The sequence below is a fragment of the Pseudoalteromonas sp. P80D2 genome, from assembly GCF_036680945.1.
Classification (GTDB): domain Bacteria; phylum Pseudomonadota; class Gammaproteobacteria; order Enterobacterales; family Alteromonadaceae; genus Pseudoalteromonas; species Pseudoalteromonas shioyasakiensis.
The window spans coordinates 115,344-157,079 of the sequence record NZ_JAZDAR010000026.1 but is presented as its reverse complement, the minus strand read 5'-3'; the positions used below and the strand labels follow the sequence as shown (position 1 = coordinate 157,079).

At 41.6% G+C, this 41,736-nt stretch carries 41 protein-coding genes (1 of these 41 cut by a window edge); 19 read left to right on the top strand and 22 right to left on the bottom strand.

Annotated features, from left to right (window positions below; translation table 11 throughout):
• Positions 1–141 precede the first annotated feature (141 nt).
• The 7 genes from epd to VRK28_RS05500 all read left to right on the top strand — a co-directional run bounded on the left by epd (position 142) and on the right by VRK28_RS05500 (position 8,272).
• A complete protein-coding gene (epd, locus tag VRK28_RS05530) occupies positions 142–1,158 on the top strand; it encodes an erythrose-4-phosphate dehydrogenase (RefSeq protein ID WP_054551164.1) in 1,017 nt (338 codons plus the stop codon).
• Positions 1,159–1,200: 42 nt separating this feature from the next.
• The gene (locus tag VRK28_RS05525; RefSeq protein WP_054551165.1) at positions 1,201–2,376 is read left to right on the top strand and encodes a phosphoglycerate kinase; all 1,176 of its coding nucleotides are present in this window, start codon (positions 1,201–1,203) and stop codon (positions 2,374–2,376) included.
• A gap of 196 nt (positions 2,377–2,572) precedes the next feature.
• Positions 2,573–3,637 (top strand): class II fructose-bisphosphate aldolase, encoded by a 1,065-nt coding sequence (fba, locus tag VRK28_RS05520; protein WP_054560883.1) that lies wholly within the window; start codon positions 2,573–2,575, stop codon positions 3,635–3,637.
• Between the two features lie 400 nt (positions 3,638–4,037).
• On the top strand, positions 4,038–4,988 hold the full coding sequence (locus tag VRK28_RS05515; RefSeq protein WP_062564849.1) for a porin: 951 nt from the start codon (positions 4,038–4,040) through the stop codon (positions 4,986–4,988).
• 146 nt (positions 4,989–5,134) lie between these two features.
• Complete coding sequence (phoB, locus tag VRK28_RS05510; protein WP_054551169.1) at positions 5,135–5,824, top strand: phosphate regulon transcriptional regulator PhoB; 690 nt, start codon at positions 5,135–5,137, stop codon at positions 5,822–5,824.
• Positions 5,825–5,880: 56 nt separating this feature from the next.
• A complete protein-coding gene (phoR, locus tag VRK28_RS05505; RefSeq protein WP_062564850.1) occupies positions 5,881–7,212 on the top strand; it encodes a phosphate regulon sensor histidine kinase PhoR in 1,332 nt (443 codons plus the stop codon).
• A gap of 91 nt (positions 7,213–7,303) precedes the next feature.
• Positions 7,304–8,272: a PstS family phosphate ABC transporter substrate-binding protein gene (locus VRK28_RS05500; protein WP_062564851.1), complete on the top strand. Its 969-nt coding sequence runs from the start codon at positions 7,304–7,306 to the stop codon at positions 8,270–8,272.
• Positions 8,273–8,324: 52 nt separating this feature from the next.
• On the opposite strand, the gene mdoH is transcribed toward VRK28_RS05500, so the two are convergent.
• From mdoH to sfsA, 10 genes are all read right to left on the bottom strand, one after another.
• A complete protein-coding gene (mdoH, locus tag VRK28_RS05495; RefSeq protein WP_062564852.1) occupies positions 8,325–10,307 on the bottom strand; it encodes a glucans biosynthesis glucosyltransferase MdoH in 1,983 nt (660 codons plus the stop codon).
• The gene (locus VRK28_RS05490; RefSeq protein ID WP_130166529.1) at positions 10,279–11,997 is read right to left on the bottom strand and encodes a glucan biosynthesis protein; all 1,719 of its coding nucleotides are present in this window, start codon (positions 11,995–11,997) and stop codon (positions 10,279–10,281) included. Before VRK28_RS05490 ends, mdoH begins: the two co-directional genes overlap by 29 nt.
• A gap of 346 nt (positions 11,998–12,343) precedes the next feature.
• Positions 12,344–12,544 carry a hypothetical protein gene (locus VRK28_RS05485; RefSeq protein WP_372799652.1) on the bottom strand — a complete coding sequence of 67 codons (201 nt, stop codon included), beginning with the start codon at positions 12,542–12,544 and terminating at the stop codon, positions 12,344–12,346.
• 96 nt (positions 12,545–12,640) lie between these two features.
• Positions 12,641–13,492, bottom strand: coding sequence for a pantoate--beta-alanine ligase (gene panC / locus VRK28_RS05480; RefSeq protein ID WP_062564855.1), 852 nt, complete (start codon positions 13,490–13,492; stop codon positions 12,641–12,643).
• Positions 13,493–14,287 (bottom strand): 3-methyl-2-oxobutanoate hydroxymethyltransferase, encoded by a 795-nt coding sequence (gene panB / locus VRK28_RS05475; protein ID WP_062564856.1) that lies wholly within the window; start codon positions 14,285–14,287, stop codon positions 13,493–13,495.
• Positions 14,288–14,316: 29 nt separating this feature from the next.
• Positions 14,317–14,805, bottom strand: coding sequence for a 2-amino-4-hydroxy-6-hydroxymethyldihydropteridine diphosphokinase (gene folK / locus VRK28_RS05470; RefSeq protein WP_062564857.1), 489 nt, complete (start codon positions 14,803–14,805; stop codon positions 14,317–14,319).
• Positions 14,806–14,807: 2 nt separating this feature from the next.
• Positions 14,808–16,094, bottom strand: a complete 1,287-nt coding sequence (gene pcnB / locus VRK28_RS05465) for a polynucleotide adenylyltransferase PcnB (RefSeq protein ID WP_244269378.1) — start codon at positions 16,092–16,094, stop codon at positions 14,808–14,810.
• A gap of 292 nt (positions 16,095–16,386) precedes the next feature.
• The gene (gene gluQRS, locus VRK28_RS05460; RefSeq protein ID WP_062564858.1) at positions 16,387–17,331 is read right to left on the bottom strand and encodes a tRNA glutamyl-Q(34) synthetase GluQRS; all 945 of its coding nucleotides are present in this window, start codon (positions 17,329–17,331) and stop codon (positions 16,387–16,389) included.
• A gap of 20 nt (positions 17,332–17,351) precedes the next feature.
• Positions 17,352–17,795, bottom strand: a complete 444-nt coding sequence (dksA, locus tag VRK28_RS05455) for an RNA polymerase-binding protein DksA (RefSeq protein WP_054551179.1) — start codon at positions 17,793–17,795, stop codon at positions 17,352–17,354.
• A gap of 252 nt (positions 17,796–18,047) precedes the next feature.
• Positions 18,048–18,767: a DNA/RNA nuclease SfsA gene (gene sfsA, locus VRK28_RS05450; RefSeq protein ID WP_062565101.1), complete on the bottom strand. Its 720-nt coding sequence runs from the start codon at positions 18,765–18,767 to the stop codon at positions 18,048–18,050.
• Positions 18,768–18,916: 149 nt separating this feature from the next.
• Here sfsA and pepB point away from each other — a divergent pair, with 149 nt between their 5' ends.
• Both pepB and VRK28_RS05440 read left to right on the top strand, forming a co-directional pair.
• A complete protein-coding gene (gene pepB, locus VRK28_RS05445; RefSeq protein ID WP_054560873.1) occupies positions 18,917–20,212 on the top strand; it encodes an aminopeptidase PepB in 1,296 nt (431 codons plus the stop codon).
• A 207-nt stretch (positions 20,213–20,419) separates the two neighbouring features.
• On the top strand, positions 20,420–20,986 hold the full coding sequence (locus VRK28_RS05440; protein ID WP_054560872.1) for a phosphoribosyltransferase: 567 nt from the start codon (positions 20,420–20,422) through the stop codon (positions 20,984–20,986).
• Positions 20,987–21,201: 215 nt separating this feature from the next.
• Here VRK28_RS05440 and VRK28_RS05435 read toward each other — a convergent pair whose 3' ends face one another.
• Both VRK28_RS05435 and VRK28_RS05430 read right to left on the bottom strand, forming a co-directional pair.
• Positions 21,202–23,130 (bottom strand): hypothetical protein, encoded by a 1,929-nt coding sequence (locus tag VRK28_RS05435; RefSeq protein WP_062564859.1) that lies wholly within the window; start codon positions 23,128–23,130, stop codon positions 21,202–21,204.
• Positions 23,131–23,491: 361 nt separating this feature from the next.
• Positions 23,492–24,148 carry a Crp/Fnr family transcriptional regulator gene (locus VRK28_RS05430; protein ID WP_054560870.1) on the bottom strand — a complete coding sequence of 219 codons (657 nt, stop codon included), beginning with the start codon at positions 24,146–24,148 and terminating at the stop codon, positions 23,492–23,494.
• Positions 24,149–24,416: 268 nt separating this feature from the next.
• Between VRK28_RS05430 and VRK28_RS05425 the strand changes: the two genes are divergently transcribed.
• Entirely contained in the window at positions 24,417–24,647 is a 231-nt protein-coding gene (locus tag VRK28_RS05425; RefSeq protein ID WP_062564860.1) for a YgjV family protein, read from the top strand.
• A gap of 2 nt (positions 24,648–24,649) precedes the next feature.
• Here VRK28_RS05425 and VRK28_RS05420 read toward each other — a convergent pair whose 3' ends face one another.
• The 5 genes from VRK28_RS05420 to VRK28_RS05400 form a co-directional block, all read right to left on the bottom strand.
• A complete protein-coding gene (locus VRK28_RS05420) occupies positions 24,650–26,290 on the bottom strand; it encodes an amidohydrolase (protein WP_062564861.1) in 1,641 nt (546 codons plus the stop codon).
• Between the two features lie 93 nt (positions 26,291–26,383).
• The gene (locus VRK28_RS05415; protein ID WP_054560867.1) at positions 26,384–26,617 is read right to left on the bottom strand and encodes an EF-hand domain-containing protein; all 234 of its coding nucleotides are present in this window, start codon (positions 26,615–26,617) and stop codon (positions 26,384–26,386) included.
• A 4-nt stretch (positions 26,618–26,621) separates the two neighbouring features.
• Positions 26,622–26,855 carry an EF-hand domain-containing protein gene (locus tag VRK28_RS05410; protein WP_054560866.1) on the bottom strand — a complete coding sequence of 78 codons (234 nt, stop codon included), beginning with the start codon at positions 26,853–26,855 and terminating at the stop codon, positions 26,622–26,624.
• A 103-nt stretch (positions 26,856–26,958) separates the two neighbouring features.
• Positions 26,959–27,186 carry a hypothetical protein gene (locus VRK28_RS05405; protein ID WP_332393606.1) on the bottom strand — a complete coding sequence of 76 codons (228 nt, stop codon included), beginning with the start codon at positions 27,184–27,186 and terminating at the stop codon, positions 26,959–26,961.
• 9 nt (positions 27,187–27,195) lie between these two features.
• Positions 27,196–27,423: a cag pathogenicity island protein Cag25 gene (locus VRK28_RS05400; RefSeq protein WP_062564862.1), complete on the bottom strand. Its 228-nt coding sequence runs from the start codon at positions 27,421–27,423 to the stop codon at positions 27,196–27,198.
• 312 nt (positions 27,424–27,735) lie between these two features.
• Here VRK28_RS05400 and VRK28_RS05395 point away from each other — a divergent pair, with 312 nt between their 5' ends.
• The 4 genes from VRK28_RS05395 to VRK28_RS05380 are packed head-to-tail and all read left to right on the top strand — an operon-like array spanning position 27,736 to position 31,577.
• On the top strand, positions 27,736–29,193 hold the full coding sequence (locus VRK28_RS05395) for a HAMP domain-containing sensor histidine kinase (RefSeq protein WP_062564863.1): 1,458 nt from the start codon (positions 27,736–27,738) through the stop codon (positions 29,191–29,193).
• Position 29,194: 1 nt separating this feature from the next.
• Positions 29,195–29,722, top strand: a complete 528-nt coding sequence (locus tag VRK28_RS05390) for a hypothetical protein (RefSeq protein ID WP_062564864.1) — start codon at positions 29,195–29,197, stop codon at positions 29,720–29,722.
• Positions 29,723–29,724: 2 nt separating this feature from the next.
• Positions 29,725–31,068 carry a sigma 54-interacting transcriptional regulator gene (locus tag VRK28_RS05385; protein WP_062564865.1) on the top strand — a complete coding sequence of 448 codons (1,344 nt, stop codon included), beginning with the start codon at positions 29,725–29,727 and terminating at the stop codon, positions 31,066–31,068.
• Positions 31,069–31,076: 8 nt separating this feature from the next.
• A complete protein-coding gene (locus tag VRK28_RS05380) occupies positions 31,077–31,577 on the top strand; it encodes a DUF1543 domain-containing protein (protein WP_058585737.1) in 501 nt (166 codons plus the stop codon).
• A gap of 211 nt (positions 31,578–31,788) precedes the next feature.
• On the opposite strand, the gene VRK28_RS05375 is transcribed toward VRK28_RS05380, so the two are convergent.
• From VRK28_RS05375 to pdsR, 4 genes are all read right to left on the bottom strand, one after another.
• Entirely contained in the window at positions 31,789–31,998 is a 210-nt protein-coding gene (locus VRK28_RS05375) for a hypothetical protein (RefSeq protein WP_054551195.1), read from the bottom strand.
• 50 nt (positions 31,999–32,048) lie between these two features.
• Positions 32,049–32,219 (bottom strand): hypothetical protein, encoded by a 171-nt coding sequence (locus VRK28_RS05370; RefSeq protein WP_156426462.1) that lies wholly within the window; start codon positions 32,217–32,219, stop codon positions 32,049–32,051.
• 113 nt (positions 32,220–32,332) lie between these two features.
• On the bottom strand, positions 32,333–34,459 hold the full coding sequence (gene pdsS / locus VRK28_RS05365; protein ID WP_062564866.1) for a proteobacterial dedicated sortase system histidine kinase: 2,127 nt from the start codon (positions 34,457–34,459) through the stop codon (positions 32,333–32,335).
• Complete coding sequence (gene pdsR, locus VRK28_RS05360) at positions 34,459–35,148, bottom strand: proteobacterial dedicated sortase system response regulator (protein ID WP_062564867.1); 690 nt, start codon at positions 35,146–35,148, stop codon at positions 34,459–34,461. Before pdsR ends, pdsS begins: the two co-directional genes overlap by 1 nt.
• A gap of 219 nt (positions 35,149–35,367) precedes the next feature.
• Between pdsR and pdsO the strand changes: the two genes are divergently transcribed.
• The 3 genes from pdsO to VRK28_RS05345 are packed head-to-tail and all read left to right on the top strand — an operon-like array spanning position 35,368 to position 38,707.
• Complete coding sequence (pdsO, locus tag VRK28_RS05355) at positions 35,368–36,105, top strand: sortase-associated OmpA-like protein PdsO (RefSeq protein WP_062564868.1); 738 nt, start codon at positions 35,368–35,370, stop codon at positions 36,103–36,105.
• A gap of 26 nt (positions 36,106–36,131) precedes the next feature.
• On the top strand, positions 36,132–38,132 hold the full coding sequence (locus tag VRK28_RS05350; protein WP_062564869.1) for a marine proteobacterial sortase target protein: 2,001 nt from the start codon (positions 36,132–36,134) through the stop codon (positions 38,130–38,132).
• Positions 38,120–38,707, top strand: coding sequence for a class GN sortase (locus VRK28_RS05345; protein ID WP_062564870.1), 588 nt, complete (start codon positions 38,120–38,122; stop codon positions 38,705–38,707). The genes VRK28_RS05350 and VRK28_RS05345 overlap by 13 nt, the downstream gene beginning before the upstream one ends.
• Here the strand turns inward: VRK28_RS05345 and VRK28_RS05340 are convergent.
• Positions 38,614–39,561 (bottom strand): DMT family transporter, encoded by a 948-nt coding sequence (locus VRK28_RS05340; protein WP_062564871.1) that lies wholly within the window; start codon positions 39,559–39,561, stop codon positions 38,614–38,616. The two genes, VRK28_RS05345 and VRK28_RS05340, sit on opposite strands and share 94 nt — an antisense overlap.
• 122 nt (positions 39,562–39,683) lie before the next feature.
• Between VRK28_RS05340 and proB the strand changes: the two genes are divergently transcribed.
• Together proB and VRK28_RS05330 are read left to right on the top strand one after the other, a co-directional pair.
• Entirely contained in the window at positions 39,684–40,787 is a 1,104-nt protein-coding gene (gene proB, locus VRK28_RS05335; protein WP_054560854.1) for a glutamate 5-kinase, read from the top strand.
• Positions 40,788–40,850: 63 nt separating this feature from the next.
• Positions 40,851–41,736: the 5' portion of a GGDEF domain-containing protein gene (locus tag VRK28_RS05330; RefSeq protein ID WP_062564872.1), read on the top strand. Its footprint extends 86 nt past the window's final position; the window shows 886 of its 972 coding nt (coding positions 1–886); the start codon lies at positions 40,851–40,853; its stop codon lies off the right edge, out of view.

The window sequence follows — 41,736 nt, the reverse complement described above, 5'->3', positions numbered from 1 at the left end:
CCAAAATTGAGCCATCTAGGGTTGTTAAAGTAGTTTTATTTACCTTGCCCTCTTATAAAAACTTCAAAGGTCGATTACAATACCGCCATCTAAAAGGCAGTTGCCTTTATCTGCAAGCAAATAGAGTGGATTTTCTTCTTCATGGCAATCAAACTTGCAATTAATGGTTTTGGTCGAATCGGGCGCAATATCGTCCGTGCACTGTATGAATCAGGGCTTGAAGATCAAATCAAAATTGTCGCTATTAACGAATTAGCCGACCCTAAGGGCATTGCCCATCTCCTTAAATACGATACATCTCACGGCCGCTTTTCATTCCCTGTTAATCTTGGCGAAGATACTTTAACGGTTGCTAACGACTCTATAGCCTTATTTGCAGAAGAAAACCCTGCAGAACTACCTTGGCAAACTCTTGATGTTGATGTGGTTCTTGAATGTACTGGGGTGTATCACTCTCGTGAACATGCAGAACTACACTTGGCTGCTGGTGCAAAAAAAGTATTGTTTTCACAGCCTGCAGATGCTGATGTTGATGCCACAATTGTGTATGGTATTAACGATGATGAGCTAAAAGCTGAACATACGATTGTTTCAAACGGTTCATGTACCACAAACTGTATTGTGCCAGTAATTAAAGTGCTGGATGACGCATTTTCGATTGAATCTGGGGCTATTACAACGATTCATGCCTCGATGCATGATCAGCAAGTGATTGATGCGTATCATCATGATTTACGTCGTACTCGCGCTGCAAGCCAGTCTATTATTCCGGTAGATACAAAGCTTGCTCGTGGTATTGAGCGTATTTTGCCTAAGTTTCATAGTCGCTTCGAAGCCATTGCTGTTAGGGTACCAACTATCAATGTGACGGCGATGGATTTAAGTGTAACAGTGAATACCGATGTGAATTTAGCGACTGTCAATCAGGCACTTAAGTTAGCTGCAAAAGACCGCCTTGACGGTATTTTAAGCTACACAGAAGAGCCATTGGTATCGGTAGATTTTAATCATGACCCACATTCTTGTATCATAGATGGCACTCAGACACGTGTTAGTCATAAACGACTGATAAAGTTGTTAGTGTGGTGCGATAATGAGTGGGGCTTTGCGAATCGTATGCTCGACACTGCGCGTGCGATGATGGCTGTAAGCCAATAATTTATAAATATAATATTAGTATCGTTAACTAAGGAGAAGTCCATGTCGGTCATTAAAATGGCAGATTTAGATTTAAACGGCAAACGCGTGTTAATTCGTGAAGATTTAAATGTGCCTGTAAAAGAAGGTAAAGTGACCTCTGATGCACGTATTCGTGCAGCATTACCAACTATCAAATTAGCGTTAGAAAAAGGCGCTAAAGTAATGGTGATGTCACACCTTGGCCGCCCTACGGAAGGGGAATATGATGAAGCGTTTTCGCTTGCCCCTGTGGTTAATTATTTAAATGATGCCCTTGAGCAAACAGTTCGTCTTGAAAAAGACTACCTAGAAGGCGTAGACGTTGCTGATAACGAAGTGGTTGTTTTCGAAAACGTGCGTTTTAACGCTGGCGAAAAGAAAAACGACGAAGCACTGTCTAAAAAACTAGCTGCATTATGTGATGTTTACGTAATGGACGCATTTGGTACGGCTCACCGTGCACAAGCATCGACTCACGGTGTGGGTTTATTTGCTGATGTTGCGTGTGCAGGTCCACTACTTGCGGCAGAGCTAGACGCACTAGGTAAAGCGCTTGATAACCCAGCTCGTCCTTTGGTTGCTATTGTTGGTGGCTCTAAAGTATCGACTAAGTTAACTGTACTTGATTCACTTTCGAAAGTGGTTGATCAACTTGTAACGGGTGGTGGTATCGCTAATACCTTCATCGCAGCGGCAGGTCACCCAGTAGGTAAATCTTTATTTGAAGCTGACTTAATTGATGAAGCAAACAAATTAAGTGCTGCGGCAAAAGCTAATAACGGTGAAATCCCGGTACCAACTGATGTTGTTGTAGGTAATGAGTTCTCAGAATCTGCAGTGGCGACATTAAAAGATGTGAATGAAGTAACAGACGAAGACATGATCTTCGATATTGGTCCTGATACAGCAAACCAATTAGCAAAAATCATTGCTAATGCGGGCACTGTTGTATGGAATGGTCCAGTTGGTGTATTTGAATTTGACCAATTTGGCAACGGCACACGTGCTATTGCTGATGCGATTGCTAACTCAAGTGCATTCTCGATTGCTGGTGGCGGTGATACGCTTGCAGCGATTGATAAATACGGCATTGCCGATAAAGTTTCTTACATTTCAACCGGTGGTGGTGCTTTCCTTGAATTTTTAGAAGGGAAAAAATTACCAGCAGTTGCTATGCTTGAAGAACGTGCTAAGTAATTAGTGCGTATGCCAGCGTAGTTATTAGGTAATTACGCTGGTTTAGCTGTTAATAAAATACCTCTCACCCTCGTTTTATTTACAGCTGTTACGGTAGGCGCGAGCTTTTCGTGATGCAGTGATGCATCAAAAAATAACTTATCCGTTCAAACTAGATAGTAGGAAACTACTGTCGATACAATTTGGAGAATACCAAATGGCTTTAATCAGTATGCGACAACTTCTTGATCATGCAGCTGAAAATGGTTACGGCGTACCTGCGTTTAACGTTAATAACCAAGAGCAAATGCGTGCAATTATGGAAGCGGCTGACAAAACAAACAGCCCGGTAATTGTACAAGGCTCAGCAGGCGCACGTGCCTATGCTGGTGCCCCTTTTATTCGTCATATGATTTTAGCAGCCGTTGAAGAATGGCCTCATATCCCAGTTGTAATGCACCAAGACCACGGAACTTCACCAGGTGTATGTCAGCGCTCAATCCAGTTAGGCTTTTCGTCAGTTATGATGGATGGCTCATTAATGTCTGATGGTAAAACCCCTTCAAGCTACGAATACAATGTTGATGTAACACGTCAAACAGTTGAAATGGCACATGCTTGTGGTGTGTCTGTTGAAGGCGAGTTAGGTGTTTTAGGTTCACTGGAAACAGGTGAAGCAGGTGAAGAAGACGGCGTTGGTGCTGAAGGTAAATTGTCTACTGATCAAATGCTAACAGATCCTGAAGAAGCCGCTGATTTCGTTAGTAAAACTAAGGTTGATGCACTTGCTATTGCTTGTGGTACATCACATGGTGCGTACAAGTTCACTCGTCCACCAACAGACGATATCTTAGCGATTGATCGCATTAAAGAAATCCACGCGCGTATTCCTAACACACACTTAGTAATGCATGGTTCGTCTTCTGTGCCACAAGAGTGGTTAGAAGTGATTAACCAATACGGTGGCGAAATTCCTGAAACGTATGGCGTGCCAGTAGAGCAGATCATCGAAGGTATTAAATATGGTGTTCGTAAAGTTAATATCGATACCGATCTTCGTTTAGCATCAACAGGTGCAATTCGTCGTCACTTAGCTTTAAACCCAGCTAACTTTGATCCACGTAAATACTTAGCTGAAGCAACGAAAGCAATGACAGAGATCTGTGTTGCTCGCTACGAAGCATTTGGTACGGCAGGTCAAGCTGGTAAGATCAAGCCAATCTCTTTAGATGATATGCATCTTAAATACTTATCAGGTGAACTTGATCCACAAATCAAGTGATTGATAGTAAAGTGAAAAAGCCGGCTTTATGCCGGTTTTTTATATGATTCGATCAAGGCGGATCAGCGATATACTTACTCGTGTTTTTCAGGATCACTGTTTTACTAACCTTAGCTTTCACGGATCATTATTTTACTAGTTGTATACTGATCACAGGCTTTTCTTTGCTCATCTTTTAAACGAAATGCTGAGCGCCTTAACATTAAATCAACAAGTTATCTTATTCTCTAAGTAAAAAACTGATCTGAAGTTGATCTTCTTAGTAAAAATCTGATCCTGATCTGATTAAGTTGGTAGATCAGTGATCCGTGATTTTTATGTGAAATATCTCCTCCTCGGCTTGACCAAAAGCCCTTTATGTTCGATTTTTAAGTTATTGCTTAAATTGAGGATCGCTACCATGAATAAACCTGCCATGATGTTGTCGAGCTTTGCAATGTGCATTATTTCTTTTCATAGTGCTGCCGAAGCTGTAGATGTGTATGGTCGGGCCCATTTAGGGGTTGCTAATAGCGACACTGGCGATGGCAGCGAAACTTCTATTGAGAGCTATAACTCTCGTATGGGGATCAAAGGCAGCGGTGAAATAAGCGATGGGTTAAAAGCCGTATATAAGTTTGAATTTGCAGTAAATGCGGCAGATCAAGATAGCGATGGTAAAACTGAAGAGAATATTACTGCGCGTAATCAATATGTTGGTCTACAAGGCAGTTATGGGCAGGTAGTGCTTGGTCGTCACGATACGGCGTTAAAAGTATCGCAGGGTAAAATTGATTTAATGAACGACTTTAATGGTGATGTTAAAGCCTTGTTCAATGGTGAAAATCGCCTTGGTGATGTGGTTCATTACAGTTCGCCAATTGTTGGCAATATGCAATTTGTGGTCACCTATATTGCTGAAGATAACTCCAAACAAGATGAAGAAACCGGTGTTTCTGCGGCATTTATGTATGGTGATAGTAAATTTAAAAAAGCGCCTTACTTTGTAAGTGTTGCCCACGACAGTAAAGTAGCCGGTTATGATACAACACGGTTTACGGCGCAAGGCCAATTAGGCGATTTAACCCTAGGCGGTATGTATCAACAAAGCGAAAAAGTCACAGGTTCTGACAAAGAAGATGGCTTTTTGGTGAGCGCATCTTACAAAATAGATAAATATAAGTTGCTGGCGCAATATCAAGATACTGATGGCAGCTTTGGTAAATTGAAAGATTCGGGTAGCGGTACTTCTGTTGGTGTTGAACGAAGCCTGTCAAAACAAGCACGTATGTACATGTGGTATACGCAATTTTCACTAGATAATAATGCTGATGAAGATCATCTTGCAGTCACTTTAAGGTATGACTTTTAATCCGAAATTTACTATTTAAGCGTAAAAAATGGCTATTTTTGCTTTGATTCTTTTGCGCTTTTTCAATTACTCGTTAGACTTTCATAAAAATGTCATACTTAGTCATAATAATGAAACCAGTTCGCTAACGAAAGAGATAAATTGGAATGTCACGTAAAGTACTAGTCGTCGATGACGAAGCGCCTATCAGAGAGATGCTGGTTTTTGTTTTAGAGCAAAATGGTTTTCAAGCAATTGAAGCAGAAGATTATGACTCTGCGATTGAAGCTATGGTTGAACCATACCCAGATATGGTTTTATTAGATTGGATGTTACCTGGTGGTAGCGGTATTCAAATTGCTAAGAAATTTAAGCAAAACGAATATACTCGTCAGATCCCTATCATTATGCTGACTGCTCGCGGTGAAGAAGAAGACAAAGTACGCGGCCTTGAAGTAGGTGCTGATGATTACGTAACCAAACCATTTTCTCCTAAAGAATTAATGGCGCGCATTAAAGCGGTTATTCGCCGTGTTTCACCAACCTCATTAGAAGAAGCCATTGAAGTTCATGGCTTACGCCTTGACCCAATCTCACACCGTGTAACATCAGAAGGTAGTGAATTAGATATGGGGCCTACTGAATTTAGATTACTACATTTCTTCATGACGCATCCTGAACGTGTTTACAGCCGTGAACAATTACTTGATCATGTATGGGGAACAAATGTATATGTAGAAGACCGTACTGTTGATGTACATATTCGCCGTCTACGTAAAGCGATTGCACCATTAGGGCATGACCGTTTAGTGCAAACCGTTCGCGGTGCAGGCTATCGTTTTTCAAGTAAATTATAAGTGTCATGGCAATGACCTTAACAAGCTAATTTACATACTTAAGGTAAAGTGAGTGTATGTATCGAGTAGTGAATAAACAGGCGTTAGCAAAACGCCTGTTTATGTATTTCTTACCCTTGTTATTAGTTGGCGTACTTGTAGGTGCGCCTTTTTTGCTTTTATTTTTAGGCTCTTTTGCACTTTTAATTTGGCATTATCATCAATTATATCGCCTCAGCGATTGGCTCCTTAATCAACGTAGTTTTAACCCACCCGAAGGGGAGGGAGCGTGGGAGCAAGTCTTTGAAGGGATCTATCATTTACAACACCGCAACCGTAAAAAACGCAATGAATTGGCAGACTTAATACGCCGTTTTCGTGATGGTGCCGAAGCTGTGCCTGATGCGGTTGTCGTATTACAAAAAGATCTTAGCATTATTTGGTGTAACCAATTGGCTTTAAAGGTTTTAGGTTTACAATGGCCTACCGATCATGGGCAACGCTTAGATAATCTTATTCGCGATCCTAAGTTTGCAAAGTACATGCATAAAGCTTGTTTCGATGAACCGCTCGAGCTTGATGGTGGCCACAGCTACGATCAAACCTTAGAGTTTCGTGTTATGCCCTATGCGAGTTCACAGTTGATGATGGTGGTGCGTGATGTTACTCGCTTAAAGCAACTTGAGCAGATGCGTAAAGACTTTGTGGCCAATGTTTCTCATGAGCTGAGAACACCGCTTACTGTGGTAACCGGTTACTTAGAAATGCTTGATTCAGATAGCTTACCACCTCCTGCAATGTGGCAAAAAGCGCAAACAACCATGCTTGAACAATGTAAGCGTATGGATAGCTTGGTCAATCAATTACTGTCTTTGTCGCGTATTGAAGGGGCACGTCGTCAAGATAACGATAAGCCTGTCAATGTGCCGCAGCTTCTTACCTATATTCAAACCGAAGCACAGTCATTGAACCAAGACAAAGGCCATGAGCTTATATTTAATGTTGATACGAGTTTAGACATTAAAGGGGCCGAAGACGAATTACGTAGTGCCTTTTCTAACCTTGTTTTTAATGCCATTCATTACACCAAGCCAGGTGGCAAGATTGTGGTTGATTGGCAGCTTAAAAATAACCAAGCCGCATTTAGTGTGACTGATAATGGTGATGGTATTGCCGCAGAGCATATTAACCGTTTAACCGAGCGTTTTTATCGTGTCGATAAAGCTCGTAGCCGAACGACAGGTGGGTCTGGGCTAGGTTTAGCAATTACAAAACATGTACTTACAAGGCATGACAGTCGATTAGATATCAGCAGTAAATTAGGACAGGGCTCTACCTTTGCGTTTGCATTTGGTAGCGAAAAAGTCGTACGTATTGAAGAAAAAATAGAAAAAACTGCAAAGTCATAAAAATGTCATTTAAGGGTAATCTAACTGTCATCTAGTGTCATTAGAGTAGACCGCAGTTAGGAAATGGGACGAACAAATCGGAGTAACCCCTATGAAATTCAAAAATCTCGTTGCCGCAATGGGTGTGGCTGTAACAACATTTGTATCAGCACAAGCAGCTGCAGTTGATAAAGATATGCCTGAGTACACTAAAACAAGTGGTATCTCTGGTAACTTCTCATCTGTTGGTTCTGACACTCTTGCAAACATGATGACGTTCTGGGCAGAAGAGTACAAACGCTTCTATCCAAACATAAACATTCAAATCCAAGCAGCGGGTTCTTCAACTGCTCCTCCAGCATTAACTGAAGGTACAGCAAACTTCGGCCCAATGAGCCGTCGTATGAAGTCAAAAGAAATCGAAGCATTCGAAAAGCGTTACGGCTACAAGCCAACTGAAGTTCGCGTTGCAATCGATGCTCTAGCTGTATTCGTACACAAAGATAACCCAATCAAAGGTTTACGTATTGACCAAGTTGATGCGATTTTCTCTTCTACACGTAAATGTGGTGCAAGTGAACAAGTTAACCGTTGGAGCGAAGTAGGTCTTGAGGGTGATTGGGCTGCAAAAGATATCCAGCTTTACGGTCGTAACTCAGTATCAGGTACTTACGGTTACTTCAAGAAGAAAGCCCTTTGTAAAGGTGACTTCCGTAACAATGTAAACGAACAACCAGGTTCTGCATCTGTAGTACAGTCAATCTCTTCTTCTGTGAACGCGATTGGTTACTCAGGTATCGGTTATAAAACATCAGGTGTACGTACAGTACCACTTTCTAAGAAAGGCGATAACTTTGTTGATGCAACATTAGAAAATGTAGCAACAGGTAAATATCCACTATCTCGTTTCTTATATGTTTACGTGAACAAGCACCCTAACAAGCCGCTTTCACCAATCGATGCAGAGTTCTTAAAAATGGTTCTTTCTGTAGATGGTCAAAAAATTGTTGAGAAAGATGGTTATGTGCCACTTTCAGGCAAAATGGCAATGGCTGAACTTAAAAAGCTAGGCCTTCTGTAACAACCATACAGACATAGATGAAAAAACCGCTCATTGAGCGGTTTTTTTTCGTTTAGCTTTTGGCAAAGAGCTTGGCTTTAATACGTTGCTGAGCAATACGTACTTGCTTGCGCTTTTTGCCTGAGGGTGCCTTAAAGCTTTGAATAGGCATTACCGTTGGGTATTCATTAGGTAATGCTGGTACATTAAAGTCAGCGTGTTCATCTTTTGGCAAGCCAATTTCTTGTTGATGTACACGAAGTGCCGCTAAGGTATCATCGTTTTCAACTTCACTTGGACATAAAAATAAACCCATTTTTCGCATTTTCACACCTAAGCCGATGCTGCTTGAATAGCGTACAATTGGCGCTGCTAAAATAAGGCCTACTAAAATAGGTGATAACCACCAAAAGAAAGTCGGTGTGTAATAGTAGGCAACCGAACCCCAGATAATCGCGGTAATAGTCGAAAATAACGTATAACCAATCGCTTCTTTCCACGGCACCATTCTGCCTTCGCGAGGTTGTGCATCCCAGCTAACTTTTTTGCCTAAAAATACGCACACTACAAAGTAGCTATGAAACACCATCATTAAAGGGGCAATCACAATCGCAAAAATAGTTTCGATGAGTGAACCGGCAATTAATTTCATCGTACCGCCAAAGGCTTTATTACGATGCACTAAAGTCACAATTACGCCCATTAATTTAGGCAGTAACAACAATACAGCTGTAATAAATAACAACGAATCAATTAAATCCGTTTTAGCAATTTGCCAGGTTGGGAAAAGTTGATAAGCATGATTAAAGTACACGTCGCTATTAAGTGCACGAGTTACTGCATCTAAGGTACTTAATGCCAGCATAGATAACCAAATCAACGATGAAATATAAGCTGTGGCACCAAATAAAAAGTGCATTTTACTCATTAGCTTAAGACCTGATTTAGGCAGTAAACCTAAATGCTGGATATTACCTTGCACCCAACGTCTATCACGAATCGCGTAATCGAGAATGTTACTTGGTACTTCTTCGTAACTGCCTTCAACATCGCTAAGCAGTAACACATCCCAACCACTGCGGTGTAGCAGAGAAGCTTCTACAAAGTCATGACTTAAGATCTCACCACCAAATGGGGCATTACCTTTTAAAACAGGTAGGCCGCAGCACTTTGTGAATGCTTCAACGCGAATAATCGCATTGTGGCCCCAGTAGTTTGCTTGGTTTGTTTGCCAAAAAGCAGAACCAGTTGCCAGCATTGGGCTATATAAAATTGATGCAAACTGTAAAAAACGACCAAAAAACGTGTCTTGGCGAACTGGAATAGGGATCGTTTGGATCAAGCCTGATTTTGGATTGCTGATCATGCTAGAAGTCAGTTCAAGCATACATTGACCCGTCATAATGCTATCGGCATCAAGCACAATCATGTGATCGTACTGGCTACCCCAACGTTCACAAAAATCAGTTAAGTTACCCACTTTACGGTGTTTATTATCTTCACGGCGACGATAAAAAGTATGCTTTGCTAAATCACCTAAGCGCTCAGTAAGTGCATTCCACGCTTTAAGTTCATTACGTGCAATTTCAGGGTCTTGCGTATCACTTAGCAAGTAAAAGTCGTAATGCGGCATTTGCCCTGTTTTAGCCAGCGAGCGTAAACTTACTTCAAAACCGGCGATGACACGCTCTGTATCTTCGTTGTAGATAGGCATAACAATGGCTGTTTTAGTTTGGCTCAAGGCATGCTGATTAATCTCGATTGGCTTTTGACGTTTTAAGGTCAACGGGTCAATACGAAATAATTGCAAGATAAAGCCCATACAGCCACTACAAAAGGCTGTAACAATCCACGCGAAGGTAACTGTAAATAATGCCAGTAAAGCGTACTCAAGCGGTGTCATGCCGTTTGAATTTAAAATATCGAACATGATCCACACGCCATAGGCGGTAATGGTAAGCGCTAGGCTCGAAAAAAGCCAAGCGCGGGTCTTCTTAAATGGCATTGCTGTTGCCTTTAATGCTTTACTATTGGACGTCGTTTGGATACCAGACATAGCTCCATACCTCGCTGATTTCTTTATCACGTAGTTTTAACGATAAGCGCATATCAACAGGCTTATCTCCCTCTGGCGCCACTTTAAATGCTACGCGCCATCCTTGATTGTTTGGTAACTGCTGTACCGTTTTATCGCTTATTTGCCCAGCTGAGAGTGTAAGATCCGCCTGCATGGCAAAATTAGCAGATAGTTGATTAATCGTTTCGCCACTAAAATCAACGGTAAATTGGCGGTGGCTTTTTGGTGGTGGATTGTCTTCACCAGGTAATGCTGCACTACCAATTCGAGTTCTTAACACACTCGCTTTATCTTGAGTTGCAAGTGTGGCATTGAAAGTCGACAGCTTGTAACTAAAACTTAAGCTGTCACCAGCTTTCATTGGCTGCTCTGGCACCCAGTAGCTAACAATATTGTCGTTAGTTTCGGTATCTGTTGGGATCTCTACTAACTCAACACGCCCTTTACCCCAATTACCCACTGGCTCAATCCACATGCTCGGACGGTTGTGATAATGCGCTTCGGTATCAAGGTAGTTATTAAAATCTCGGTCTCGCTGCGCAAGGCCAAAGCCTTTAGGGTTCGCGTAGCTAAACGAAGTCACGCTCAATTTCTTCGGGTTATTCAGTGCACGCCAAATCCATTGACCTTGTTCTGATTGCATTAATAGGCCATCAGAATCATGTACTTCAGGGCGGTAATCATCAAAAAACTTAGTACTATTTTCACCGTGGTAAAACATACTTGTTAGCGGGGCTATGCCGAGCTTTTTAATGTCTTTACGGGCAAAAATTTGCATCTCGGTTTTTACTTCAGTGTTAGTAGAAGGTGTTAGTTCAAAACGATAGGCTCCCGACACTGAAGGGCTATCTAATAATGCATAAAGCACGATGGTAGTATCTTCGGGTGCAGGTTTTACTAACCAGAACTCTTTGAATACAGGAAATTCTTCGCCTGAGCTCAGTGCTGTATCAACTGCAAGACCTCGAGCTGACAGACCATATACTTGATGCGGGCCAACTAAACGAAAATACGAAGCACCTTGGAACACAGCTACTTCGTCTTTGTACTGGTTGTTGTTCAGTGGAAAATGCAAACGAAAACCTGCATGGCCAAGTTGTGTATTGGCAATAGCGGTGCTGATCTCTTGCTCTAACGGGGCAGCAGTTGCATCGTAACGATAGTAATCTGTTTTAAAAGGTAAACTTTTTACTTCGGCATTTTGCTCAAGAGTATTAATTGCAACCGGTGAGCGATATAAGAAGCCTGGGTGGAATAACTGCACTTCATACAGGCTTTGATCTTTCCAAATTGCTTGCTCAGTACGAAAACGAATTGCACGGTAGTCCTGATAACCAATGCTAGTTAATGCTTCAAGCTCTAACTCCTTAGGGGCTACATACGGCTCAGAGGCTAATTTCTTCGCACGTGCAGTGATAACTTCAAATAGCTTTTCTTCTGGAATCGTGATCATTGCAGGCTTAAGCTCAACCGCAGCACTATCCTTTACTTGCTGTTTTTCATTTTCGGTTGCTTGAACCTCAGCGGCTGTTTGTTCTGTTTCAGTTGCTTTTGGCTGATCTGGTTCTTCAACTGCGTAACTATGACCTGCGCTGATGGCTAATAATACGCCCAAGAAGGTCTTCTTTTTAATAGCGCTGAAGAGCTTAGTTCGGGTTTCTGGTTTCATTCAATTTTCCTTTAGCCGTAAATCACGTTAATTCTTTCATATCTCATAGCAATTACTGGACCCAAAATAAAAACTAACAATCTCAATGGCTTTGAGTTGGTGCAGCTAAATGCGAAGAGTAAAATTTTGAAATTAGTGCGAAACAATTACACGGTTGCAGTTGTTTATTCGTCACCAATATGGAGAAGTTTAATGAACGAAAGCTTGCCCTAATATGAATAGCTTAAAGGGTAAACAAAAATATGAACAAAATTACCAGAGGCTTAATTGTGCGAGTGAAATTGTAATCGTGAGGGGGAGTGCAGGCACCGAATAGGTTTTCAGTGCCTTAAAAAGCGAGTCGTTGTTATTTAACTTCGCCTAACTTTTCTGCATTGGCTTTACATTGGTTGTAAGCTTCAATGCACTTGTTGCTACAGACTTTATGAACTAAGCCATCAGCGGTGCTTTGTTGCTCACAGCTCGCTTCGCATTGATAGTTTTGCTGAGCACATTGCTGCATTTCTGGGTTGTCAATTTTGTTTGAGCAGGCAGACAGTAATGTCATAGCAAACAATGTTGCTGCAATTGCTGGTAATTTTTTCATGCTTATCCCTAGTTTATGTCTTTTCTTTGCAATCCATCTTACCCAGATTGTTGCTATTTAATCCAGCTCAACTTGTAAATTGTCAATTAAACGTACTGAGCCCAAATAAGCAGCAGCTAAAATAACAAGTTGTTTGTCAGCCACGGTGGCTGGTTTTAGTGTAGAGCGCTCTGCAATCGAATAATAGTCAGGTTTTAGTCCTGCCTTTTCAAGTTGTGCTTTTGCATCTGCCTCAAGAGCTGCAATGTCTGCGCTGCCTTGTTTAAGTGCCGTTGCAGTATTATTTAGTGTGGCAAACAGTACTTTTGCGGTGTCTTTTTGCTCATCAGATAAATAGCCATTACGAGAGCTCATTGCTAAACCAGAGATTTCGCGGCAAGTAGGTACGCCAATAATTTCAACTGGGATAGATAGGTCGCGCGTCATGGTTTTAATAACCTGTAGCTGCTGAAAATCTTTTTCACCAAAACAAGCAAAGTCAGGTTGTACTAAATTAAATAATTTAGTGACAACGGTTGCAACGCCTTTGAAGTGACCAGGACGCGAGCCTCCACAGTAACCCATAGAAACCCCCGGTACATCGACAAAGCTTTGCTCGCCTAAACCATTTGGGTAAATTGTTTCAACGGATGGGGTAAACACGATATCAGTACCAAGATCTGCTAAACCTTGTTTATCTTCGTTTAGTGTACGCGGGTAACTATCAAGGTCTTCGTTGGCACCAAATTGCATCGGGTTTACAAAGATACTCACAACCACTTTATCAGCCAATGTTTTGGCTTTTTCAACAAGTGAAAAGTGACCTTGGTGTAAATTGCCCATGGTAGGCACTAGCGCAATGCTCAGGCCCGCTTGACGCCAAGCTTTGATTTGGCTGCGTAACGATTTAATTTCAGTGATTGATTGCATTTATTTAAACTCGTGTTCGGTACTTGGGAAAGCACCACTTTTTACATCTTCACAATACTTTTGCACTGCTGCTGGCATATTGCCGGTTTCTAATAAAAAGTTCTTTGAAAACTTAGGGATATAACCTGCCGAAATACCAACTAGGTCGTGCATTACTAAGATTTGGCCATCAGTTTGATTACCTGCACCAATACCAATGGTAGGAATGTTTAGCTCATCAGTAATACGTTTAGCAAGCTCACTTGGAATACATTCTAAAACAAGTAACTGTGCACCTGCCGCTTCAAGTGCTTTCGCATCGCTGACCATTTTATCGGCTTGAGATTGCTCACGACCTTGAATTTTAAAACCGCCAAAAACATGCACTGACTGAGGTGTTAAGCCTAGGTGGCCACATACTGGAATACCTTGTTGGGTCATTGCACGAATGCTGTCGTGCAGCCATTCGCCACCTTCAAGCTTAACCATGTTTGCCCCAGCACGCATCAGCTCTGCTGCATTTTTACAGGCATCAGCTGGGTTGGCATAGGTCATAAATGGTAAGTCAGCAATCACAAATAATTCGCGGCTACCGGCACGCACACAGCGAGTATGGTATGCAATATCTGTGTTGGTTACAGCAAGGGTGTCATCAGCACCTTGCAATACCATGCCTAGTGAGTCACCGACTAAGATCACCTCGACGCCATTATCATGAAACAATTTAGCAAAGCTGGCGTCGTAAGCCGTTAATGCGGTGATTTTTTGTTGTTCTTGTTTCATTTTATTCAAGGTTGAAACGGTGATTTTAGACATAATTTCCTCTAAGGCTTAGCCTTGGTTGATTACTGCTGAGGGAGTTGTTGTAAATCGTTTAAAGGCAACGTTTTTGTTATATCAGCAAGTGATTGATTATTCGGTAGTACAAGTGTTGGTGCAATTTCCAACAAGGGATAAACAACAAACTCTCGCTCTGTTAGGCCATAATGAGGCACAGTTAAGCGAGGGGTGTCTATCACGTCATTACCGAACAATAAAATATCTATATCAAGGGTACGCGGACCCCAGCGTTCTTCTTTTCTAACACGGCCATGCTCAAGCTCAATGGCTTGAGTTAAATCAAGTAACTGCTCTGGCTTAAGTGCAGTTTTAACACACGCGACTGCATTTACATAATCGGGTTGATCTTGTGGCCCCATTGGTTTGCTTGCGTAATCATGGGATACACAAACAAACTCAACATCTTTTAATGCTTTTAGGGCAGTGACAGCAGCATGAATTTGTTTACGTGGTGTGTTTAAGTTGGCACCTAAACCTAAATAAACGGTATGCATACTTAGTCTACTTTTTTCTTGCGTGGGCGACGACGGCGCTTAGGGCCACCTTGGTGTCCTAAGTTTTTAACCATCTCTTTTTGGCCATTAATGTCTTGGCTTAGGTAGGTTGTCCACCAATCAGCAAGCTCTTTTTGTTGCTCTTCGCCAGCTTGCACACGCAGTAATAAGAAATCATAAGCGGCTTTGAAGCGAGGCTGTTGAGTGAGCCTATAAGCGCGCTGACCACCTCGTTTATCAAGGCGTTGCTGAATATGCCAAATATCGCGTGCACCCAAGGTGAAGCGTTTTGGTACTGCTACCTGTTGCGCGTTTTCACTCTGCACTTTGTTCATTGCTTGTGCAAATGCATCGTACTCTGAAAGTTGGTCGCGTTGTTGTAACTTCTTCGCAATGCTCTGCAATGGGAACCACAATAAGGCTGCAAAAATAAAGGCTGGGGTGACTTTTTTATCAGCATTAATACGTTTATCGGTGTTTTTAAACATTTGCAGGATAAACGTATGCTCAAAGCCTTCAGGGTTGGCATCTAAGATTTTATCAAGCGCAGGAAATAATGCTTTGAATAAACCATATTGGCGTAGCATTAAGTAGTTTTCTTCAGCTTTGCCGTTTAAAAACAATTTGAGTGATTCTTCAAACAAACGAGCTGGCGGAATATGATCAAGTAAGTTAGCAAGGCTTTTAATTGGCTTTTCGGTGCCAGGTGCAATGCTCATTCCTAGTTTGGTGGCAAAACGCACTGCACGTAACATGCGCACAGGGTCTTCACGGTAACGTGTTTCTGGGTCGCCAATCAGCTCAATTTGTTTTGCTTTTATCGCGCTAATGCCATTGGCATAGTCATAAATACAAAAATCGTTAATTGAGTAGTAAAGTGCATTAATCGAAAAGTCGCGGCGCTCGGCATCTTCTTCGATGCTGCCATAGACATTGTCACGCAGGAGTTGGCCGTGTTCACTTGATTGACTAATTTGATTTTTGCTTTCTTCGGCTTCGTGATGGCCACGCATGGTCGCCACTTCAATAATTTCTCGACCAAACACGATATGGGCTAAACGAAAACGGCGACCAATTAGGCGACAGTTACGAAATAGCTTTTTGATTTGCTCAGGGGTTGCGTTTGTTACAACGTCGAAGTCTTTTGGTTGTTGGCCTAACAATATATCTCGAATACAACCACCTACAAGGTAGGCATCAAAACCACCTTCTTTAAGGCGGTACAATACTTTGATTGCATTTGGGCTAAATTGTTTGCGCGAAATACCATGTTCACTGCGCTCGATCACCAAAGGTAACTCGCTCGTTGGCAAAGCATCACTTGATGTCGTGGCATTTGGGCCAATAATCTGCCGACAAAATTGAAAAAGCTTAGAAATAATAATCTGTCTCCTACGACGCGGACTTTGCGACTCATCAAGTATAGCGTTTGTTTGATACTTCGCCGATGTGAGATTGACGTGTAATCAGTGTGTTTTAAATGGCGCTAAATTAAGGTGTTGATGATTCGCACACTTTGGGTCGCTATCATATACCAGCAGGGCTGAAAAATTAAGTTACTCGGCCTTTAAAATTGGCAATTTATTTTTCAATAGTAACAAAGTTACAAAAAGGAGAGTTTGGATCCTCGCTAACTTGTATTTCTTGCACCTTTGGTATGTGTTCAAGGCGGTAAGTTTCAATAGCCCAAGCTAACATCTGTTCGATATTTAACGATAAAAGTGAGCTTTCTGGCTTTAAGCCTAAAAAGCGCAAGGCATCGAACAACGCGGGCTTTGGATCTGATTTTGCTATTGCCGGAGCGTAATTTTGTTTTGATAGCTTAAAACCGGGTTTAGCTACTGCTAAAGGTAGGTGGGCGTATTCTGGGGCCGGTTTATTTAGCTGCTTAAACAAACTGAGTTGTCGTGCGGTCGGTTCGAGTAAGTCAGCTCCGCGAACGACTCTTGTAATACCTTGTGCAATATCATCGGCGACTACGACCAGTTGGTAAGCAAATAAACCATCGCTGCGCTTTATTAAGTAATCTTCTTTGGCAAGTTGGCTATCAACAGACACTTTACCTTGAATTAAATCATGGTAGTGACTGGTTGCAAATTGCTGGGTTAAACGTAGCGCTGAATCAGTTAAAGCGTGGTTTTTATAACGGCAGTGGCCTTGGTATATCCCACCGATTGCTTTAATTTCTTTGCGCGTGCAATGACATGCATAAACAAGGTTTTTCGAAATTAACTCGTCAACAATGGCTTGGTATTGCTCATGACGCTGGGTTTGGTATATAACAGGCTCGTCCCAGTAAAGACCGTAAGCCTCTAAGGTATGTAATATATCGTCGCTAGCACCGCTTACAACACGCGTTGTGTCGATATCTTCAATGCGTACTAACCATTTTCCTTGATTGGCTTTTGCATCAAGGAAGCTACCCACAGCCGCTATAAGTGAGCCAAAATGTAATGGCCCTGAAGGGGATGGCGCAAAGCGGCCACGATATTCACGCATTGGCGTGTTAACGGCTGTGGTAGACATGGGCTAATTAAAGGATGTAATTAACCGCGTCCAGATTGCTTTTCTTTAATTTCCGCAAGCGTTTTACAGTCTACACATAAATCAGCTGTAGGACGCGCTTCTAGGCGGCGGATACCAATTTCGATACCACATGATTCACAGAAACCAAAATCGTCTTCTTTGATTAATTGAATCGTTTTTTCAATTTTCTTGATCAGTTTACGCTCACGGTCACGAGTACGAAGTTCTAATGAGAATTCTTCTTCTTGTGCTGCACGGTCTACTGGATCCGGAAAGTTAGCTGCTTCGTCTTGCATATGCGATTTAGTACGGTCTACTTCGTTACGTAAATCGTTACGCCAAGCTTCTAAAATTGTTTTGAAATGAGCACGTTGTGCTTCATTCATATACTCTTCACCTGGCTGTTCCTGATATGGTTCTAACCCGGCCTGAGCCAATAACCCTAGTCTTTTTTGGTCTGGCATAACTTTCTCCTAAATCCTTAATATTTTGCCCAGCGTTAGCCGGCGGCTATAAATAGCAGAATCATTAGACTGAGGCAAATTTATTTTTAATTAATCCTCTTGACCTTGCGCTAATGATTGCTCAAATAATTATGGGCGGTTTTGTAAGCCCTTAACTATCCATAAATTTTTTAAATTTGCTAAGTTATATGGGCAAAAAAAAATAATACAACTAAAATAGTGCTTTTATTGTCGTTTTCGTAAAAGAGTAGCTTAGTTCAGAAAATCACATTTTTCTTGCAACTTAATTTCTTCTGCCGAAATTTTTGCTTTATAAGCAATCACTTCAACACCATTATCTATAGCTTCAGTTAAAAGTTGGGCGTATTTTGAGTCGATATGTTTTGCCGCACTCACTTGATTGATACCTTCATGTAAAACTGCAAAAAATAGCACTGCACGATGCCCTTGTTGCACCATCTCTATTAGCTCTCGCAGATGTTTTTGGCCTCGCTCAGTTTTTGCATCCGGAAAATACCCTTGCCCAGATTGTGGTTCTGTTTGCGAAAGCAATGTCACAGATTTTACTTCTACATAGCAATGGGGTTTATGTTTATCTGTTAATAAAAAGTCGATACGGCTATTTTCTTGGCCGTATTTTACTTCTGCAGCAATTGTTTGATAGTCAACAAGTTCAGCAATCGCGCCTGCATTTAAGGCTTCTTGCACAACTTTGTTTGCAATCGCGGTATTAACACATATTAAGTGATCGAATTGGTTCTGAGTTAATTGCAAGGATTGAGGGAACTTACGTTTAGCATTATCACTGGTTGAATAAAACGCTTTAAACCCAGGCTCTGCACATCCCGTCATTTTGCCGGTATTAGCACAGTGAGCTGTAAACTCTGTGCCATCGGCAGTTTTTAAGTCGGCTAAAAAACGTTTGTAGCGTTTAATTAAGGTAGCTGTTTGTAATGCGGGAGTAAATTTCATGGCTCTTAGTAATTCGTTTTTCTTTATTGTAAGTGATTCATTACGAGGATTGAACCACATCTCATAATGCTATTTATCGCAAGCTGTTGGGAACTGACGTTGGCTGTAGTAAACTCGAGTAACATTTTTAGCGCAAAGAGTATTCTAACATGTCAGAAAAATTTCTAGTTCAACTTAGCGAGCAGGGCGCTGCCGCACATTGGGGCGAAAAAGCCGCTCTTTCTTTTACTGAACAAGGCGCAACTGTTCATTTAACTGAGCAAGATACACTTAAAAACGTACAAAAAGCAGCACGTACGTTAGCTAATCAAGGCTTAAAAAATATTGCCTTAGTGGGCGATGTTTGGTGTACAGAAACACAATGGGCTTTCTACCAAGGCTTTGTTTCACCAAAGAATTTAGATGCTATTGAGTTTGTTGAAAATGCAAAAACAGACGGCAAAGAATTGGCTTCTTTAAAGCAAGCTGCGACGTGGGCTCGTCAAATGATCAATGGCACAGCTGATGATATTTTCCCAGAGAGCCTAGCTGGTAAAGCAGCTGAGTTTATTCAGTCACTAGCACCTGAGCACGTAAGCTACCAAATTATTAAAGGTGATGCTTTATTAGAGCAACAATGGATTGGTATCCATGCGGTAGGCCGTGGTAGTGAACGTCCACCAGTATTATTAGCATTAGATTACAACCCAACTGGTGATGAAAACGCGCCTGTTGCAGCCGCTTTAGTTGGTAAAGGCATTACGTTTGATTCAGGTGGTTACTCAATCAAAGCAAGTGAAGGCATGTTAGGCATGAAATGCGACATGGGTGGCGCAGCAACTGTGACTGCAGGTTTAGCACTTGCTATTAGCCGTGGTATCAACAAACGCATTAAGTTGTTCTTATGCTGTGCTGAAAACTTAATTTCAGGCCATGCCTACAAACTTGGTGATATCTTAACGTATAAAAATGGCACCACAGTTGAAATCGTTAATACCGACGCTGAAGGTCGTTTAGTGCTAGCTGATGGCTTAATGGCTGCAGGTGAGTCTGGCGCGCCATTAATCATTGATGCAGCAACGCTAACAGGCGCTGCGCTTGTTGCTGTTGGTCAAGAGTACAATGCATTGTTCGGTCTTGATAAAGAGCTTGTACGTGACGTACAAGACTTTGCAGAGCAAGAAATGGAAGCTGCTTGGCCACTACCACTTGAAAAGTGGCACCAACAAAATTGCCCGTCGCCATATGCTGATACGGCAAACAGTCGTCCACAAAAAGGTGGTGGCTACGGTGGTGCTTCTAATGCGGCTGGTTTCTTATCACGCTTTGTGCCAAATGAAGGTAAAGGTTGGGTTCACATTGACCTTGCTGCTGCATTTAACATGGGTAGCACAAGCGAGTGGGCTGCAGGCGCAACAACACAAGGTATGCGTACCGTTGCAAGAACATTACTAGAAAAAGCATAAGCAATTACCTTTTTCTAGTTAATTAAAAGCCCCTTAACTTTATCTAAGTTAAGGGGCTTTTTTAATCTAAAGGGTAATTTTACAAACTGATACAAGCTTTTTTGAGTAAATTAGTATAAAATCACGCCCCACATTTTCTCATCCTGTGGTTAGTTTTTATTAAATTAGCTACACTTGAATGATCAATTCACACTGGGGTCTCTATTTATGTCAGATAAGTGCTATATCACTGCGCAGCAGCTTCTTGAAGATTCATTTCGTGTTGCGGCACAAGTTTATGAAGATGGTTTCCGTCCTGATTTCATCATTGGTATTTGGCGTGGTGGTGCTCCAATTGGTATCGCAGTTCAAGAATATTACGATTACAAAGGTATAGAAACTGACCATATCGCAGTGCGTACTTCTTCGTATTACGGTATTAACCAGCAATCTAAAGAGATCAAAGTTCACGGTTTGCATTACATCATTGAAAATGCCAATGCAGACAATTCATTACTAATCGTTGATGACGTGTTCGATTCTGGCCGCAGTATTTTTGCATTAAAAGAAAAGCTTTCGGAGTTAATGCGTTTAAACCTACCACGTGATATTCGCGTTGCATGCCCATATTACAAGCCGAAGAACTCAAAGGTAGACATGGTGCCAGATTACTTCATTCATGAGTCTGAAGAGTGGTTAGTGTTCCCTCATGAACTTTCAGGCCTAACGCCAGACGAAATTATCGAAGGTAAATCTGATTTAGCGAACATCCACGACATTTTACTTGAAAAGTAACCTTGTCCAAATTTTTCATAAAAGGCTCTTAGTGAGCCTTTTTTATTGTCTTAAATTAAGAGCGTAAAACTCCCTATTGATAATAGGGTAGTTTAAGCTGCACAAATGCATTGATGCTTATCAAAAAAGAAAAGATTGGTGTTTATGTATATTTTTTAAAGGCAATAAAAAACCGCGCATAAGCGCGGTTTTAAAAGCTTTATTAGCGTCGTGGACTAGCCACCGTTACCAGAACCACCAGTACCACCAGTACCACCAGTACCACCTGTGATTGGTTGCTCAACAACTTCACAAACTGTAGGTATATCAAGAGTTACAGGTGTTGTGTTTACCTCTAAATCTTGAGAAAGCCATTGTCTATTACCATAGTCATAATATCTAATTGAATAGCTTGAACCTTCCTCTAAAGCAACATTAAATGTAGCACCTTCTCCATAGTAAGTATTTACAAGTGCATTACCTGAGAATAGACGAGAATATGTAGGTGTAGGAACTGGATCAGCGTTAACATCAAAGTCTTCAGTGTTACTACAAACTAACTGAGTAGTAACTTGCTTAGAAATAATGCCAGGGTTTGAAGTAGTTAGCTTTAAAGTTTCGCCATCTAAATCACAAATATTACTAACGCTCAATTTCGTAGCAGTAGTACCCGCATCACTTGCTAAACCGGCTAAAACGTTTGCACCCTTTTGACGTATTTTCAATGTAACAGGGAAGCCAGGAGGATTAGCTATATTAGCTTGTGAATAATCGCCTCTATTAGCTCTTAAATTACGAACATTACGGCGGAAACCGTTATTCTCAATTACTAGACTATATCGGCCTGCATTTGGTTGGTCGTTACTGTCAACAATATCGAATGATACGCTAGAACATTGATTATTGTTGAAGTAATCTAAGTTCCAATAAGATAAGTGATTAACGTCTACAGAAACGTCAAACGTGTCTGCACTATCATTGTCTGTAACTTCACCATAGCTTTCAAAAGACCACTTACCAGCGTCTTCATCATAACTCCAAACTGGGAATACATCACCTACAGCGATTTTACGAGCTGTTGGAGAAGTTAACGTACAAACACCCATGCTGTAGCCATTAGCTTCTGCATATGCCGAAAGGTCAGTTGTACCAGCCGGAACTGAAACTGGACATGGGTTTGAAGTATTCTGATCTACCTGCATTGCAACAGTAAGAGAGTTTCCTTCACCGAATGTTTTTACTTTATTACCAGCATCATCAGTAAGCTCGATTGCAACGAAACCACCTGATGTAAATGAACCAGAAACATTTGAATCTGAGCCATCAGGGTTTGCAACAGAAAGGGCTAAACCACCAGGAAATGCATCAAGAGATGAATTTTCAACTGTAGCGCTATCAGCTTCAGTTTCATTACGTGTTGCTTCGTTAGCAAAGTAAGCCACAGTGATTTCAGGCACTGTTTCTAAAGCTGTACCGTCAGCAGTTAAAAACTGAGTACCGTTTTTAATTTTAACAGTAGTACCACCAACAGCAACGCCAGCTTTGTTTACAGATTGAGGAAGTTCAATTTCGTCTTTATCACCAGAAACACTTAAGCCGGTTGTTGGATCATAGGCTACAGTTGTATTTTCACCTTCAGGTACTAAAGATTCTAATGATTTAGTTTCTGCAACAATAGGAACATCAGAATCAGCTAAATTACGTGGCGTTAGTCGGATTTCATCAGCTGCTACGTTTTCAGTAGTTGTTACTGTGAATGAGCCAGAATTATTTAAGTATCCTTCAGCAGAAACAACATAATCGTAAGTTACGCCGTCAGCAGGGATCGACTCAAGAGTAAAGCTGAAAGCTCCATCTGTAGTTGACTTGTCTTCATCAGAAAGTGCATCACCAGCAACACTTAGTAAGCCATCTTCAGAAGATGTAAATGTGATGGTTGCCGTCACTGATTCATCAAGCAATTCGCCTGTAGCATCAATTAAGCTAACGGAGATAGCACCTGCTTGAGTCTCAGCTGCCGTAGGTGGAACTGCTACATCTTGTGTTGGAACTGGTGGCTCAGGCACTGTGTCGTTTTTGTCGTCATCACTCAAACAACCACTTAAGCTTAAAGTGACACCTAACGCTAGCGCTAGCTTGGTTAGTTTAAATTCATTGTTTCCCATAATCGTTACCTTTCTTTCCTTTCTCGTAAAGTAATCAGACTTTTATTAGAGCAAATAGTACCGGTTTGTGCACCGAAAAAACGCCACACATGGTTATCTGTTATTGAAGGATAAGCGTACATTATATATACGTCAAGTGAACATTATATATACTTTCATTAATAAAATAAGAAAGTTCTGTCTTATCTTTCAAGTGCAACAGCTGATAACAAACCGCTTTGCTAAATTGTAATATAGAGTCTTACTGTTAAGAAGCTTAACTCTATGAATATTTATAGATTATCCAACTGAACTTGTGCTGACTTTGCTTTTCAGTTTGGTAATATTATTTTAAAGCATTTAAGAAAAATTTGTAACACATTTATAACTGCGCAAAACTTTCTACGTAGTCACTAAGCTTGTCGATATCTACCACTTGTAAACCTTGATTGCTTCGCTGCACTAAGCCTTTTTCAACTAGTTCTGTAACTACTCGTCTATAAGCTCTTTCTGTGGTAGCAAAGCGCTCAGCTTCAGCATTTACGGTAGGGTAGGCACGCAGTAGTGTTGGGTTGCTGTTTTCTGCTCTTAATAAGCAATCTTTAGCTATGTTGTAGCTTAGTGGTAATAGCAGCTTATCTAAGTTTATTTTTTGGTTTTCTTGGAACTTAGCAGCAATTGTTTGCGCCGTGTACAAGCTTAACTCTGGCTTTTCTAATAGTAGTGCGCGCCAGTGTTTAAGCTCAATTAGGTTATAACTTACATCGCTAAAGCACGTAACTGTGTAAATACACGGGTAGTTATTCAGTGCTTCAATCTCACCAATCAGTGTGTTGTTACAATCAAGCTGGCCCAAAAGAAGGCGTCGGCCATTACCCACGTCATAGCTGAACGACACTGTGCCGCTTCTCACTAATACGAGTTTTGACAAAGGTTGATCTTGGTGGATCAGCACTTCTTTTTTAGCTTGTTGAAAACTACTGCCAGCAAATGTCAGTAATTGGTCAACAAGATAGCTTGAAAAATGATATTGAAACATTAACGCCGCTCTTCGGACAATTGTCCTATTTATTACATCTTAATGACGTTAGCATTAAGATTCTAAGAATTTACGCTAACTTGCTAGTAAGGTGTTTCACGTTACTGATACCTTCATTTCCCGTGTAATGATTTTAAAGCCAAGATTATTCTTAAGCTTTACAAGGTTTTTAGTAAGTTAGCTTTTTTATTTTATTGTCAAACTAGCACAGAGTGCGTCAAAAAAAATGACAAGCTCCAATGCTAACCTAAAGCCTAGGAGAGAACAATTGAGTTGGGAATATTTAGGCTATTTAGCGTCAGCACTGTTGGTTGCTTCTTTGACAATGAGCGATGTAGTAAAACTACGCTGGCTCAACCTAGCAGGATGTATTGCATTTACCTTCTACGGGCTGGCAATTGGTGCCGTTCCGGTAGCCTTTACCAATGGCTTACTGGCGTTTGTAAATATTTACCACATCGTTAAATTAAAGCGTCAGCAAAAAGCTGACGCTAAGTAGCATTATTCCTCTTTTTTATATTTTAGCTCGCCCGCAATCCAAGTTTGCGTCACGTTTATATCGTGGATCTCAGAAACTGGGGCTTTGTAATAGTCTTTATCAATCAAAATAAAGTCAGCCCACTTTCCTTGTTCTAAACTACCTACCTTAAACTCTTGATGTGCAGCATAAGCACCACCTAAAGTAAACGCACGCAAAGCTTCATCACGCGATAGCAGCTCTTGTGGTCGCCAGCCACCTTCAGGAAGTTGATTATGATCCATTCGTGTAATGGCTGAATATAAGCCATCAAACGGATCAGCAAGTTCTACAGGAAAGTCAGAACCTGCTGCAATTACAGAGCCTTGCGCTAAAAAGGTTTTCCAAGCATACGCCCCTTCAAGTTGTTTTTCAGTTAGGCGCTGCTCTGCCATATGCATATCAGAGGTTGCATGAACAGGCTGCATTGATGGAATAATTTTTAACGTTTTAAAACGAGGGATATCTTCAGGAGTAACAATTTGTGCATGTTCAATTCGGTTACGCAGTAAAATCCCACCGGTTTTTTTAAACACATTTTCATAGGCATCTAGCACAACATGATTGGCTTTATCACCAATGGCGTGGGTGTTCGCACTAAAGCCATGGGCAAAGCTTAAGTTGAATAGTTGCTCAAGTTTTTCTTGGGTTTCAAGCATTAAGCCATGGTGATTTTTACGATCAGCGTATTCCTCGATAAGGGCTGCGCCTCGGCTTCCTAAAGCACCATCCGCATACACTTTGACACTTCGAATCGACAGCATGTCATTCATGTCTTTATATTTGCCCGCTTTGAGCATGGTTTCTAGTTGAGGATCGGCAGCACTTAGCATGGCAACGATTCTTACGGGAAGGGTATTTTGCTCAGAGCGCTGCTTGTACACTTGCCACGTGTCGTAATCGATACCGGCATCATGGGTTGATGTAATACCCAAACTTAGTAGATGTTTACCTGCATTATCTAATGCCGTATTAATGCTGGCATGGCTTGCTTTTGGTACATGTTGGGTAACAAGCGTTTCGGCTTTATCAATGAATACCCCTGAAGGTAAGCCAGAATCTAACTTTAAAATTTCACCGCCGGCAGGAGAGGGAGTTTGTTTGGAAATACTTGCAAGTTCCATGGCTTTTGAATTAACCCACACAGCATGGCCATCAACGCGAGAAAGCACCACAGGTTTGTCTTTTACATATTTGTCTAAATCAGCTGCAGTTGGAAACTCACCGCCTGGCCACTGCTCTTGATTCCAACCGCGACCAATGATCCAACCTTGTTTATCTTTGGCAAACTCAGCCAGCATTTTGCCAACCTCATCTGCCGAGTTCGTATTTCTGACATCAAGTTGTGAAAGGTTATTACCTAAACCAATTACATGGCCATGAGCATCGACTAAGCCAGGTAACAACGTGGCTTGCTTGCCATCAATTGCGGTGGCGTCAGGGAAGCTATTTTTAATTGAGTCATTGCCTGTTTTTACGACTTTACCGTCTTTAAAAACCAGTGCAGAAAAGTGTTGGGTTTCGCCTTTGTAGGTAGGCGTGTAGCCATTTATATTATAAATAACAGTGGTGTTGGCAAAGCAGCTAAGTGAAGCTGTTGCTAGTAAGCTGATGATGAGTTTCATAATCTTCTAATAGTTTTTATTGATTTATGAAAACAGTATCAGAGTTGCAGTAAACTGCAACTCAGCAGCAAGTAAATAGTTAATTGTAACGCTTTATTTGCTTGCGTAGACCTTAAATTCACTAAGCGATAATTTATTATCTTTATCGCTGTCGTAGTTTTTGAAACGTGACCACAGAGCAGGGTCTCTCGCTGACTCTGAACGAGTCAGGTAACCATCGTCATTACGATCAAGTTGTTTAAATTTTTCACCAATACTATCTGCAGCAAAACTTATTGTGCTAAATACACCACATAAAATTAGGCTGGCAAAGGTTAATTTTGACATTATTTTAACTCTTGTTTGTTAAATAGTGTTTAAATTCAAGGAGCGAGATTTGTTGATCTTTATCTGTATCCCACTGTGCTATGCGTTTTTGCAAGTGCGGTTGAGAAGACAGTTCCTGCACAGATAAAAAACCATTTTTATCTTTATCAAGGTGATCAAATCTTTGTTTTACATCCAATGCTAAGCTATTGAAGCTTATAGTAATTAAGGTACATGAAGCAAGCCAGAAAATTCTCATAATTACTCTCCTTTATAAATAAAAGCGCTTGCCATAATTTAACTCCCAAAATTTAAATCCGTTTACACATTCCCTCTGGGATTATGGCAAGCACTTTAAGCCGTTAAGGTTTAAATTTTTCAAACTCTTGTTCAGACAGAACCTGATCGCTGTTTTCATCCAGATCGGCAAATTGCTTAAGTAGGTTATCGTGTTTGGTTGCTTCAGTTAATGAAATCTCGCCGTCGGCGTTTGTATCAAATTTAGCAAATCGAACATCCATTTGTGATGCTAAAACGGTGGCGCTGATAACTAAAAACATTAGCGAGAATGCAGCTAATAGTTGTTTCATTACAATCTCCTATTGAATAAACGACTGAAACTCAGAAAATGAAATTTGGCCATCTTGGTTACTATCAATTTGCGTAAAGTTGCCATGTAATAATGCATCTTCAGATGCTTCTGCTTCACTCAAAAAACCATTACTGTCTTTATCGAGTTCGTTAAACGTTGTTTGCAAATCAAGTGCATAACTACTTAACGAGATGAGACTTATAAGCAGGGTGGCTGCCAAGGCCGTTACTTTCATTTTGTGTCCTAAATAACTAATTTGCTTAGTACTAATCAAAATCAGTGCCAATTTTAAAAGTTCTTAATTATCAATTAGTTATTAATTTTATGTGGTTTTGAATGCGAAATAGTTACAGGGTATTGTGTCTTTTTTGCAACGATTTTCAGGTGTTAAAAGTTTATTCTTATTATTTCAATTAGTTAGCATGTTGCCAAATAGCAACTTTGTATCGGTTTTTGGGTAAAAATCAGCACTTTTTAAGGTCGGATTCAGCGAGTGTCTAAGTTTGTTCACTAATAATCTGCATCTGCAATTATGTTGAGAGTGAATATGCAAAATACAGTAGCGATAAAAATAAAACAGTTACTCAATTGGCGACCTAGTCTTATTGGCCAGTTCGTCTGTAGCATTTTGCTGTCTTTACTACCGTTATCTTTGGTGGTGATTTTATTTTTAAATGCGCTTAATAAGCAGCTTGCGGTGACTCAAGAAATCGTCGGTGACAATTACGAAATTACCAAAGCATTTAACAACCTCAAACAAGACTTAAATAGCCTTGAACGAGCAACTCGACAAAACTGGGTGCTCAAAAGTGAATCCCTCGATAGCTTGATTGCCAACAAGTGGCAATCGTCACTGCAAAGTGTCGATGAGCTCATTTTCTTAAGCCCAACCGCTGATTATGTCTCGCAGTGGCGGCAATTGGCTGAGGTATTACAATTTGCGCATCAATATTTATTAATAGAACAAAAGCAAGATGGTGAGCTGTTTGCACCCGCTAGTAAGCTTATCAGTGAGCAAACAAATTGGCTCAAAGAGCAAAATGAATTACGCATCACAAAAAATCAGCAGCAATTAAAAGCACTTCAAGCTTCATTTATTAATTGGTTGGTTGCGTTAATTCCACTCACTTTATTGGTCGGGGGAGGGTTTCTTTGGCGGATCAGCGGACGGCTCAGAGAACTCACAAATGTAATTGATAAACTTGGACAAGGCCATTGGCAGCAAAAAATTCAAGTTCGAGGCTCGTCAGAGTTAGTTGAATTAGGTAATAAACTTGAGTGGGTTCAAGCGCAGTTACATATGCTTGAGCAGCAAAAAGATACGTTTTTACGCCATGTGACACATGAACTAAAAACGCCCCTTGCTTCGATGGTTGAAGGCACAGATTTACTTGCAGATGAAATTGTTGGCCCAATCAATAGCGAGCAACAAGCTGTCCTTGAGTTAATAACACAAAGTATGGTGCGACTCAGAGCCATGATTGAAAGCTTATTGAGTTACAACGCGATTCGAACGAGTAAGCAAAGCCTAAGCGAGCTTAACTTTAACTTGATGATGAATAAAATTGAGCGTCATTTTGAGCACCGATTATCAGCGCGTGATTTATCCATTACTTGGGTTAACGAGTTACCAAATAAAGCCTTGTTTATCTCAATTGAGCTACTTGAAATGGTGCTTATTCAGCTTACCTCAAATGCGCTGAAGTTTTCGCCGGAACACGAGTCAGTGACAATAAAAGCAAGCTTAAAACAGGGGCAGTTAATTTTGAGTGTCAGCGACTTAGGAGTAGGGATAGAAGATACTGAAAAAGCCGCTGTGTTTGGGGCTTTTTACCAAGGTAAGAATGCAAAACAACATACTGAAATGGGCAGCGGGCTTGGTTTAACCATAGTTAAAGAAACCGTTGAACAATTAAACGGTAAGCTCTCTATTACAGATAATGAGCCACAAGGGTGTGTATTTACAGCCATTTTACCAATTCAATTAACCCAAGGAGTTAACTGATATGGGCTTAGCGAATAAAGCCAGTTTTATGCTTGTTATAGGCACACTTTTTATAACAGGGTGCACGATCACGCAAAAGCATGTTGAGCCAGAGCAAGTAGAGCCGACAACAGGTGTGAAACCTCAAGGGCAACCTAATCCAAAGCCTCGGCCGAAAAGTGAGCCGTTATACCCGCCTACAAGTACAGTCATTGCTTGGCATGCTGCTAAGTGTGGTGGCTTTAAAGCAAGCTCTGATAAAGCAAATTATGTTGGTGAAAATGAGCTAAAGCGTCTGTTTGAGTCGATTTGTTTACTCGGGGCTTCTGAGCCAGAAAAAGCCCTTAATCGGCTTGAACAAAGTGACCATGCTTTTTATTGGCCAGATGATATTAAGCAGTATCTTTGGTTACAAAAGCAATATTTACAACAGAATTTAGCGGCAAAACAAGCTAAGCAAGCGCTAAGTGATGAAATGGAAAAAACCTTATCGTCGCTTGCGACTATCGAACAACAACTTCTGCTACGTGATGAGACCAAGGAGCAGTAACCATGAATGAAGTAACAAAACCACGGGTTTTATTAGTAGATGACGATGCGAGTTTATTAAAGTTACTAGCGATTAGAATTGAGTCAAAAGGCTATTTGGTAAGCACAGTTGAAAGTGGCATTGAGGCATTACAAACGTTAAAAAACCAAACCTATGATGCGGTGATCACTGACTTAAGAATGGATGAAATGGACGGCATGGCTCTACATCGCCAGTTACAAAGTCGTTATCCTTCAATGCCGGTGATTATGATGACAGCACATGGTTCGATACCTGATGCAGTGGAAGCGACGAAGCAAGGTATATTTGCATTTATTACCAAACCGGTTGATAAAGATGAGCTGTTCGACAGCCTTGCTAAAGCTATCGAGATCCATGGTGTACATGGTGATGAAACACCCACACAAACAAATATTGTCACCCGTAGCGGCGCGATGTTGCATCTACTTGAGCAAGTTAAATTGCTTGGTCCAACGCAAGTGAATGTGTTGATCTCAGGTGCCAGCGGCACAGGTAAAGAGCTGCTTGCACAAGCGATACATCAACACAGCCATGTTAGTGACGGGCCATTTGTGGCAATTAACTGCGGCGCTGTGCCGGGGGAGCTTTTAGAATCTGAATTGTTTGGGCATAAAAAAGGCGCGTTTACTGGCGCAGTCAAAGACCATCAAGGTTTGTTTCAACAAGCACAAGGTGGTACCCTTTTTCTAGACGAAATTGGTGATATGCCGCTAAATTTACAGGTAAAACTACTGAGGGTTTTACAAGAGAAAACCATTCGCCCTGTGGGCTTTCAAGAAGAGATCCCAATTGATGTGCGGGTGGTGTCGGCGACTCATAAGAACCTCCCTGAGGCAATCAATAATCAGCAGTTCCGTGAAGATTTATATTACCGATTAAATGTGGTGAACTTAAAATTGCCTCCGCTTTGTGAACGCCGAGAAGATATTAGTTTGCTAGCACAGCATTTTGCAGGTCTAATTGCTAAACGTATGGGGCAAGAGCAAAAGCAGTTTGCCAATGATGCGATGCATGCTCTGATTCGCTATGACTGGCCGGGTAATATCCGTCAATTACAAAATGTGATAGAGCAGGTAGTAGCCCTTACACCTGGTAAAGTGATTGCTGCTCAGTTAGTTGAGAGTGCATTAAACAGTAATGTTAGTATTGCTGAGCCACTTTCGTTAAATGATGCAAAAAAAGAATTTGAGCGAGACTATTTAATTAATACGCTGAAAATGTCAGCGGGTAATGTTGCCGAAGCCGCAAAGCTTGCGAAACGTAATCGCTCAGATTTTTATAAATTAATTAAAAAGCACAACATTAATGTTGAAAGCTTAATATAAGGAAAAACATGGCGCTTTTTTTAGTCTATCTGGGTGGTCGTATTCAAGGTTGTCACATTGAAATGCACGACGTTCGATTTGTCGTAGGTGATAACATTGAGCAAACCTATTCAAAATTAAAAGCACAGTGGGTGGGTGATAAAAGCAATGTGCACATGGATAGTTACATGCAAATTCAGCACATCGATGGCTATCAGGTCGAAGTGGTTGATACTGCGCATCACCAAGCCGAAAAACTGTATTTTGTAAATTTAGGTGCCTATCGAGCTGATAGTCTTGCGGAGCAACATGATTTTGCATTGTACGTTGCCCGTAGCAGTGAAGAAGCAAAGCAACGCGCTAAAGAGTCTTTATTGGCGGGAATGACTCATCTTCATAAAGATGACTTACACGATGTAGACGATTGTTTTGCTATTGATTTATTAGATAGCAACTTATCAATAAAATTAACGCCAAGCGGGCAAGCTCAAGCAATGAAGCCCGATTGGTTTGGCTATCACGTTCTGTAATACCAATCCGCAATAATACTTAATCATTTTGAGGGATTAAACCTGTCGCTACCTGCGTTAAAAATTTCTGATTTACGACTGCATGGATGCAGAAGGTAGAGCAATGCAGGAGCAATTGCCGAGCACAACTAAATAACGAAATGTTTGCCTTGCTATCAACAAGGTTTTCTTGCCTCAAAATAGACCACTTAATTAAGCCAATTGGTATAAGCTATTCTTGGTTATCGTTTTTACTGGCAACTTTAAAGGCGATGATCACCAATCCAAATAAGGCAAATGGCAGTGCAGCAAGTAAATACTCAACGGTATGGCTGTCTTGATAGTTAGGCTGGAGTAGGAAGTGACCTGCAACACAAAGTAAAATAGCCACGAATAAAACGGGCAGTAAAATCAGTTCTTTTTTAGGTGAGTGTTTTTTCATTACAAGGCGTTATATTCCAAAGGTGCGCCATTGTAATGATCTCGCCTTACTCAGGTCAAATAAGTTGCTTTGTAGTTTGCTTTATATTGCGCTGTATCAACTTTTTTTGTGTCAGCTTTTACAGGCTGCTTTTTTGGAGCCGCTGGTTTATCGGTTGCTTCATTATAGCTAAATAGCCCCATAATGAACTCAATCTCTTCACGTTGTAACCCAGATCGCATGATGCCCTCCAAAGAATAATTTGCCTTTTGTATTACAAATATTACGTCCTGTAATCTGAATTATCGGTGAATACCCAGTCATTAAACTGTAATCATATGTAACGCAAATATGCTTATTTAATAGGCAGCTCCACAGTAAACACAACACCTGTGCCATCATCTAAATTTTCTGCCAATACTTTACCGTGATGGTAATCGCAAATAAGCCTTACAATATAAAGACCTAAACCCAAGTGGGGCTGCTGCTGATGTTGCTGACTTCTCACCGAGACCATTGAGTCGAAAATGTGTTCAACTAAACCGTCAGGGAGCAAAGGCCCTTGGTTGCTGACTTTTAATAATGCATGGTGCTCTTGCTTGGTTAAGCTGACTGAAATTGTGCTTTGCGGGGTTTTAAACTCAAGTGCATTGTTGATGAGCTTATCGAGTAATTGCGCAATAAATTCTGGTGCGCCACTAACATTTAACGGCTCCTTACAAAGCGACAAGGTAAATAGGCTTTCACCATAGGTTATTTGATAGCCCTGCATGCAGCCGGTGATCACCTTGGTCAGGTCAAACTCTTCTGCCTCGGCATTTTGAATACTTTGTTCAAGGCGCGTTGCTTCACTCATGGTGGTAATAATTTTACCTAACCGCTCAACCCCTTCACTGGCACGGTCGAGGTATTTTTGACTCAGTTCAGATTGCGGCTGCATTTGTAAGTTTTCAAGTGATGAGCGCACAACAGCCACGGGCGTACGCAGTTCATGGGAGAGTCGTGATGACATATTTTCTAGGTAATCAGTATAACCACTTAAACGGCTAACAATGTTGGCAAAGCTGCGAGAAAGGTCGCCAATTTCGTCATTCGAATCGGCATAAGTAATCTTGCCAGTGATCCGCCCTTGAGCATCAATAGCTTGCTCGGCATTATCACGTAAGCGGCGAATACGGCTGGAAATTCTTGAAGCAAAAAAGAACAGTGTCACAGTACCAACAAGCATCACCGCTAAAATCACATTAAAGAGCTTTTCTAAGGATTTATTACGCAGAGTGCGCACGCCGTTGGTGGTTTCTTCTGCGATTACTGCACCAATGACTTTGTCTTGGATCCAAATAGGGTAGGCCGCCGATAAAATAACGGCTTTGTTATCTGGGGTTAAGCGCCATGATGATGCGGGTTTACCATTTAAAGCACTGGCTATGTGAGTACCTTGCATCGCTGCGACATCATGCAAGGTATCAATAAACTCATTTTCTGGGCGAGTTAAAATTTTATAGTAAAGTGGGTGTAAGTAATCTTGCTCAAAGCGTTGCCACCAGGTTGTTGCAGGCTCCTCTTTTAGGCCGTCTGCCCAAACGCCATCGGCATGATGAATTGAGCCTGATTGCGCAAGTACGCGATGATGGTTATCGACGACCCAAATTCGGCTGCCACTGTGGCCCATGCCTTTCAAAATACGGTTAATTTCTGGTGAAGGCACTAAAACAGAGCCGATATCATTGGGGTTTTGTAGGTTTGAGGTCGACATAAGCTGAGGCTCAACCTTGTCTTCATCCCAATCTTCAATCGCAAAACCAAGCTTATTACCTAGCATCGAAAGCGGGAAACGCAGCTCTATGTTGTAACCTGTGTCGGTGCTTTTAAAATAGCCTTGGATTTTAGTGACAGGCTCCTGTGTTGTGGCATCAAAGGCATTAACCCAACCATCTTGACGGGCGGCCACCACATAACTTTTAAATTCACCTTCAGGTGTTTTTAACATGATCTGTAAGTGATCATTACGGGTAAAGCTAAGCACATTTTTAGCACGATACACCAGGGAGCTGTCAGTGACTTTAAAAGCCGCATAAAGGTAGTTTTCGTATTTGCCTACCATGTGATCAAAACTTAGATCACTTTCTTGATGCTCATTGCTTAGCCCTTGTAAGTAGCGCTTGTCATAATGCCAAAATAAGCTTTGATAAGGCTGCCATTCCGACAATTTACCATCAAGTTGAATCGGGTTATTTAGATTATAGGCATATAAATCTCGGCCTTTTACAACTTGATCTAAAAAGTTGGTTTGCGAGTCAAACAAAGCGGGGCGCTCATGTAATGCGGTTGCGAGTGCGCGGGTGGTGCCCACTAAGGTTTTTTCTTGCCCTTGTCTTAAGAACTTTTCCATTTCCCAAACATATTCATAGCCAAGCCAAGGCAATAAAAATAAAAAGCAGGATAAGAAAATAAACTTTGTTCTAAGCCCCAAACGCAGCATTAAGCTTGCTCCCAGCGATAACCCATACCGTAAACGGTATCAATGCAGTCAAATGCATCATCTAAAGCAATAAACTTTTTACGAATACGTTTTACGTGTGAGGTAATAGTGCTGTCATCAACATAAATCTTCGCATCACTCATTAATTCGTTGCGGCTTTTAACATGGCCTGGACGCTGTGCAAGTGAATGTACCATCCAAAATTCTGTCACAGTTAAATCAACCAGTTGCTCTTGCCAAAAAACCTGCATGCGCTGGGTATCTAACTTTAACGGGCCGCGATGCAAAAGAGCGGTTTGATCGGCGGGTTGGTCGAAGGCATCAAGGCGTCTAAACAATGCGCCAATTCGAGCAGCAAGGTGCGCCATACTGATGTCTTTAGTTAAGTAATCGTCTGCTCCCATGCGCAGGCCACATACGGTATCAATTTCGCTATCACGGGCGGTTAAAAATATAATCGGTAAGGTTTTAGAAAGACTGCGTAATGTTTGGCAAAGTAAAAAACCACCATCCACTTCATGGCCAAGGCCAATATCAACAATGGCTAAATCAGGTAAAGATTGACTAAATGCCAGTTCAGCACTGGATCTGTCAGCAAAGCCTACAACCTGATAGCCCTGAGCGCTGAGCATTTCAGTGTAGTTTTCTCGGATTGCTGTTTCATCTTCAACGATTGCTATTTTCTTCATTGTTAATACTTACTTAAATTCTTTCTATAGTGAACTATACCTAATTTTTTGCCTTGCGTACTGGCAAAAACGCGATTGCCATTTTTCTGCCACAATTGCTCAGCAGTTTGCCTTTTTTGATCCCCTTTATTGCCATTTCGACTTGTTTTAATAGCTCCATACCAAGTTTGCAACACCAACCAATGTTGCCAAGCAATTAAGTAGAAAAAGGATTAAACCATGAAAAAATTAATTATTGCCGCTGTTATCACATCTGCTGTATCTGTAGCCCCTTTTGCAGATGCTGCGAGTCAAAGTAAACAAGAAACACCAAAAGAAACAGCCATTGGCTTAGGTGCTGGCGCAGTTGTTGGCGGCATAGTCGGCGGCCCAGTGGGAGCATTTATTGGCGCGTTTGCTGGTGGCTTAATTGGCGAAAAAGAAGCGGCAGACAACACCATTGATGAACAAGCTCACGCATTAGTTGTAATGAAGGAGCAAACCGCTGATTACCAACAAGTGATTGCCGATAACGCAGCACTAAGTGAGCAGCTTGAATTATTAGCTGACGAAAAAGAGCAGTTACTACAAGCCCAATTAAACACCTTACTGGCGATGACGGTACAGTTTAAAACCGGCTCTAGCGAAATTGCCCCACACTTTGCTAATCAACTCGACAAAGTCGCGCAGTTATTGATTGCCCAGCCAAATTTGGCTATCGACTTAAATGGCTTTGCAGATCAGCGTGGTGATGAATTGGCTAATTTAATGCTCTCAAAACAGCGTGTAAATGCAGTGCAAAGCTACTTAATTAAACTAGGTGTGCCTCATACGCGCTTAACCGCAACCGCCTTTGGTGAGCAGCAAAGTGTTGCCGATTCAAATAACTACGAAGACAACGTGTTTGACCGCCGCGTAACCTTAACGACACGCCCTGTGTCACAAAGCAGCTTACGTACAGCACAAAGTAATCACTAATTCATCGGTCGATGGAGTGACATATTATGTTGAGTAACCGTACCAAAAGGCTCCTTTTTGGGAGCCTTTTTATCCTCTTATTAGGTTATGCAGTTAACCCTGCATTTGCAGCCAATGCCAGTGTCGAACTGCGTTTTTATGATGATTCAAATAGCCAAGTGTCGTCGGGCTTATTAGTGAAAAACGATGTCACTATGACGCTCACTGGGCTTATTAATCATGTTGTTGTTAAACAACGTTATCAAAACCCGCACCCGTTTGCGGTTAATGCCCGTTATGTGTTTCCGTTACCTGATGAAAGTGCAGTTCATGCCATGCAAATGCAAATTGGTGAGCGCATTATCACCGGTAACATTGCCCTTAAACAGCAGGCTGAACAGCAATTTGAACAAGCTCAAAAGCTGGGTAAACGCGCCGCTTTAGTTCGTCAGCAACGTGCGAATATTTTCTCTACTGATGTGGCAAACCTTGGAGCAGGGGAAGAGATTGAAATTACCTTGCAATACCAAGAGATAATCGGTTTTCGAGATGGTGTGTTTTCACTGCGCTTTCCTACCACTATTACGCCGCGCTACGAACCTTTAACGGCAGAACTACAGCAAAAAGCGAATCTAGAAACAAAAGACACAGAACAACAGAACGACGCAACAGCTAACACAGCGCAAGTGGCATCAGCGTGGCTGAAACCTGTTTTTCATCGCGCACAAAGCCAAGAGTCTGATGCGAGCCTAAACCTTGCAATTGCGATGGATATTGGCCTTGAACTCAGTGATATCAGCGCTAATTTAGCGGGTATGCAAATCGATAATCCAGGTTTTGGTCGGTACCAGTTATCACTTAATCGTGATGTTCCAATGGATAGAGACTTTGAGCTGACATTTAAACCCCTTGATAAAGCCCACTCTCAGGCTGCATTTTTTACCGAAACAGTAGCAGGGCAAGAATATGGTTTACTGATGTTAGTACCGCCAAGCGATCACTTTACCTCGCAAGCTCGTCTTCCTCGCGAAATGGTGTTTGTTGTTGATACCTCCGGCTCAATGCATGGTCAATCTATGGAGCAGGCTAAACAAGCCTTGTTTTATGCCCTTTCGTTATTGGATGAAAATGATAGTTTTAACATCATCGGCTTTGATAACGAAGTGTCAGTGTTAAGTGACACGCCAATGATTGCCAATGACTTTAACATTCGCCGTGCAGAGCGCTTTATTTATGGCTTACAAGCTGATGGCGGCACCGAAATAGCAAAAGCACTGACTCAGGTACTTGATGGTAAACAGCATGATGGCTTTGTACGCCAAGTGGTGTTTTTAACCGATGGCAGTGTGGGTAACGAAACGCAGCTATTTAAACAAATTCAAACAGATTTAGGTGACAGCCGACTCTTTACCGTCGGTATTGGTAGCGCGCCTAATAGCTTTTTTATGACCAGAGCTGCTGATATTGGTCGTGGTACATTTACTTTTATAAGTAGCACCAGCCAAGTACAGCCAAAAATGCAACTACTTTTTGATAAGCTGGCGCATCCAGCTGTTACTGAGCTTGCTCTTGAAGGCGACAAAGCAGCCCTTGAGTATTGGCCATCGCCATTACCTGACTTGTATTTTTCAGAGCCGGTTTTGGTTGCCGTGAAGCTTGATGGCAGTCAGCACTTAACATTAAAGGGGCAGACAAACACAGGGCCAATGACGATTAATTTAGCAACTGCCAATGCTGCACACGGCGAAGGTATCGCTAGACTCTGGGCCAGACAAAAAATTAAGTCATTACTGCTTTATAACGAAAAACAGGCGGTACGCGCAGAAGTCGAAGCATTAGCACTTCAGCATCATTTACTTAGCCCTTTTACGGCCTTTATTGCAGTTGATAACTACGCGGGGAATGAGATTGCAGAGCGTTCAATGCAAGTACGAAATAAACTTCCTAATGGCATGACGCTACCGCAAACCGACGGACAAAGTCGAGTGTTTATGCTACTTGGGTTGTTGCTGCTTACATTCTCATGGTTATGGCAATGGCGACGCTAAAAAAAGCGCTGCCATTATGCAGCGCCTTACTTGGTATCGCACTATTTGTTAATGGTGGATATATGCAGGCGAAAGCGTGGCTGGCACAGGCATTGATTGAATCTGCTTGGCAGCAAGCTTTGCAAAGTCCTAATCAGCAAGTAAGGCCTTGGTTTTACGCCGATGGTTATGTCACTGCACACATAAATTGGCCAAGCCAGCAGCAAGAGTTGACTGTGCTTGCTGGTGCATCGGGGCGAAACCTCGCGTTTGCCCCCGGGCATTTTTTGCCAAGCGGTGAACTTGGCAGCTCAAAAGGGGTGTTAATAGCTGGCCATAACGACACCCACTTTGCATTTCTAAAACATGTCGCAGTGGGTGAGCAGTTCAGTATGCAGTTGCAAAGTGGCCAGATTGAGCACTATCAAGTTCGTAGCATTGATGTTATTCATCAAAGCGAACAGGGCTTTTTAGCACAATCAGGCCTTTATTTATTAACCTGTTACCCTTTTGACTCGTTAGCTTCCGGGACTGAGTTTAGGCTATTGGTGTCGGCTGATAAATTATCGTCGTCTACGTCAACTTTCAGCTCTTGATGACGTTGACTAACAATAACACCGGCGAATACCACTGCGATACTCACCCATTGCCAAAGTGTGAGTACTTCGCCAAGTAGAATGGCTGACAAAATTAACGCAAAAATTGGAATGAGGTTTGAGTAAGCAGCTGCGGTTAATACCGACACCTTACTGATGGCGTAGTTGTACATGCCATAGCCGCCTAGAGTGACACATGAGCCTAAATATAAAATGCTCAATAGGGCACTTAAATCGTGCTGATTTTCGCTGGGTAGTTCGATGAAAAATAAAAAAGGCGCAAAGAACAAACTACCACTAAACCCTTGAATTGCAATTAAAGTAAGTGGTGAATAGCGGGTCACTAAGTGCTTTACACTGACGGTATAAAAGGCGGCGCACACCATCGCCATCAATTCTAAAAAGTTACCGAGCAGTGGGTTAGGGGCTTGCTCTGTGCTTGGTGATAATAGCGTTAATAAAATACTGCCACCAATACACAAGGTAAAACCAACGACGATGGCTTTACTGATGTACTCTTTTAATATTAAGAACGCCAAAATAGCGACGATAATTGGTAAACAAGAAACAATTACCCCAGCTTGCGATGCCGAAGTGTATTCAAGGGCATGCCCTTCAAATAAATAATAAAAGCAAGGCTCAGCCAGCGACATACCAATTAAGTACTTCCAGTCACCTGGTTTAAACTCAAAACGGATTATATAGCGCCATAAACATAAGCTAATCAATAATGTGGTTAGCATTCTTAAAAAAATCACTAACACAGGGTCATAAACATTGATTGCATGCTTTAAAGCAATGTAAGAGCTACCCCATAAAAAGGTCGCGATAATTAAGCATAAACTGGCTGGCATAGGCGTCGCTATTGAGTAAAAAAACGAGAGCGCGATCCTAGCATGAATTTTTTTAACTTGTTCAAAAACTGTTAGCTGGTATATATAAATTCTCTATTTTAATTACAGAATATAAGAATCAAATGCAAAGGCCACACGTCGTTGTTGTAAAGCTGGGCACAAGCGTGCTGACAGGCGGTACCGACAAATTAGATAAAGCACACATGGTTGAACTTGTTCGCCAATGTTGTGAATTAAAAAAACAGGGTTATCAGGTTGTTTTAGTATCAAGCGGCGCGGTTGCTGCAGGTCGCGAGCAACTCATTACCCCCTGTGGTCGTTCTTTGATTGAAAAACAAATGCTTGCCGCAATCGGCCAAGGACAGCTTATTCATATTTGGCAGAGTCTGTTTGCTTTGTATGGTGTGAATGTTGGACAAATGCTACTGACCCGCGCCGATGTAGAAGACCGTGAACGTTACTTAAATGCCCGCGATACCTTAAATGCACTACTTGCGCACAATGTGGTGCCAATTATTAACGAGAACGACGCCGTGGCAACCGCCGAAATTAAAGTAGGTGATAACGATAACTTATCTGCTTTAGTCGCGATATTAGCGAATGCAGAAAAGCTGTTACTGTTAACTGACCAAGAAGGCCTATTTACAGGCGATCCTCGCTCTGATGCCAATGCGACACTTATCAACGAAGTTGAGCATATTAATGATGAGCTAAGAGAGCTCGCTGGTGGCAGTGGCACTACCCTAGGTACCGGTGGTATGGCAACCAAACTGCAAGCAGCCGATATTGCACGTCGCGCTGGTGTTGAGGTCATTATTGCCAAAGGGGCAGGTAAAAATGTGATTTTAAATTGCATGGCCGACAAGCTCCCTGGTACACGCTTTTTAAAACTCACCGCACCAAAAGATGGCCGCAAAAAATGGTTACTTGCAGGACCTAAAAGCACGGGGCAATTAGTGATTGATGATGGCGCAAGCCTTGCACTTAAAGAGCGTGGTGCAAGCTTACTGGCAAAAGGCGTAAAAACTGTGCGAGGGCAATTTGAACGCGGTGATGTGATTGAAGTGGTGACGTGCCAAGGGCAATGTATAGCCAAAGGCCTTGTTAATTTTAACCATCAAGAAATTGATCAAATTAAGGGCTGTCATTCGTCGCAAATTACCCAGTTGCTTGCATTTGCACCAAGCAGTGAAGTAATCCATCGAGATGATATGATTTTGTTATAGTTTTTTAGTAATTCTGATAAAGTTAACTAAACTAAAGTAATAAGCAGTTTTGGGGACTTTTAGATGGCGGCTAACGCTTGCGGACATGACTGGGTTGTAGAAATTACCCAACAAGAAGAAGAGCCTGAGCTCGATCAGGCGCTTATCAATGCCGTGAGTGAATTAGATGAATTCTCTCGTTTCGCTATTTATATCAATAAATTTTTCAAACCAGGCCTGCCTGCAAGGCTGCTAAATAAAGATTCAGTTATCGAAGAGCTCAGTGAACACGAAGTCAATGAGCTCATCGAAAAAGTCAGCCGCAATAAAATTCGCATCAGTCGCAACTACGGCTTTATTTCTACTTATGTGCCCATTTATTACATGGGGAATGTGGTTGGTGTACTGGTCATTGAGTCTGAAAAAGAGCTTTCAGAGCGCTGTAGCATGCTCGCCATCTACATGCTAAATATCTACGCGAATCAACTGTCGTTACTTTATAAGTCGCAACTTGACCCTTTAACTGAGCTTTTAAACAGGCAAACCTTCGATAAAAAAGTGATTGAAATTGCAGCCGATGCCGCTGTAGGCCATGAAAGCCATGACTCAAAGCAACGTCATTGGTATTTGGCGATGGTCGATATTGATCATTTTAAAAGCGTAAATGACAACTATGGCCACGTTATTGGCGATGAAGTGATCTTGTTAGTAGCACAGTTATTAAAAAATAATTTTCGAATAGAAGATTACGTTTTTCGCTACGGCGGCGAAGAGTTTGCTGTGTTATTTCAAGCAAGTGACGAGCTCGATGCACGTAATGCCCTTAATCGCTTTCGTGGCTGTGTGGCAGAATACCCTTTTCCTCAAGTCGGTAACTTAACTGTGAGTAGTGGTTTTATGCCAATTTACGAGTTTGAAATGGTTGCCAGCCTAGTCCAAAAAGCCGATCAGGCCTTGTACCATTCTAAAA

Excerpts from the sequence above, each read along its gene's own strand:
- epd (WP_054551164.1), top strand. The coding sequence starts at position 142 with ATGGCAATCAAACTTGCAATTAATGGTTTTGGTCGAATCGGGCGCAAT.
- VRK28_RS05525 (WP_054551165.1), top strand. The coding sequence starts at position 1,201 with ATGTCGGTCATTAAAATGGCAGATTTAGATTTAAACGGCAAACGCGTG.
- fba (WP_054560883.1), top strand. The coding sequence starts at position 2,573 with ATGGCTTTAATCAGTATGCGACAACTTCTTGATCATGCAGCTGAAAAT.
- VRK28_RS05515 (WP_062564849.1), top strand. The coding sequence starts at position 4,038 with ATGAATAAACCTGCCATGATGTTGTCGAGCTTTGCAATGTGCATTATT.
- phoB (WP_054551169.1), top strand. The coding sequence starts at position 5,135 with ATGTCACGTAAAGTACTAGTCGTCGATGACGAAGCGCCTATCAGAGAG.
- phoR (WP_062564850.1), top strand. The coding sequence starts at position 5,881 with ATGTATCGAGTAGTGAATAAACAGGCGTTAGCAAAACGCCTGTTTATG.
- VRK28_RS05500 (WP_062564851.1), top strand. The coding sequence starts at position 7,304 with ATGAAATTCAAAAATCTCGTTGCCGCAATGGGTGTGGCTGTAACAACA.
- mdoH (WP_062564852.1), bottom strand. The coding sequence starts at position 10,307 with ATGTCTGGTATCCAAACGACGTCCAATAGTAAAGCATTAAAGGCAACA.
- VRK28_RS05490 (WP_130166529.1), bottom strand. The coding sequence starts at position 11,997 with ATGAAACCAGAAACCCGAACTAAGCTCTTCAGCGCTATTAAAAAGAAG.
- VRK28_RS05485 (WP_372799652.1), bottom strand. The coding sequence starts at position 12,544 with ATGACATTACTGTCTGCCTGCTCAAACAAAATTGACAACCCAGAAATG.
- panC (WP_062564855.1), bottom strand. The coding sequence starts at position 13,492 with ATGCAATCAATCACTGAAATTAAATCGTTACGCAGCCAAATCAAAGCT.
- panB (WP_062564856.1), bottom strand. The coding sequence starts at position 14,287 with ATGTCTAAAATCACCGTTTCAACCTTGAATAAAATGAAACAAGAACAA.
- folK (WP_062564857.1), bottom strand. The coding sequence starts at position 14,805 with ATGCATACCGTTTATTTAGGTTTAGGTGCCAACTTAAACACACCACGT.
- gluQRS (WP_062564858.1), bottom strand. The coding sequence starts at position 17,331 with ATGTCTACCACAGCCGTTAACACGCCAATGCGTGAATATCGTGGCCGC.
- dksA (WP_054551179.1), bottom strand. The coding sequence starts at position 17,795 with ATGCCAGACCAAAAAAGACTAGGGTTATTGGCTCAGGCCGGGTTAGAA.
- sfsA (WP_062565101.1), bottom strand. The coding sequence starts at position 18,767 with ATGAAATTTACTCCCGCATTACAAACAGCTACCTTAATTAAACGCTAC.
- pepB (WP_054560873.1), top strand. The coding sequence starts at position 18,917 with ATGTCAGAAAAATTTCTAGTTCAACTTAGCGAGCAGGGCGCTGCCGCA.
- VRK28_RS05440 (WP_054560872.1), top strand. The coding sequence starts at position 20,420 with ATGTCAGATAAGTGCTATATCACTGCGCAGCAGCTTCTTGAAGATTCA.
- VRK28_RS05435 (WP_062564859.1), bottom strand. The coding sequence starts at position 23,130 with ATGGGAAACAATGAATTTAAACTAACCAAGCTAGCGCTAGCGTTAGGT.
- VRK28_RS05430 (WP_054560870.1), bottom strand. The coding sequence starts at position 24,148 with ATGTTTCAATATCATTTTTCAAGCTATCTTGTTGACCAATTACTGACA.
- VRK28_RS05420 (WP_062564861.1), bottom strand. The coding sequence starts at position 26,290 with ATGAAACTCATCATCAGCTTACTAGCAACAGCTTCACTTAGCTGCTTT.
- VRK28_RS05415 (WP_054560867.1), bottom strand. The coding sequence starts at position 26,617 with ATGTCAAAATTAACCTTTGCCAGCCTAATTTTATGTGGTGTATTTAGC.
- VRK28_RS05410 (WP_054560866.1), bottom strand. The coding sequence starts at position 26,855 with ATGAGAATTTTCTGGCTTGCTTCATGTACCTTAATTACTATAAGCTTC.
- VRK28_RS05405 (WP_332393606.1), bottom strand. The coding sequence starts at position 27,186 with ATGAAACAACTATTAGCTGCATTCTCGCTAATGTTTTTAGTTATCAGC.
- VRK28_RS05400 (WP_062564862.1), bottom strand. The coding sequence starts at position 27,423 with ATGAAAGTAACGGCCTTGGCAGCCACCCTGCTTATAAGTCTCATCTCG.
- VRK28_RS05395 (WP_062564863.1), top strand. The coding sequence starts at position 27,736 with ATGCAAAATACAGTAGCGATAAAAATAAAACAGTTACTCAATTGGCGA.
- VRK28_RS05390 (WP_062564864.1), top strand. The coding sequence starts at position 29,195 with ATGGGCTTAGCGAATAAAGCCAGTTTTATGCTTGTTATAGGCACACTT.
- VRK28_RS05385 (WP_062564865.1), top strand. The coding sequence starts at position 29,725 with ATGAATGAAGTAACAAAACCACGGGTTTTATTAGTAGATGACGATGCG.
- VRK28_RS05380 (WP_058585737.1), top strand. The coding sequence starts at position 31,077 with ATGGCGCTTTTTTTAGTCTATCTGGGTGGTCGTATTCAAGGTTGTCAC.
- VRK28_RS05375 (WP_054551195.1), bottom strand. The coding sequence starts at position 31,998 with ATGAAAAAACACTCACCTAAAAAAGAACTGATTTTACTGCCCGTTTTA.
- VRK28_RS05370 (WP_156426462.1), bottom strand. The coding sequence starts at position 32,219 with ATGCGATCTGGGTTACAACGTGAAGAGATTGAGTTCATTATGGGGCTA.
- pdsS (WP_062564866.1), bottom strand. The coding sequence starts at position 34,459 with ATGCTGCGTTTGGGGCTTAGAACAAAGTTTATTTTCTTATCCTGCTTT.
- pdsR (WP_062564867.1), bottom strand. The coding sequence starts at position 35,148 with ATGAAGAAAATAGCAATCGTTGAAGATGAAACAGCAATCCGAGAAAAC.
- pdsO (WP_062564868.1), top strand. The coding sequence starts at position 35,368 with ATGAAAAAATTAATTATTGCCGCTGTTATCACATCTGCTGTATCTGTA.
- VRK28_RS05350 (WP_062564869.1), top strand. The coding sequence starts at position 36,132 with ATGTTGAGTAACCGTACCAAAAGGCTCCTTTTTGGGAGCCTTTTTATC.
- VRK28_RS05345 (WP_062564870.1), top strand. The coding sequence starts at position 38,120 with ATGGCGACGCTAAAAAAAGCGCTGCCATTATGCAGCGCCTTACTTGGT.
- VRK28_RS05340 (WP_062564871.1), bottom strand. The coding sequence starts at position 39,561 with ATGCCAGCCAGTTTATGCTTAATTATCGCGACCTTTTTATGGGGTAGC.
- proB (WP_054560854.1), top strand. The coding sequence starts at position 39,684 with ATGCAAAGGCCACACGTCGTTGTTGTAAAGCTGGGCACAAGCGTGCTG.